Below are 57671 nucleotides of genomic sequence, written 5' to 3' on the forward strand. Positions count from 1 at the left end.
CAGTGAACAATTACCAGAAGTGACATTACTTATTCCGCCATTAAAACTTTGTGGGGATAACGCGGCGATGATTGGCGCTGCCGCCTTTATCGAAGCTGAAAAGAATCACTTTGCTTCGTATAACTTAAATGCAGAACCTGGCGTTAGTTTTATGACAATTAGTGAAGAAGGCTAGCCAGCTAGACAAAAATTTGCTATAATGAAGCCAGTTTAACAATGACATTCGATGATAAAGAGAGTACTTATTTCAACGTCAGCTTAGCGATCTTGGGAAGGTGGGAGCCAAGAGTGATCGGAATGAGGAAGCGCACTTTTAGAATTCTGCTGAAAGCAGACGGCAATCACCGTTATCGATGAAGCAGGTCTATCCAAGTAGTATAGACAATTAGAGTGGTACCGCGGGTAAATTCTCGTCTCTGACAAAACAAATCATTTTGTTTTGTCAGAGACGTTTTTGTTTTTTTATACTTACAAATTAATCAGGAGGGTTCTTATGAACAACAAAGAAATCGTAGCAAAAGCGTTACATGATGTTTTAAATGAAGAATTAACGATGGATCAAATCGAACAATTATTGGAAAATCCTAAATCTGTTGATCATGGAGATGTTGCTTTTCCAGCCTTTTCATTAGCTAAAATTTATCGTAAAGCACCACAACAAATTGCAGCAGAATTAGCAGAAAAAATTGATGGCACAAATTTTGAAAAAATTGAAGTGGTGGGACCTTATTTAAACTTTTTCATGAATAAAGAAGCAGTCAGTCAAGCTGTCATTGGCGCAGTAGTCAAAGAAAAAAACAACTACGGAAACAGTACCTTTGGCAATAATGGCAATGTTCCTATTGATATGTCTTCACCAAACATTGCTAAACCAATTTCTATGGGGCACTTACGTTCTACGGTAATCGGGAATTCAATTGCCTTTATTTTAGAAAAAATTGGGTATCAGCCAATTCGGATTAACCACTTAGGTGACTGGGGTACACAGTTTGGTAAGTTAATTGTAGCTTATAAAAAATGGGGTTCTGAAGAAGCAGTCCGCCAACAACCAATTAATGAATTATTGCGCTTATATGTGCAATTTCATGAAGAAGCAGAAGAAAAACCAGAATTAGAAGACGAAGCACGTGCTTGGTTTAAAAAATTAGAAGAAGGAGACCAAGAAGCCAATGAATTATGGAAATGGTTCCGTAGCGAGTCTCTAAAAGAATTTGATAAAATCTATTCCATGTTAGAAGTTGAATTTGATTCTTATAATGGCGAAGCCTTTTATAATGATAAAATGGATGAAATTGTTACTTTATTAGAAGAAAAACATTTATTAACAGAAAATCAAGGTGCAGAAATTGTTGATTTGACAGAATATAATTTAAATCCAGCACTTATTCGTAAATCAGATGGTGCGACCTTATATATCACACGGGATTTAGCTGCTGCGCTTTACCGTAAACGGACGTATGATTTTGCCAAATCACTTTATGTAGTCGGCAACGAACAAAGCAATCACTTCAAACAATTAAAAGCAGTCTTGAAAGAACTAGGATTTGACTGGTCAGATGATATGGAACACATTCCGTTTGGTTTAATTACTCAAGGCGGTAAAAAATTATCCACACGTAAAGGGAAAATTGTTTTATTAGAAGAAGTATTGAATGAAGCTGTTACTTTAGCAGGAAATCAAATTAACGAGAAAAATCCAGACTTAGCAAATCGTGAAGAAGTGGCGAAACAAGTTGGTGTAGGTGCAGTTATTTTCCATGACCTTAAAAATGATCGTCTAAATAATTTCGATTTTGTATTAGATGAAGTTGTTCGTTTTGAAGGCGAAACTGGCCCATATGTTCAATATACACATGCTCGTGCGATGAGTATTTTACGTAAAGCAAACTTTACACCAGACGCTACACAACGTTATGCACTAAATGACAAGGATAGCTGGGAAGTCGTGAAGTTGTTACAAAAATTCCCTGAAACTGTGATGCAAGCTGCTGAAAAATATGAACCATCTGTTATTGCGAAACATAGCATTCATTTAGCACAAGCGTTCAATAAATATTATGCCCATGTTCGGATTTTGGATGAAGATGCTCAAAAAGAGGCACGCTTAGCGTTAGTTTATGCAGTAGCTACTGTTTTAAAAGAAGATTTACGTTTACTAGGATTACATGCACCAGAAGAAATGTAGAAGTTTTTGTGAAAATTTTACTGCGTTGAACGCTAAACTTATTAAGCAAATATTAAAGTTAAGTTACAGATTGAGAAATTCATAGTAATTAAATAGCTGGGGTGCTATACTCGAGTCAAGTTATAAAAGGATTAGAAAAGGTGGCACCCAATTATATGACAGAAAAATGGCGTGAAGACGAAGAATATCTTTCTTATGTAGAAGATTTATTAGCAACCGAAGAAGTCCAAAAATTAGCAGAATACACACAACATATGCATTCAACTCGTTTAGAACATTCAATTAGTGTTTCCTATCATAGCTATAAATTAGCAAAGCGTTGGAACGGCAATGCTCGTGCAACAGCTCGTGCTGGTTTATTGCATGATTTGTTTTACTATGATTGGCGCACAACAAAGTTTGACGAAGGCTCTCATGCCTATGTTCATCCACGAATTGCAGCCAAAAATGCTGAAAAAATTACAGAGTTGTCTGATTTAGAACGAGACATTATTATTAAACATATGTGGGGCGCAACTATTGCACCACCAAAATACAAAGAAAGTTACATTGTAACCTTTGTTGACAAATATTGTGCTGTCAAAGAAGCAGCGTTGCCGATGACGACAGCCATGAAAACCAAATGGCGTCAGTATTTTGGCCAACAGTCAATCTAAAAAAAGCTTATCCGGAAGGATAAGCTTTTTTTGTTTGACGTTGACTAAAAAGTCTAACATTCATCTATTTAAAATAAATATTAAAAGTAATTTTGTTCTGTTAATTTCTTTTGAGCATATCGATAGACTGCTTCTTGATTTTCAGTTGTCAATTGTTTGTAAACATTCATAATATTGGTCGGGACAACAAGTGGCGTTTCTTCCGTTTCAGGAATACCTAAGATTTCAAGAGGTGATACATCTAAAACTTTAGATAAGGCGACAATTTTATCCCTCCCCATATTTTCAATCATTCCAGTTTCCCATTTCCTGACGGTACTTTTTCCAACACCAACAAAATTTCCAACTTGTTCTAATGTAAGATTTTTCTCCATCCGTTTTTGCTTCAAAAAATTTTCTTTCAAAAAAACCACCTCCGTAAAAACATTCTAGCACAAAAAGTGTCGCAAAAGAAACATGTTTTTTTGAAAGTAGATATAACAAATATAACAAAAAAGTTATTTGATTTTAATGATATTGACGTTTTTTTCACAAAATGATATAATTTCTGTGTCTTATTAGACACGAAGAGTGGAAAAGGGGGAGAGTAAAATGGAATCAAATTTAATTCACTCAAAATTGAGAATGAAAGGAAAAAATGTTGAATGGTTGGCAAATGAAATGACTGCATACGGGCAGCCCGTATCCGCTTCAACGATTTACAAAAAATTAAAAGGAGAAGTTGTTTTCAAAGCAGCGGATATTAAATTGATTTCACAGTTGTTGGATTTGAAGAATGAAGAAATTATGACTATTTTTTTTAGTGAATTAGTGTCTAAAAAGACACATATTGATGTTGAAAGGATTGTGATGAATGAAAAAAATTATTAATAAGTTATTTTCGCTTTGTTTAATTATTTTTATTATTTTAGGATCTAATACAAGTATTATTTCTTATGCGATAGATAATGAAAGTGGACCGCAAATTCGGTCTGTATCTGTGGAGTATCCAGAAAATAAGACGGAAATTGTTGCGACAAAAGATTGGGCAACTGTTTCCTTGGCGTTATCAATTTCCGAATTAGCAATTGGAGAGACGATTACATTAAGAATGGATAGCGAAAAATATTCCTATTCAATGACACCTTTTGAAATCAGTGATGGGCTTCGAGTGACTCCAAATGATGATGGAACTTGGACGATTAAAGCGTTGCAAAATATTGTAGACTATTCAGCTGATTTAGAATTAAAATTACGATATAACCAAAATTTGTCAGAAAATTTTGAAGATAAAGTGACTTTTACTTTTGGAGATTCACAAAAAGTTGCAATGATTAACATTGGGCAATATGTTGAGAAAGTTCCAGAAACTGAGCTCGTTCGGAAAGTTCCTTTAGGTTTTACGCCAGAAGGAAGAGTTGCTTGGGTCATCTATTTTAACTATAACCAAGCAGGACTTTCAGGTTCAGAAAAAACAACCTTTAAATTTTTAGATAATGTAGGTCCAAACCAAACATTAGCTGTTGACAGTATTGCCGCGTATCTCACCAAGCAGCCTATTTTAGAAGTAAATGGTGAAATGATTCGGAATTTAGAGCATGATGAATACAGTTACGATGCTAGTCAATTTTTCCAAAAACATGCTTCTAAAAGCGGACTTAATTATGAAGCGGAGAAATTTGAAGGAATACCAACGGCTACGGGCAGTTATCTTTCTAACAAAAACGCCTATTATATTTATTTAGAAACAATTCCAAATGAAAATATTCCAAGTGATGCCTTACTATCAAATTACACCTATATGCGTATTTCTAATGAGGGATTCGATGCTTGGGAAGATGAAGACATCGCTTATATCACTGCGGATGAAAATAGTGGAGGAACAGGTCAAGGTGGTGTTATTTTAGAAAAAATAGACGCAGAGACAGCTGAAGTTCTGCAAGGCGCTATTTTCAAACTTGTGAATAAAAAAACACAACAAGTTATTCAAGAGAATTTAAGGACCAATCAATCTGGACAAATCCGTTTAGCTGGTTTAGAACCTGATCAATATGAATTAATTGAGGTTAAAGCACCACCCGGCTATAAATTAGATGCAACGCCAGTATCATTTGAAATTAAATCAGGCCAAACTCAGACGATTCGTCTGAAAAAAGAAAATACACGTTTAGAAAATCAATTAAAAGTAGAAAAAGTAGATGAAAATAATGAGGCGAAGCGTTTAGCGGGTGCTGAATTTTCGTTGTATGACCAAAAAAATAATCTAATAGAAAAAGGTGTCACGAATGAAAATGGCGAGCTGTTATTTTCAAATTTATCACCTGATGGAGAATATTATTTAGTTGAAACGAAGGCGCCTAATGGCTATGAATTAGACGATACTAAACATCCTATTTCATTTGCTGGAAAAGCCGACTACACTTTAACATATCGGGTGAAGAATAAGCAGCAAGTACAAATTGGTTCCATCAAAATTGTTAAACAAGATAAAGACAGTAAAAAACGTTTAACAGGCGCAGAATTTCAGTGGAAAGATACGGTGACAGGAAAAACAGGAACAGTGACAGTTGGAATCGATGGAACCATCACAATTCCCAATTTAGCAGTCAATCGTAAGTATGAAATCACAGAAACGAAAGCACCCACAGGTTATGTACTAGACAAAACCGTGCATAAAGTCACTTTAACAACTGCACAAGCCAATAAAGTAGTGACTGTAACTGTTGACAATATAGCGCAAAAAGGGTCTATCAAAATTGTTAAACAAGACAAAGACAGTAAAAAACGTTTAACAGGCGCAGAATTTCAGTGGAAAGATACGGTGACAGGAAAAACAGGAACAGTGACAGTTGGAACCGATGGAACGGTCACAATTCCCAACTTATCCGTCAATCGTACGTATGAAATCACAGAAACGAAAGCACCCACAGGTTATGTACTAGACAAAACCGTGCATAAAGTCACTTTAACAACTGCACAGGCAAATAAAGTAGTGACAGTAATCATTGAAAATACAGCGCAAAAAGGTAGTCTAGCAATAATCAAAGTAGACAAAGATTCAAGAAAACGTCTAGCAGGTGCAGAGTTCAAATGGCGTGATACGGTGACGGGAAAAGAAGGAACAGTTGTAGCCGACAAAAATGGACAAGCACTGATAACAGATTTGCCAGTCAATCGTGTATACGAAATTACGGAAATTAAAGCACCAAACGGCTATATCTTAAATAACAAGACTTACCGAGTTACCCTAACGACTAATTTTGCTGACAAGATTGGTTATTATACCATTGAAAATGTTGCGCTACGTGGCAATTTAAAATTAATTAAACAAGATAGTTATTCAAAACAACGTTTAGCAGGTGCACAATTTAGATGGCGTGACACAGTGAACGGGAATACAGGCGTAGTAACTGCTAATGCTAATGGTGAAGCAACTTTATATAATTTTTCCGTCAACCGGATTTATGAAATTACAGAAATAAAAGCACCAAATGGTTATATACTTGACAAAACGGTGCATAGAGTTCTTTTACCTTCGAATTATGCTGGCAAAACCTACACGTTTACCAAAAATAATCAAGCACAAAAAGGCGCCATCAAAATTGTTAAGCAAGATGGATATACGAAACAACGTTTAGCAGGTGCACAATTTAAATTCCGAGACACAACCAATAATTATACTGCAACGTTTACAGCGAATAGGAACGGTGAAGTACTGATTACTGGATTAGCCGGTGATCGTATCTATGAGATCACAGAAATCAAAGCGCCGAATGGCTATATCATAGATAGACGTGTTCATAAAGTTGATTTACGTGGACAAGGTGGTAAAACCTATACATTAGTCTTAAATAATCAAGCACAAAAAAGTGCCATCAAAATTATTAAGCAAGATGGATATACGAAACAACGTTTAGCAGGCGCACAATTTAAATTCCGAGACACGACCAACAATTACACAGCAACGTTTACAGCGGATAGAAACGGTGAAGTACTGATTCCTGGATTAGCCAGTGATCGTATCTATGAGATCACAGAAATTAAAGCACCAAACGGCTATACTATAGATAGACGTGTTCATAAAGTTGATTTACGTGGACAAGGTGGTAAAACCTATACACTAGTCTTGAATAATACATCACAACAGGGCGCTATCAAAATTATTAAGCAAGATACGGATACAAAACAACGTTTAGCAGGAGCGAAATTTAGATTTCGCGATACCACCAATAACTATACGGCAACATTTACAGCAAATGGAAATGGTGAAGTACTGATTCCAGGATTATCGTCAGATCGTATTTATGAAATCACCGAGATTCAAGCGCCAACTGGGTATGCGTTGGATAGTAGGGTCCATCGGATTGACTTACGAGGCCAAGGCGCAAAAACGTATACGTTAGTGTTAAACAATAAAGCAAACTATGGTGCTATTAAAATTATTAAACAAGATGTTGAAACAAAAGTACGTTTAGCAGGCGCTGTTTTTGAATGGAAAGATACAACTAACGGCTATACACAAAGAGTGACAACTGGGGGAGATGGTACAGTTACTATCAGTGGACTATCCGTAAACCGAGTGTATGAAATTAGAGAAGTTCAAGCGCCAGCTGGTTATTCACGAAATACTACGCCAACACGTGTCAGTCTGATGCAAAATCATGCGGGGCAAACAATTGCAATTGTTCGAGAAAATCGCAGAATACCAGTTTATAATCCACCGCCACCAACAGTTTGGCCCTATGTGCCACCCATCACTAACTATAATCCACCTGTGTACTATAATCCGCCAAGATATTATTATGGGGGATGTGTCATGGTTATCGTGGTGGTGTGTTGGTAAAAAACAAATAGAGAGAAAGGAGTATCTAATGAGTCAATCCGCTTTACCGAAACTTGGGGTAATTTCAACGGGCGCCCTTTTCGTGACTGATTTAATTGGTGTTATTCTAGTTTCAATTGTCACTGCCTACATTCTATATCGTTATTTTTTGAAAAGAGGACAAATTACATGATTTATTTGTATCAGTTATACAAAGTAATTATGTTCATTTTCTTAACCTATTTATTTACAAGTTTATTTCTCAGTTTTCGAACAAGAAAAAAAACAAGAAGAGAAGTCGAAGTAGCAGAAGAATTTTTCTGCTACTTTCTTGTACCGTGTGTAAACGAGGAGAAAGTCATCGGAGAAACATTAAAAAAACTGGTTGCTTTACCAATTAAGAAAAAAATAATCGCGATTGATGATGGATCAACGGACCAAACCAAAGCAATGATGGACAGTATTGCTGGTCCAATCCAAGTTCTGTCTCGTCAATTTCCTAATGCGCAACAAGGCAAAGGCGCCGCTTTGAACCATGCTTTCCAAATTGTATTAGCAGATGCAGAAAAAAAAGACTACTCACGAAATCAAATATTGGTGGGAGTAGTGGATGCAGATGGTTTTTTTAGTGAGAATATTATCAATGAACTAACTGCTGTTTTCGCAGATACAACAGTCTGTGCTGCGCAAACAAGAATCAAAATGAAAGATGTTACAAGTTTTATGTTTATTGCACAAGATGTTGAGTTTTTTACGATTAATAATTTTATTCAAAAGGCGCGTCGAGCAACAAAAACCATTGGACTTGGTGGCAATGGTCAGTTTTTTCGGTTATCAATGATTACCGAACACTTAGGCTATCAGCCTTGGGGAAATGCTTTATTGGATGACTATGAGTTAACCATTAAATTAATGCTGAAAGAGTTATCGATTGCTTATATTGACGAGGCCTTTATGGCTCAAGAAGCACTGAGAGGTGTGAAACGTTTTATTCGGCAACGAAGCCGTTGGGTTCAAGGGAATTTAGATTGTCTAGCGTATTTACCCAGGGTGATTAAATCAAAGTCATTAACGCTAAGGCAGAAGTGCGGCATCTATTATTTTTTAGCGCAACCCTTTATTAATCTCGTCGCAGGAATCCTCGTTTTTGTTTTAACTGGGCTTCAACTGCAACACTTGTATAGGTTAGGTTTTTCGTTATCTCTAGGTATTAGTTTTGCTTTGGCTGTCAGTATTTCACTCGTTTTCGGCATTTTTTTTACAATCAACTATTATCGCGAGTTGAAAAATTTTCAATTAGAAGTACCGGCAAAAGTGGGGTTAATTAGTTTACCTTTTACTATTTCCTACATGTACTTAATTTTATTCGTTAGTGTGGTAATGGCTTATTATCGGTTTATTAAAGGGAATAGAACGTGGATAAAAACGGAACGCAATTGATTTTTTATTGCACTTTCCAGAGTTGCGTGGTATTATTTTTAATAGTTTAATAGCAACATGGTGATGGTGTTCACCACGAACTATTTATCGGACGAATAAATTAATGACGCCTACCAAACGGGAGAAGTGTACCCTTTGGTAGGCTTTTTCTGTACGCTAGGATTGGCGATAAGAAAATTGTAAAGGAGCATGTAAAGTGAAAAAAGAAACAAAGCAACTACTATCAATCGGCGGTTATATGGCAAAATGGTTGCTCATTACCGCAATTATTGGTTTATTTATGGGGGCGTTATCCGCCTTTTTCTTAAAGAGTCTCACCTATGTAACAGATGTTCGTTTAGCAAATCCTTGGTTACTCTTTATTCTCCCCATTAGCGGTGTTGTTTTTACGTATTTCTATACGCGTTTTGGGAAAAATGCTAGCCGAGGAAATAACTTAGTGATTGAACAAGGCAATGGCGGGGAAGAAGATATTCCCTTGCGCTTAATTCCTTTAACATTGTTTGGCACGATTACTACGCACTTATTTGGTGGTTCTGTTGGTCGTGAAGGGACGGCGGTGCAAATGGGGGGCGCAATCGCAAATGCTGTAGGAAAAGTCTTTAAACTGTCCGCTTTGGAACGACAAGTAATTATTATTAGCGGAATTAGTGCAGGTTTTAGTTCTGTTTTTGGCACACCATTAGCGGGAACGGTTTTCGGATTAGAAGTTTTGGCGATTGGAAAAGTTCGTGCAGAGGCACTTTTCCCAAGTTTTTTTGCAGGCTTATTTGCTAATTTTGTGACTGAAAGTTTTGGTGTAACGCATACGCATTATCCGATGGGCAAAATTCCGACTTGGTCGGTTGATCTATTCGTAAAATTATTTTTGGCATCGATTTGTTTTGGCTTAGCAGGTTGGGTTTTTAGTCGTTCCATTGTCTTTTTAAAAAAGACCTACGCAAATTGGTTTGCTAATGTCTACCTTCGTGCGTTTCTTGGGGCGTCCATTGTCGTTCTGTTTGTGCTCGTCTTAAACAACCAACGTTATTTAGGCTTGAGTTTACCTTTACTAGAAGATGCTTTTGCAGGCAATGCGCAGCCTTTTGATTTTGTTGGGAAATTATTCTTTACGGTGTTATCCTTGGGTGCCGGATTCCAAGGAGGAGAAGTGACGCCATTGTTTGAAATTGGGGCTACGTTAGGGAGTTCTTTGGCCCCTTTGTTACATCTGTCAATTCCTTTTTTAGCAGGTTTAGGATTTATTGGTGTTTTTTCTGGCGCCACGAACACGCCAATTGCTTGTTTCATTATGGGCATTGAACTATTTGGTAGTGAAGCGGCAGTCTATTTTTTCATGGTCTGCTTAATCAGTTTTATGTGCTCAGGAAATAGCGGTATTTATGCTTCGCAACAAAGTTTGTATCGCAAAGGAACAGCAGAATATCCTCTCTTTAATGCATTAAAAAATCGACGTAAATAAGATGTTTTTTTATGAAAATATGCTAAACTAGAGAAGATGAGGTGAAGACATGAAAGACTATCAATATCCATTAGATTTAGATTGGACGACAGAAGAAATGGTGATTGTCACTAATATGTGGACAGCAGTTGAGCAAGCCAACGAAACAGGCTTGCCTGTTGACAAATTTTTAACAACCTATCAACAATTTAAAACGGTCGTTAAAAGTATCGGCGAAGAAAAACGCTTAGGTCGTGAATTTGAAAATGCTTCAGGATATTCGTTATATCGTACGCTTCAACAAGCTAAAAAACAGGGAAGCGGTAAATTAAAGCTGGGGGATGATTAGATGACTGAAACGCAAAAATTTGTTCAAACAATTCAAAGTTGGCTTTTTGAAGCAGCCGATGTGATTCGAATGAACTTGGAATCAGAGTTAACCGTTCAACAGAAAAATGGCCGCACCGATTTAGTGACAAATATGGATGAACAAACCCAAGAATTTTTAATGAATAAAATTCAAACAAATTTTCCCGAAGATCAAATTTTAGGGGAAGAAAAAGGCTACAATACTTTAAAAAGTTTTGCTGGTCGCGTGTGGATCATCGATCCGATTGATGGCACAATGAATTTCGTGATGGAAAGAGAAAATTTTTGTATTATGTTAGCTGTTTATGAAGACGGCATTGGTAAATTAGGTTTTATCTATGATGTGATGCGAGAAGAACTTTATTGGGGCGGCAAAGGGCTTGGCGTTTATCGGAATAATCAATTATTAAAAGCGCCTACTATGAAAGCCTTGGCAGATGGATTATGGGGCATGAATGCTTACATGCATGGAAAAAATATTCATCACGCAACGGAAATCGGACAAGCAAGCATGGGCGTGCGTATTAGCGGTTGTGCAGGTTTGGAAATTATTGCCATGTTAAAAGGCAACCATCATGGCTATTTATCTAATCTAAGTCCTTGGGATTATGCAGCAGGCTTAGTACTTTTGGAAGAATTTGGGTTTAAATACTCTGGTGTTACAGGAAAACCATTAACTTTTGCGGGTCGTGAATACTTTATTGCAGCAACTCCTGAAACCTATGATGAAGTATTTACCCGATATTTAAATGAATCGGAATAATCCAAGAAGAGCGTTGCTGGAAGGTAAGGCTCTTCCTCTTTTAAAAGAGAAAAATTTGTAAAAAAATGTCCTTGTTTTCAGAAAAAGCCGAATAATTTCTAAAACTTTCATTATTTTTGCAGGCGAAAGCCTTTTTTTAATGAAAAAAGTTTGCTATAATAAGCAGTCGGCTTTTATGGACTTAAGTAACATAAGCGTATATAGATAAGGAGCAATTAAATTGAAATACAGAGATGATATTCGTAACGTGGCAATTATCGCCCACGTTGACCATGGTAAAACAACCTTAGTAGATGAACTTTTAAAACAATCTGACACTTTAGATGGGCACACACAATTACAAGAACGTGCAATGGATTCCAATGCACTTGAAAGTGAACGTGGAATTACTATCTTAGCAAAAAATACAGCAGTAGATTATAACGGTACACGTATCAACATTCTAGATACACCAGGACACGCGGACTTCGGTGGTGAAGTAGAACGTATCATGAAAATGGTAGACGGTGTTGTTTTAGTTGTCGATGCGTATGAAGGAACAATGCCTCAAACACGTTTCGTATTGAAAAAAGCATTAGAACAAAAAGTAACACCAATCGTGGTTGTTAACAAAATTGACAAACCTTCTGCTCGTCCTGAACACGTAGTAGATGAAGTTTTAGAGTTATTCATCGAATTAGGCGCAGACGACGATCAATTAGATTTCCCAGTTGTTTATGCTTCTGCTTTAAACGGAACTTCAAGTGAATCAGATGATCCAGCAGATCAAGAGCCAACAATGGCCCCAATTTTTGATAAAATTATTGAACATGTGCCAGCTCCAGTTGATAATTCAGACGAACCACTTCAATTCCAAGTCTCATTACTAGACTACAACGATTACGTTGGACGTATTGGGATTGGCCGTGTGTTCCGTGGCACAATGAAAGTCGGCGACCAAGTTGCGTTGATGAAATTAGATGGCAGCGTGAAAAATTTCCGTGTAACGAAAATTTTAGGTTTCTTTGGCCTACAACGTGTGGAAATTGATGAAGCAAAAGCGGGCGATTTAATTGCCGTTTCCGGAATGGAAGACATTTTCGTTGGGGAAACAGTTGTAGATGTTCACAATCAAGAAGCATTACCAATTCTACACATTGATGAGCCAACCTTACAAATGACTTTCTTAGTTAACAATTCTCCATTTGCGGGACGTGAAGGAAAATACATCACCGCTCGTAAAATCGAAGAACGTTTAATGGCTGAGTTACAAACAGACGTATCTTTACGTGTTGATCCAATTGGCCCAGATTCTTGGACTGTATCAGGTCGTGGCGAATTGCATTTATCAATTTTAATTGAAAACATGCGTCGTGAAGGCTATGAATTACAAGTTTCTCGTCCAGAAGTTATTGAACGTGAAATTGATGGAGTTAAATGTGAACCATTTGAACGTGTTCAAATTGACACACCTGAAGAATACATGGGTAGCGTGATTGAATCACTAAGTTTACGTAAAGGCGAAATGCAAGATATGATTAATGCCGGTAACGGACAAATGCGTTTAATCTTCTTAGCACCAGCTCGTGGCTTAATTGGTTATTCAACAGAATTCTTATCAATGACTCGTGGTTATGGTATTATGAACCACACCTTCGATCAATACTTACCAATGATTCAAGGAACGATTGGTGGCCGTCATCAAGGTGCACTAGTTTCAATCGATACTGGTAAAGCAACGACTTACTCAATCATGAGTATTGAAGAACGTGGTACAGTTTTCGTTGAACCAACGACAGAAGTTTACGAAGGAATGATTGTTGGGGAAAACAACCGCGACAACGATTTAACTGTGAACATCACAAAAGCTAAACAAATGACTAACGTTCGTTCGGCAACGAAAGACCAAACATCAGTCATCAAAAAACCGAAAAAATTAACGTTAGAAGAATCATTAGAATTCTTGAATGAAGATGAATACTGTGAAGTAACACCAGAAAGCATCCGTTTAAGAAAACAAATTCTTAACAAAAACGAACGCGAAAAAGCAAGCAAGAAAAAGAAAAAAGCTGAATAATTTTTCGACAAATAAACATTTAAACCAACTATGCTCGTTTTACTACGAAAATAGTTGGTTTTTTTGATGGCAAAAACGAATTAATGCGTATTTTAAGATAAGGTTATTTTTTTATGTGTGGATAACTACTCGTTATCCACAACAAGCAAATGTCGTTATTTTTGAAAGCTTTTGATAGCAAGCTTTCACAATTTTTCATTCTTTTTGATGTTTCACGTTAACTGGTGTTTCACGATTGTGTCTTGTTTTAACACACCTTGTTCCTGTTAGATTAGCGTGTTAAAATGACTTGTAGAACAAAGATTGGAGCGCAATAAATGAGTGCATTACAAGAATTATTAAAAGATACATTTGGCTATGATGATTTTCGGCCAGGACAAGAAACGATTATTCGTCATGTATTGCGACAAGAAAATGTCTTAGGCATTATGCCAACAGGTGGAGGCAAATCAATTTGTTATCAGTTGCCAGCCTTACTTCTGGATAATTTAACATTGGTGATTTCACCATTAATTTCTTTAATGAAAGATCAAGTAGACGCCCTGAATTTAATGGGAATTCCAGCTACATATATCAATAGTACCATTTCCTATCAAGAAATGAATCATCGTATTCAATTAGCGGTTAACAAAGAAGTCAAGCTGTTGTATGTTGCGCCAGAGCGATTAGAATCTTATGATTTTCAACAGATGCTGACACATGTACCGATTGATTTATTGGCAGTAGATGAGGCACACTGTATTTCACAATGGGGGCATGATTTTCGTCCAAGCTATTTGCGTTTAGCAGAGATTATCGATCAATTTCAACAACAACCAACTGTGATTGCACTAACAGCTACAGCAACGCCACAAGTAGCGGAGGATGTTGTCAAGCAATTAAGAATTCCATCAGAAAATGAAATCAAAACAGGATTCGCTCGAGAAAATTTATCTTTTCAAGTCGTGAAAGATCAAAATAGAGACGTTTTTCTTTTGGAATATTTAAAGATGAATACTGGGCAATCAGGTATTATTTATGCAAGCACGCGGAAGGAAGTTGAACGAATTTATCATTTATTAGAGAATAAAAAAATTGCTGCTGGGATGTATCATGGGGGTATGAGTGAACAGCTACGTAGTGAAAATCAAGAAGCGTTCTTGTATGATCAAGTGCAAGTGATGGTAGCAACAAATGCCTTTGGTATGGGGATTAATAAGAGTAATGTTCATTTTGTCATTCACGCACAAGTACCAGGGAATATTGAATCTTATTATCAAGAAGCCGGCCGAGCTGGTCGTGACGGTCTGCCTAGTGATGCTGTGTTAATGTTTGCTCCACAAGACTTGCAAATTCAACAATACTTTATTGAACAATCTGAAATGACCATTGATTATAAGCAGAAAGAGTACTTGAAATTACGGGAAATGTCACAATATGCGAATGCACAAATGTGTTTACAAAAATATATTTTACGCTATTTTGGTGAAGAAGGGACGGACTGCGGTCGCTGCTCGAATTGTCTGGATAATCGAGAATTAGTCGATATTACGGTCGATGCCCAAAAAGTCTTGTCTTGTGTAAAACGTATGGGAGAACGTTTCGGTAAGGGCTTAGTTGGTAAAGTCTTGACTGGCTCAAAAGATCAAAAAATTGATCAATGGCATTTTGATCGTTTGCCAACATACGGACTAATGAAAGGTCGCACGCAAAAAGAAGTCACACAGCTGATTGATTATTTGACAGCAGAACGTTATTTAATTCCTTCTGATGGGCAATTTCCGTTGTTATCAGTCTCGACAGAAGGTGTTCAGGTGCTTTTAGGGGAACGGAAAGTCTTCCGAAAAGAAGACCAAAAAGTTCGAAAAGTAGCAGTGGATGATGCCTTGTTTGAACGATTACGCGAATTACGTATGGACATGGCTCAAGAGGCAGGCGTGCCGCCATATGTAATCTTTTCCGACAGTACACTTAAAGAAATGTGTGAAAAATTACCGCAAACAACGATTCAATTATTGCAAATAAAAGGGGTCGGCCAAAATAAATTAGATAAATATGGTACCGCCTTTTTAGAAGTAATTAAAGAATATCAAGAGATAAAAAAATGATATAATTTGTTATTTTATTTAAAATTAAAAGCAGAAAATAAGAAAAAAGTCTTTTAATGTATTTGTTGTTGTATTGATAAAATAAGCTTGTTATATAAAGAGATTTCTTACTTAATATATCGCTTGGTTTTAGAAAATTTCTTAAAGGAAATTTTCTGAAATCATCATGTATCTAACTGAGAATTATGTTATAATTATTTAATTAAGATAGGGAGGTTCTGTACAAATGGACGAAGGAATTTCAAAGAAATTTGCCATTCAATTATTAGAAGACGATGCAGAACGCATTAAAATGCTTATTCGTAATCAAAAAAACAGTTTGTGCATTTCTCAATGTAAAGCATTTGAAGAAGTGGTGGATACACAAATGTATGGTTTTTCAAGACAAGTGACCTATGCGACCCGTTTGGGGATTTTAACTAATGATGAAGGACATCGCTTACTAAGTGATTTAGAACGCGAATTGAATCAATTATATACAGATGTTTATGAAGAAACACAAGAAAAAAACGAGATTGGCAAGGAGGGTTAAGCTTTGCCAAACAAAGTAAAGAAACGGCATTTGCTAGACTATAGTATTTTTATTCCATATTTAATTTTAAGTATCGTGGGATTGATTATGGTATATAGTTCCACATCCGCATTACAAGTAATGAAAGGTTTTTCACCTACGTCATTCGTTATTAACCAGGTTGCCTTTTGGGTAGTAGGGTTAGTTGCAATGTTTTTTATTTATAAGATGAAAACATCCGTTTTCCAGAATCGAAGTTTTATCATGTTTGCCATTGCAGTAATTACGGTTATGGTTTTAGCCGTTCGGATTCCTGGTATCGGGAAAGAAATTAACGGCGCACGTGGTTGGATTGAGATTGGTGGATTTTCGATGCAACCAGCTGAGTATTTAAAAATCATGGTTGTCTGGTATTTGTCTTATATTTTAGCACGGCGACAAAAGACAATTAATGGAGGCATGGATCAATTTAAACAAGCTGCCGGGCGACCGTTGATGCTCGTTTTTGTATTAATTGCTCTAGTTGCAATCCAGCCTGACTTCGGGAATGCGGCCATTCTAACATTAATTACCATCGTGATGGTTTTAGCAAGTGGGATTAATTATATGTATACCTATTTGGTCGGTGGCTTGGGCATTTTAGGTAGTATCACGGCTATTCAGTTATTAATTATGTCTAAAGGAAAAATTTTCCCAGCGCGTTACCAATATATTTATAATCGTTTTGCTGTTTTTAAAAATCCATTTTTAGATGAACGGAACTTAGGCCATCAGTTAGCTAATTCTTATTATGCAATCAGTAATGGCGGCTGGTTTGGCAAAGGTCTAGGGAATAGTGTTCAGAAAAAAGGCTTTTTACCAGAAGCACATACGGACTTTATCTTTGCGATTACTTTAGAAGAGTTAGGCATTATCGGCGGTCTAGCGATTTTAGGATTGTTGATGTTTATGATTGCGCGAATTATTTTAGTCGGTGTACGCTCGAAGAAACCTTTTAATTCACTAATGTGTATTGGAATTGGTACAATGTTATTAATTCAAGTCTTTATTAATGTTGGTGGGATTACTGGGATTATTCCATTAACAGGAATTACTTTCCCGTTCTTGAGTCAAGGTGGGAATAGTTTGCTGATTATTTCGATTGCTGTGGCCTTTGTCCTGAATATCAGTGCAGATGAAACACGTCAGAAATTAGAAAATGAGTACTATTTATCTTTAGAACAGAACCAATAAATTTGAAGGAAATTGATGGTAGGAGTGACGTTATGAAAAAGGTATTAGTTGCCAATCGTGGCGAAATTGCGATTCGAATTTTTAGAGCTTGTACAGAATTAGATATCCGTACAGTAGCGATTTATGCTGCAGAAGATGAGTATTCTGTTCATCGTTTCAAAGCAGATGAAGCGTATTTAGTTGGTAAGGGGAAAAAACCAATTGAAGCCTATTTAGACATTGAAAATATTATCCAAATTGCCCAAAAATCGGGAGCAGATGCCATTCATCCTGGTTATGGCTTTTTATCAGAGAATTTACGCTTCGCCGAACGTTGTGAAGAAGAAGGAATCATTTTTGTTGGACCTAAAACACACCATTTAGATATTTTTGGCGATAAAATTAAAGCGAAAGAAGCAGCTGTAGCTGCGGGGATTGCTTCGATTCCAGGCTCAGATGGGCCAGTAGCAACGGTGGAAGAGGTCGTAGCTTTTGGTGAAACGCATGGCTTTCCTATCATGATTAAAGCTGCTTTAGGTGGCGGCGGTCGCGGGATGCGCGTTGCCCACGATGCCAAGGAAGCACGAGAAGGTTACGAAAGAGCAAAAAGCGAAGCGAAAGCAGCCTTTGGTTCTGACGAGGTTTATGTTGAAAAGTATATTTCTAATCCTAAACATATCGAAGTACAAATTTTAGGCGATCATCATGGGAACGTCTTGCATTTATTTGAACGTGATTGTTCCGTTCAACGGCGCCACCAAAAAGTGGTAGAAGTCGCACCATGTGTATCAATGAATGAAGAACAACGAGCAGCCATTTGTTCGGCTGCTGTGCAGTTAATGGCGCATGTCGGCTACGTGAATGCGGGAACGGTTGAGTTTTTAGTAGAAGGGGATCAGTTTTATTTTATTGAAGTGAATCCTCGTGTTCAGGTAGAACATACTATCACAGAAATGATTACAGATATTGATATTGTAATCTCTCAATTACAAATTGCGCAAGGGCTTGATTTGCATAAAGATATGCATTTGCCAAAACAAAACGAATTGACATTAAAAGGCGCGGCTATTCAATGTCGGATTACGACTGAAGATCCCTTGAACCAATTTATGCCAGATACAGGGAAAATTGATACGTATCGTTCACCAGGTGGGTTTGGTGTGCGTTTAGATGTAGGGAATGCTTATTCTGGCTACGCTGTGACGCCCTACTTTGATTCTTTATTGGTTAAAGTCTGTACGCATGGTTTCTCTTTTGAACAGGCAATCAGTAAAATGCAACGCTGCTTAAAAGAATTTCGGATTCGTGGCGTGAAAACAAATATTCCGTTTTTACAAAATGTTGTGAGCTATCCAGCGTTTCAATCTGGGGAAGCCAAAACAACCTTTATTGATAATACACCTGAATTATTTGAATTTCCTCGTATGCGCGATCGTGGCAATAAAACGATGAAATACATTGGAGAAGTAACGGTCAATGGGTTCCCTGGCATTGAACGAACGGAGAAAAAATATTTTGAAGCTCCGCGCGTGCCGACAGATGTTGAAGTTCCAGAAAAAGTGATCACAGCTAAAAATATTCTAGACGCTCAAGGAGCAACCGCCGTCATCGATTGGGTTAAGAATCAAGAAAGTGTGTTAATGACAGATACCACGTTCCGTGATGCGCACCAAAGTTTATTAGCTACTCGTGTGAGAACACAAGATTTTAAAGCAATTGCTGGTCTAACTGATGCAGCCCTGCCTGAGCTGTTTTCTAGTGAAATGTGGGGTGGCGCTACGTTCGATGTTGCCTATCGCTTCTTAACCGAAGACCCATGGCAACGTTTAAGAAAAATTCGTCAGTTGATGCCAAACACACTTTTACAAATGCTGTTCAGAGGATCTAATGCGGTAGGCTATCAAAATTATCCTGATAATGTTATTGAAGAATTTATTAAAGAATCCGCTCGCCAAGGAGTCGATGTTTTCCGAATTTTTGATAGCTTAAACTGGATTCCTCAAATGGAAAAAAGTATTCAAGTCGTTCGGGATACCGGAAAAATTGCGGAAGCAGCAATTTGTTATACTGGGGACATCAATGATCCAGCCCGAGCAAAATATAATGTTCAATATTACCTTGATATGGCTAAAGAATTGGAAAATTTAGGGGCACAAATCATTGCGATTAAAGATATGGCTGGCTTATTGAAACCACAAGCTGCTTATCGTTTAATTAGTGAATTAAAGGCAGCCACGGATTTACCAATCCATCTCCATACCCACGATACTAGTGGCAATGGGATCATCACTTATTCAGCAGCCACTAAAGCAGGCGTTGATATTGTTGACGTCGCAATGAGTGCGATGAGTGGCGCAACTAGCCAGCCAAGTATGAACAGTCTATATTATGCTTTAGTCAATGGTGAACGGACGCCAACTATTAACATTGATAATGCACAGAAAATCAATCATTATTGGGAAGATGTGCGCATGTATTATCAACCATTTGAAAATGGGTTAAATGCCCCGCAAACAGAAGTCTATATGCATGAAATGCCTGGTGGTCAATACTCTAATCTGCAGCAGCAAGCAAAAGCGGTAGGCTTAGGGCACCGTTGGGATGAAATCAAAAAAATGTATCACACAGTGAATTTGATGTTTGGTGATATTGTAAAAGTGACGCCATCTTCAAAAGTCGTGGGAGACATGGCACTCTTCATGGTTCAAAATCATCTGACAGAACAAGATGTTTATGCGCGTGGTGAAGAACTAAGTTTTCCTGAATCCGTTGTGACTTTTTTCCAAGGTGATTTAGGTCAACCAGTTGGTGGGTTCCCGAAAGAGCTCCAACGAATTATTCTAAAAGGTCGTCCAGCCTTCACAGAGCGGCCAGGTGACTTAGCAGCACCTGTTGATTTTGCGAAAGTACAAGAAGAATTAGCCGAAAAAATTGGGTATCAACCTAAATTGGAAGAAGTTTTAAGTTATTTAATGTATCCACAAGTATTTTTAGAGTATCGTCAAAAATACGAAACCTTTGGAGATATAACCTTATTAGATACGCCAACATTCTTTAATGGTATTCGTCAAGGAGAGACATTGGAAGTTCAAATTGAACGAGGAAAAACGTTAATTATTCGTTTAGATGAAATTGGCGAACCTGATATTGACGGAAACCGCGTCTTGTTCTTCAATTTGAATGGGCAACGTCGTGAGGTTTTAGTTAAAGATGCCTCTATTAAGTCTGCTGTTCAAGTTAAACAAAAGGCGGAACCAACTAATAAAGAACAAATCGGCGCAACGATGTCTGGTTCTGTTCTACAAGTATTGGTCAAACGTGGCGATAAAGTAGAAAAAGGTCAGCCGTTGCTGATTACAGAAGCCATGAAAATGGAAACGACTATCGAAGCACGTTTTGCGGGCACGGTAGATCACATTTATGTTGAAGAAGGCGAAGCAATCAGCTCAGGTGATTTGTTATTAGAAGTGAAAGAAAAATAAGATGAGAGGGGAAAAAATGAAGCGATTTTGGGCCTTTACTGCTGTTTTTTTAACAGTTCTACTCATCGGATATTTAGAGCCAGTTTTTTTCCCTGCTGAAAAACCAACCGAAACAGCTCAAAGTGGGCGCTTATCCAGCGCTCACACCGCTGTTCCTCATGAAGAATTGCCAGCTTCTGGCTACGCAGCATACATAGGGAAAGATGTGGAAACCTTTATGCGCCAGTTTGGCAATCCTAAAGAAAAAATTAAAACAGGTCGTACGTATGAATTATGGACGTTCGGTTTGACGATGAATGATTACTTAGAAGTCAACGTTCGAGAAAATAAAGTCATCGCAATTAAGGCCTTTAACAATGACAAAATGATAGAACCGTTTAAGATAGATATGAAGCTTGCTGACTTGTCTGATTTAATGACGATTTATTCTAATTTTGCATTTAATTTTCATCATGAAGCTTACGATGTCGAGCTGATGGAAGAAGATATGAACTATCGACCACTGGTTGCTTTTGATAATGGCAGTTTTGCGGTGTTATTTTTTAATCAGCGGACGGGCGGTTTAATGGCAGTTAATTATGTCAATAAAGAAACGTTGCTCACGGAAATGCCGTATCAATTAAATGAAGGTTCTCCTTTGCCAGTTGATATAACGCAGTCAATGACCTTCGATCCTGTTCAAAGTAACCAAGCGATTTATGTCATGAATCTGGTTAAACAGCAAGAAAATCAAGCTGCTTTTTCAGTTTCCACACAAAGTCAAAAAGATGCCCAAACATTGTATCAAACGCTGGCTAACCATACATCAACAATTTTGTCGGCAAATCGACAAGCAGAATTGTTACAAACGAGAGAGGAACATACAGCCATTCATCCATTTCAGTTGACTAAGGACGAATTTTCTTTATTAGTTAAAACGAGCAAACTTTCGTTGAGAGAACCAGCAGGTATTTTCCAAGAACCTGTTTATGATAGTACCTTTACTATTTTGTCATGGTTTTCGGACCCGCAATATGATAGCTATTTTGCTGAGTCAGAAACGACAGAATTGGGCGTTGCCTTTTCCAATGAAGGTGTGTTAGTCTTATTAGAGAAACGACCAGAAAATAGGCAAATCACGGAGAGTAGTGAAAAGTTATGATTGTGACAGAACATTTATTTGCAATTGAAGATCAAACAGAATGCTTAATTTCAGCACTTTTAGAAAGTGATGCTGTTCAAAACTATAAAGAAACAAAAAAAGCCATGTATGCTTCAACGGAAGTTGCTCAGTTACAAAAAGCATTTTTAGAAGCTAAGTCAGCTTTTGAACGAGTTGAGGCTTATGGAATTCATGCACCCGATTTTCGGGAGAAACAGCGAGCCCTACGTAAAGCAAAGCGGGCGCTTGATTTAAATGAAATCGTTGCAAATTATCGTTTTGCTGAGACAAACGTTCAAACGTTGCTAGATACAATTGGTTTAAAGATTGCGCAACTAATTTCTGAAGATATTAAAGTAGATGCTGGAAATCCTTTCTTTGAACGAGGAAAGAAACATTCAGGTTGTGGAGGAAGCTGCCATGCAAGCTAAAGAAGAAAAAGAATTTACGCTTCAAGAGCGTCGTTGCCTAATTGTTTGGGTATACACATTAAAACCGTTAAAACAGTTACGCCGATATGGACTGATTCACTATGTTTCACGAAAAATGAAATATGTGGTGATTTACATGAATGAAGAAAATATTGAAAGTAACATGGAAAAAATTAATCAGTTACATTTTGTTCGTAGTGTCGATAAATCGTATCGACCAGATGTCGAAATGAATTTTGCTGAAAAAATTGGTACCAAAGCGGCTTATCAAGAACAAGAAGACGATGGCTATGTAGTAGAGGAATTATCTACAGAGATTCGCTTAGCGGAGAATGTCTAATGCAAAAGAGTGAGAAATGTTATGAGAAATTTCAAACATTTTTCACTCTTTTTGTTATAATGAATTATAAAAGAATGATTGATAAAGGAGTCGAAACAATGCGTGTTATTTCTGGAGAATATGGTGGCCGGCGCTTGAAAGCGTTAGATGGCGACAATACTAGGCCCACAACAGATAAAGTAAAAGAATCTATTTTTAATATGATTGGTCCATATTTCGATGGTGGAATGGCGCTGGATTTATATTCAGGAAGTGGCGGGTTAGCGATTGAAGCCGTTTCTCGTGGAATGGATAAAAGTGTTTGTATTGAAAAGAATTTTGCTGCACTAAAAGTAATTAAAGAAAATATTGCGATTACAAAAGAACCAGAAAAATTTGAAGTTAGAAAAATGGATGCTAATCGTGCCTTAGAACAGTTTTATGAAGAGAAGCTACAATTTGATTTGGTCTTATTGGATCCGCCCTATGCCAAACAAGAAATTGTTTCACAATTAGAAAAGATGTTAGAACGGCAGTTATTAACAAACGAAGCCGTTATCGTTTGTGAAACAGATAAAACTGTCAAATTACCGGAAACGATTGGTACACTAGAAAAAACAAGAGAAACCGTTTACGGAATCACTCAAGTAACGATTTATCGTCAGGAGGCGTAAGATGCGTAAAATTGCTCTATTTCCCGGAAGTTTTGATCCGATGACAAATGGTCATTTAAATTTGATTGAACGCAGTGCGAAGTTATTTGACGAAGTCATCATTGGCGTTTTTATAAATACAAGTAAGCAAACATTATTTACGCCAGAAGAGAAAAAATATTTAATTGAAGAAGCAACTAAAGAAATGCCAAATGTGCGTGTTATTATGCAAGAAACCCAGTTAACTGTGGAAAGTGCAAAATCATTAGGGGCTAATTTTTTGATTCGTGGCATTAGAAACGTCAAAGACTACGAGTACGAGAAAGACATTGCTAAAATGAATCAACATCTGGCGCCAGAAATTGAAACGGTTTTTCTATTAGCAGAAGAACCATATGCACATGTAAGCTCCAGTTTACTAAAAGAAGTTTTACGTTTTGGAGGCGATGTGTCTGACTATCTTCCTCCCAATATTTATCATGCGTTAAAACAAAAGAAGAATGACTGGAGCTAAAATAATGAATAAAAAAACAGAAAAATTTTCGTTTAAATCACTCATTCCAATGGTATTGGCATTGCTGCTAATTGGTTTGTTTATCGTCCCAATTCCTTATTATATTGAAGGACCAGGAACGACAGAAAATTTAAAAGAGTTTGTAACTGTTGATGGAAAAAAAGATACGCAGTCAGGTGCTTTTTATTTAACAACGGTGGGCATTCGTTCGGCCACTATTTTTTCTGCCATAAAAGCAAACTTTTCGGATTTTCAAGAAGTCATGTCCAAAAAAGAATTAATGGGAGATAGTAGTAATAGCGAATATAATCGAATTCAACAATACTATATGGATTCCTCAAAAAACGCCGCAATTGAGCAAGCCTTAAAATTAGCGAAGGTTCCATATGAGATGAAATTTAAAGGCGTCTATGTGTTAGCGATGGAAGACAACTCAAGTTTTAAAGGAAAAATTGAAGTTGGCGATACCGTGACAGGCGTGGATGGCAAATCTTTTAAAAGCAGTGAAGAATTAATGAACTACATTAAAGCACAAAAAGTGAATCAAAAAGTCACTGTTCAATTTACTCAAGATGGCAAAGCAAAAGAAGCGACCGGCAAATTAATTGAATTGCCAACAGATAAAAAAGCGGGGATTGGTATTGGTTTGACCGATCATACAGAAATTGATTCTTCTATCCCAGTATCTATTGAAGCGGGTGATATTGGTGGGCCATCGGCTGGTTTAATGTTTACTTTGCAGACCTATGAACAATTAAGTCATAAAGATTTACGTAAAGGTCATGAAATTGCTGGAACAGGTACGATGAACAGTCAAGGAATCGTTGGTAGAATCGGTGGTATTGACAAAAAAGTTGTAACAGCCAGTGAGAACGGTGCAGAAATTTTCTTTGCACCCGATGATGAAATAACTTCAGAAATGAAAAAAGTTGAGCCAAAAATCAAATCGAATTATCAAGAAGCACAAGAAGCTGCGAAAAAAATTGGGACAAAAATGAAAATTGTCCCAGTAAAAACGGTTCAAGATGCCTTGAACTATCTAGAGAAATTAAAATAAAAGTACGCCTGGACCAAAAATTACTAGTGATTTTTGGTCCAGGCGCATTTTTTTTGTTAAAAAATGCGTAATTATATTTTGAAGGGAGGACAAACGATGGATTGGTTGAAACAGTTACCCAAAAAGTGGCTATTGCTAGGTAGTGGCGCGTCTATAGTTATTTTGATAACTCTATTAGTGGGCATTTATTTGATGGTTAATAAGGAGCCACGAGTAGACACCACAATGTGGGAGGAGACAAGTCTGACCACTACGGCAGAGGCCTCCACAGATGCCACAAAAGAAAGGGCAGAAACAATGATCTATGTTGATATTAAAGGCGCAGTGAAAGTACCAGGAATCTACCAACTAAAAAATCAGCAGCGGATTTGGGATGCTTTAGCTTTAGCTGGAGGCGTGAGCGAGGAAGCTGATACTGCCCAGGTCAATTACGCTCAAAAAGTAAAAGATCAAATGATTATTTACGTGCCCAAAAAAGGAGAACCAGTGGCACAGTCATTAGAAACGCTGCAGGAATCAGCATCTGCTCAGCAAAATCAGGAGGAAAAGATCAACCTTAATACGGCAACAGAAGCAGAGCTACAAACGATTTCAGGAATCGGTGCGAAAAAAGCACAAGAGATTATTCGTTTTCGTGACGAACAAGGACCGTTTAAAACCGTCGAGGAACTGAAAAATGTTCCCGGTATTGGAGAGAAAACAGTAGAACGTTTAAAAGACATGTTGACAGTGACTGGCTAACTTTTAACAGAAAATTCCTGAGAATTCTTGACTATGGGATGCGGATAACATACTATTTGTAATAAGATTAAATGATTTGGCAAATCGAACACAGGAGTCATTAAAAATAAAGGAGGTTTATTATGGAACGAATTCCATGGGACCAATATTTTATGGGACAAAGCGTCTTATTATCATTAAGAAGTACTTGCACACGGTTAACTGTCGGAGCAACCATTGTTCGCGACAAACGAATTATTGCAGGAGGTTATAATGGTTCAGTCAGTGGCGGAACGCATTGTATTGATGAAGGATGCTATGTTGTTGATAATCATTGCGTTCGAACAATCCACGCAGAAATGAATGCAATTTTACAATGTGCGAAGTTTGGCGTCCCTACAGAAGGGGCAGAAATTTATGTGACACATTTCCCTTGCCTGCAATGTACAAAGATGATTTTACAAGCAGGGATTAAAAAGATTTATTATTTAAAGGATTACCGTAATGATGCGTACGCCCTAAATTTAATTGAACAAGTAGGTGCCACGGTTGAAAAAGTGACTTTAGTACCAAAATATTTTGCCGAATTACAATGGGGAGAAGAATTTGCCACACTTGAGGACAATCCTTCCTCAGCTGAGGAATAATTGGTTCTTCATAGCTCTGCTGACTAGTTGTGGGCTGTGGTGTTTTTTCGCACCTAGCCTATTAGGAGCTCTTCTTTTTTCTATCACTGTTATCCGTATTGTCTGTACAAAAAGTTTTCCTGTTATATTGGGAGGTTTTTTGTGCAGTTTTTTAATAGTAGGGGGCATATTGATTTTCCAGTGGTTAAAGCCAGTCTCTTTGTTGCCTAAAGATGTCCGCTTGTCAGGACAGCTAACGATATTGCCAGATGAAATACAAGTAGATGGTGATCAAGTAAAATTTCCTGCCAATTGGATCGTAAAAGGCAAAAGGCAGAAAGTGATGGCATTTTATCAATTAAAAAGTGTGAAAGAAAAACAGCAATGGCAACAACTAACCACAACCATTCAGGCAACCGCTGTAGGTATTTTAGACTCGCCCCAAGGTCAAACCAACAAAAATGGCTTCAATTATCAACTATTTTTAAAGAATCAAGGAATCGAAGCTATTTTATTCATTGAGGAGATAGGACAACCGCGTTCCTTTTTTTCTTGGCGGTTTAAAGAAATCATTAGCGGCTGGCGGAAATGGGCGATGGTACATATTCAGAAAAATTTTGGTGATACTAGTGCAATGTACATGAATGCGTTGCTCTTAGGTTTTCGTAATGAAGAATTTGCTGAAATAAGCGATAAATTTTCAGCATTAGGCATTTTGCATCTTTTTAGTTTGTCAGGGATGCATGTTTCTTTTTTCCTTCGTTTATTTCGCTTGCTGATGCTAAGAATCGCTCGCCGAACACAAGAAAGTTATTTTTTGTGGCAATGCGCTTTTTCACTGATATATGCTGGTTTAACAGGATTCTCAGTCAGTGTCATGCGGGCGCTTTTACAAACAAACCTCAATACGTTCAATCGACGGTTTAATTGGCAGGTTCCGGCCCTCGATTGTTGGAGTTTAACTCTCTTAGTGCACTTGATTGTTCAGCCAACCCTCTTTTTTTCAGTCGGCGGTCAATTTAGTTATTTACTTTCCTTTGTTCTGCTGTTTTTAGAGCAAACATTGGTTGGTTATTCTTCGGCTTTCATTAAAAATTGTTTAGGCTCTTTCCTATTGGCTGTGGCTTCCTTACCTATTTTAGTCCAATCATTTTATGAATGGCCCTTGTTAGGAAGTTTCTTAACATTTCTCTTGTTACCAATTTTTGAACGGTTCTTGTTACCGCTTTTGACGTTGAGCTTTTTTCTAGTGATTATTATGCCAGCACGTTATTTAGCAGCCTTGCTCGAACCACTATTTTTAACAATGAATGGCTTATTTGAGTGGGTGCTAGTTCACTTAAATCCGAAGCTGACCATCGGCTATTTAAATTCTTGGATACAAATTAGTTTGTTATTACTAATCGGACTTTCAATGATTTATTTAGCAGACAAGTCTAAAAAAATTTTTTTCTCAATCGGACTACTAATTGTTTTGATAAATAGTAAATACCTTTCGCCAATTGGCATTGTTGCAATGATCGATGTAGGCCAAGGGGATAGTTTGTTTATCCAAGCGCCTTTTCACAGAAAAAATACACTGATCGATACAGGTGGTCGGTTGTCTTTTGACAAAGAAGCTTGGCGGCAACGGAAAAATAGTCGATCAGGAGCGGAATATTCAGTGATTCCTTTTCTCAAAAGTCAAGGAGTCAAACGTTTAGATGAAGTGATCATCACACACGCACATGAAGACCATTTTGGCGATTTATTAGCCATTGCGCAGAAGGTTCCAATTTCTGTTCTTTATTTCCCTAAAGGAGCAGCTGAAGCCAATTTTTCGTTTCGCCAAGTCTTGAAACAACTCCAAAAAAGCGGAACAGACTGTCGGCCAATTTTAGCGCCCAAGAGAATTAATGGGCCCATTTCTCTTCAAATTTTATCGCCCAATAAGAGCAGTATTGGGGGCAATAATGACTCGATAGTGTTTTCCACACAATTAGGCGGACGGCATTTTTTATTTACTGGTGACTTGGAAGCCGAAGGAGAAGAACAAGTGTTGGCTCGCTATCCCCAGTTGAAAATCGACATCTTGAAAGTCGGTCATCATGGTAGTAAAACGTCGTCTACTAAAAGATTTATCAAACAGCTTAATCCGCGAGAAGCATTGATTTCAGCTGGACTGAATAATCGTTTTAAACATCCTCATCAGGAGACATTAGCGACGCTGGAGGAGCAAAAAATAAATTATTATCGGACCGATCTTCAAGGAATGATTTATTATCAATGGTTACCTTGGCAAGGGCTTTCTAAAGCCAAATTTGTTAAAGAACAAGACTAGTATTTCCAGAAGTAACATGATAGGATAAACAAGAGAAACGAGAAAAGGAGCGAGCCAATGGAGTTACAAAAAGCTTTGAAAGAAGTGCGAGAGCAAAAAATCGCTCCAGTGTATTTATTAATAGGAACAGAACTTTATTTAACTGAATTATTTAAAACAACATTGATGAAAGAATTGTTGACGGAAGAGGATGATCAATTTAACTTTTTCTCATTTGATATGGAGGAAACACCTTTAAGTGCAGCGATTGCTGAAGCGGAAACAATTCCGTTTTTTGGTGATTATCGCCTTGTCTTTGTGGAAAATCCTTACTTTTTAACTGCCGAAAGAAAAACAAACGGTGTGGAACATGATGTCAATCTTTTATTGAATTATTTGGAAAGTCCATCACCAACAACTGTTCTTGTTTTTATGGCCTCATATGAAAAATTAGATGAACGCAAAAAAATTACCAAAGCATTGAAAAAAAATGCCACAGTAGTTGACGTCAATCCAATGGATGAAAAGGCTATTCGTCAGTACATTTCTCAAACGATTGAGAGCGAAGGGTACACTATTCGCTCCGATGCTTTTGATTTATTACTTCAATTGACAGACTTGAACTTATCAAAAATTATGGGAGAATTACAGAAGCTGTATTTATATGCCCTTGAAACGAAGACAATTACACGAGGTGCGGTTCAAGAATTAGTCCCTAAGTCTTTGGAACATAATGTTTTTGATTTAACCAACGAAGTACTTTCTGGAAACAGTGAAAAAGCTGTTCAATTGTATGAAGATTTACTTTTACAAGGAGAAGAAACCATTAAGTTAAATGCAATCTTACTGAATCAGATTCGCCTTTTTCTACAAACAAAAATTTTGGCTAAGATGGGCTATCAACAAGCGAATATTGCTGATACATTAAAGGTTCATCCTTATCGAGTCAAGTTAGCGTTACAACAAGTCCGACGATTTGAATTGTCTCGATTAGAAAGACTTTATGATGAATTAGTTGAAAATGATTACCGCATGAAAACGGGCCAAATGGATAAAGAATTACTATTCCAATTATTTATTTTAAAATTGACTGCAGAAGCAAAATAAGAAAATGCCAGAGGCAATCGTTGTATGACGATTGCCTCTGGCATTTTCTTATTATTTAGCTCCTAATAGTTCTTCTTTTCCGTGAACAAGCTGTGTCAACATGGCACAGAAAGGTGTTGCTACGTTGTATTTTTGTCCTTTGCGCCAAACAGCACCATTAATGTAATCAATTTCTGTGAGACGATGATTTTTAATTAAATCTTGATACATAGACGGATAGTGCAAGCCAATACCGTTTGGATCATAAGTTTGAGCAATATGTGTATAGACTTCTGCTTGATCTAAATGAATGGCTTCTTTTTCTGCGACTGCTGCAAATTCACTGATTAATGTTTTAACAAGGGATTCACTAACAGGTAGTGCGCCAAATTCGGCAATATTACAATCAAGGATTGTACACAAACCGTTTAGCGTGCCATTGACACAGGCTTTCCGCCAAATAGAGTAGCGAACATTGCTACTATAGCTTGGATTTAAACCAGCTTTTTGGAAGACATCAACGACTTCTAAAGCAAATTCTTTACCAGAAGGATCAATATTTTCTAATTCAATTTCGCCATCACCTAAAAGTTTAACACGTCCCGGTCCTTCTAAACCAGCTGTCCACATGGTAATGCCAACCAAGATGTTTTCTTTTGGTACATATTTTTCTAGTACATCTTCATGACCTAAGCCATTTAATAAACATAGTACATATGTTTTTTCGGTAATCATTGGTTGAATCGCTTTAAACATTGCATCTAATTGTTGTGCTTTAGTTAAAGCGATAATTAAATCCACTTGTTCATTTTGATGGTCAATTTCTTCTGGTGAGAAGATTGGTAGGTTCGCGACAACTTCTTCTCCGTTAAAATCAGCGATTAAACCATTTTTACGAATAGCTTCAATGTGCGCGGGCCATTGATCGATTAAAGTTACATCATTTCCGCCTTGATGCAACATAATTCCTAAACGGCTGCCCATAGCGCCAGCACCAGCAATTGCAATTTTCATGTGTATCCATCTCCTTAAAAGTTCTTTAACCGTTATTATTATACAGCAACTTTCCTAAAAATGAATAAATGGGACTTGCAAATTTGTTATTTTTTAAATGTTTCCTAAAAAGTAAGGATTGCATCAAATGGTAAAGTAAGCTAAAGTAAAGCGTGGAAAAGTTTATAAATGAAAGTAGAGGAATCGTTAATGACGAAAGAAAAATTTTGTCGAGAATCACGAGTAATTCAAACACATCGTGTATTTCCCTTTGATTTAAATCCCTTTGGTGCACTATTTGGTGGGAAATTAATGTCTTTAATTGATGACGCCGCATCCATTTCCGTTTCACGACATTGTCGGAGAGGGGCAGTTACAGCATCTTTAGATAACTTGAATTTTTTAAAACCTTTAAAAGAAAATCACTCAGTGTGTGTTGAAACGTTTGTTTCTGGCGTGCATCATAAATCGATGGAAGTATTTGTTAAAGTTGTAGGAGAAGATTTAACAACTGGAGAGCGTTATTTAGCGGCGACTTGTTTTACAACTTTTGTAGCCATTCCGTCTCATATGAATCCTGAAAGTGACTTCCAATTAGCGGCAGTCGTCCCAGAAACTGCAGAAGAAAAGTTGATTTGTTCCAATTATGAAACGAGACGACAACAACGTTTAGCTTTGCGAGAAGAGACTAAATTATTTAGTCAACATCTCACAACAGATTTACCGTGGATTGATTCACCTTTATAAAAAAATGTCCGAGTCTTTGTGAAAACAGACTTGGACATTTTTTGATGAAAAAAGAAGCTAACATGAATGCTAACTTCTATCTCACATTATTTAGCTAATTTGCTTAAACGAATTTTATCGCGGTTAGCTTTGTTTTTATGGATTAAACCTTTAGTTGCAGCCATATCAACAGCTTTAACAGCTTCGTTGTATAAAGCATCGACGTTATCAGCTCCAGCAGCTACAGCTTCTTCAAATTTCTTGATTGCTGTACGCATTGCGTTTGTTTGAGATGAATTTTTCGCATTCGCGTTAGCACTTGTACGTACGCGTTTGATTGCAGATTCGATATTTGGCATTTGTTTCACCTCCGATGATTTAGGTTTTACACTGGTCAGCCAATGTAATTCAACAGTAATCATTATACCTAATCCATTGTTCCATTGCAATAAAAGACGACAAGTTTTTTTCCTTAACAGACAATTTCAAGAAAAAAATAAGAAAATTTGCCAGAGCCTTAAGAAAAAAGCATACATTTTTTTTAAAACATGCTATGATAAAATAGATAAATGAAAAATGGTGGTGTCTTTGTGAGTATTGCATTATTGGTAACGATTACTTTGGTAATGGGTGTAATTTTTGTTAACGGTTGGACGGATGCGCCGAACGCAATTGCAACCGCTGTCTCGACTCGGGTGTTAAAACCGAATGTCGCAATTTGGATGGCTGTTGTGATGAACTTTTTAGGTGCATTAGTCATGACCTTTTTTAATGCCCAAGTAGCTGAAACGATTAGCAACATTGTTAGTTTTGACGCAAATGGAAACGCTTCACAGGTGGCTTTGGCTGCTTCGCTTTTTTCAATTGTGGTTTGGGCAGTTGCTGCGTGGTATTTTGGTATTCCCACAAGTGAAAGCCATGCGTTAATTGCCGGCTTGACTGGTTCGGCAATGGCATTAGGTGGTTTGGGTGCAGTCAATGGCTCGGAATGGATCAAAGTGCTTGTTGGTCTAGTTGTTTCTACCGTTATGGGCTTTGGCGGCGGTTATTTAATTGCCAAACTTGTTGTGAAAGCTTTCTCGGCTGTGCCTAGAAGAAAAGCCAACAAATTTTTTACAGTTGGACAAGCCTTTGGTGCAGGAGCTAATGCTTTTTTACATGGTGCGCAAGATGGGCAAAAATTTATGGGCGTGTTCATGTTAGTGCTTTTTTATAATAATTTAGTCGAAAAAACAGGTGGCGGTTTTGTGATTCCGTTATGGGTTATGGTTCTGTGTTCCATTACAATGGGCATTGGAACTTCTGTGGGCGGCATGAGAATCATTAAATCAGTCGGGATGGATATGGTAAAACTCGAACGCTATCAAGGCTTCACTGCAGATTTAAGCACGGCTATTTGTTTATTTTTAGCATCGGCTTTTGGGATTCCAGTTTCAACTACTCATACAAAAACGACAGCGATTATGGGAGTAGGTGCTTCTAAGCGAATCTCAAGTGTTGACTGGCGTATCGTGAAAGAAATGCTGATAGCATGGATTTTAACTTTCCCAGGATGTGGGCTGATCGCTTATGTGATGTCAAAATTATTTATTGCAATTTTTTAAGGAGAGAAAAACATGGCACGTAAAAAACAATTTGATTATTTTGGAGAATTAAACCAGTTAGCAACAAATGCTTATGAAGCGGCAAAGGTTTTGCAAGAAATTGTAGACAATTATTCATTAGAAAACTTAGTAAAAAAATCAGAAGCGATTCATCAATTGGAAAAAGAGAATGATGAAATTGTTCGCAAAATTTTAAATGAACTCTATATTTCCTTTATTACGCCGATTGATCGAGAAGATATTGTCGATATTACGGATCACTTAGATAACATTATCGATAGCATTAATAGTTTGTCTTATTTACTTGATCATTTAGTTGTCGAAGAAATGATTGCGCCCGCGCTAGAATTAACTGCTTATATTGTTAAAGCGACAGAAGGCGTTAAATCAGCAACGAAGGAATTTGCAAAATTTAAGAATTCTAAAACGTTAGTTTCATTGATTGATGAAGTGAATACGATTGAATCTCAAGGCGATAAATTATACAGTAGCGCCATGAAAGATTTGATGACCAACGAAAAAGATTTATTAAAAGTTATCAAGTGGAAAGATGTTTACGATCAGCTTGAGCGCACGATTAATGATTGTGAATCAGCTGTTAATATTATTGTCGGAATTGTCATCAAAAATACGTAAAGAAAAGAGGGGGAGCTGTTGGTTAAAGTAATTGTTGATGCTGATGATTTTGGGATGTCAGAAGCGATTAATCATGGCATTATCAAAAGTTATGTCGATGGTTTAACAACGTCGACACTTTTGATGCCCAATTTACCAACAGCAGAACACGCCGTTGCGTTAGCAAAAAATTATCCAGGCTTATTTGTAGGTCAGCATACGAATTTTTTATTAGGGAAACCTTGTGCGGACCCATGTATGATTCCTTCACTGGTAGATGAACAAGGCAATTTTCATCGCTCTTCTTATTATCGTCAACAAAAGCAAGTAACCTTCGTATATGAAGAAGTACGACTTGAAACGATTGCGCAATTGACGCGCTTTAAGGAACTAACTGGACATTATCCTGAACATTTTGATTGCCACTCGATTGGGGATGAAGTGGTTGATCAAGTATTTTTAGAATTAGCAGAAGAGTACGGACTTCATACAACCCTGAAATATAGTGGGGAAAAAGAATATCCACCGCAACAAGGTTATTTCCAGGTAACACATTTGTTAGAGTCTGGCGCGTTATCTTATATTCACGAAGGCGTATCAGTGGAGAATTTTTTAGAAGATGACTTTGGTTTATTATGGATGCCGGAATCGGCAATTGCTGAGATGCATTTTGATGTTGGGTATTTGGATCAATTTGTGTTAGATAATTCTTCATATACCACTTTACGCTGCAAAGAATTAGCAACAATTTGTGATCCTCGTGTTCGTCAGTGGTTTGAAGAACAGGGGATTGAGCGAATAACGTTTGGCGATTTAAAAAAATAAAACCGTTGCTTTCAACAGTGAAAGCAACGGTTTTATTTTTATGAGAATAACCAGTAGCCAATTAAAATCGCACCTAAAATTACACGATACCAACCGAAAACTGTAAAATCGTTTTTCTTCAAGTAATTCAATAAGAATTTAATCGCAATGATGGAAACAACGAAGGCAACAATAGAGCCAGTTAATAAAATAATGATTTCTTCTGACCCAAACGTATTTCCTTTGGCCAAGAATTTAAAGATTTTTAAAAAACTTGCTCCAAACATTACTGGAATTCCTAAGAAAAATGAAAACTCTGTTGCAACAAAACGTGAGGCCCCAATTAAGATTGCCCCTAAAATGGTCGCTCCTGAACGTGAAGTTCCTGGAATTAATGCCAGTACTTGGAAAGCACCAACGATTAAAGCGGCTTTATAAGTGAAGTCTTTTAGATTAGTACACTTCGGTGCAACATTTTTATTTCGTTTTTCAATGATAATAAAAGCAATCCCATAAACAATTAACATAATCGATACTGTTAAAAAGTTATAAAAATGTGCATCTAAATAATCATCAAATTTTAGACCAATAACTGCCGCTGGTAAACAAGCGACTAAGACTTTAGACCAAAGAATCCAAGTATCTTTTTTCTCTTCGCCATTTTTCTTTGGTGAGAAAGGATTCAATTTGTGGAAGTATAAAATAACAACCGCCATAATCGCTCCCAATTGGATAACGACGTTGAACATTTCCATAAAATCTTTACTTAGATCGAGTTTAATAAACTCATCCACTAAAATTAAATGTCCGGTACTACTAATTGGAAGCCACTCGGTAATTCCTTCGATAATACCAAGAATAATTGCTTTCCATAGGTTAGCAAAAAGCATGTCACCATTCCTTTCTGAAATAAATGCAAAATACATCAAGTATAAGTATACCCGCTGACAAAGTAAATGCCAATGCAAATTCTTATTTTAAAATAAATTTTAGAATTATACAAAGGTGCCACTTGTAATTCATGAAACTTTTTTCTATACTAGTGATACTTTAAAAAATGGGGGAAGAGAAATGTTTGGATTTTTGAAGAAAAAGAATGAAGTTGTCGAAAATAATACAATGTATGCCGTTGCCAATGGAACCATTATCCCAATCAGTGAAGTGAATGATCCTGTTTTTTCACAAAAAATGATGGGAGATGGCTATGCAGTAGTTCCAGAAAATGGTGAAATTTATGCACCTATTGAAGGAGAAGTTTTAAGCGTTTTCCAAACAAAACATGCCATTGGTTTAAAAATGACAAACGGTCTTGAAATTTTATTACACATGGGTATCGATACGGTAGAGTTAAACGGGGCACCGTTCACTATTAAAGTGAAAGAAGGCGACCAAGTGACTGCAGATACGGTGGTCGCAATTGCTGATTTAGAAGCAATTAAAGCAGCTGGTAAAGGAACTGAAATGGTTGTCATTATTACCAACATGGATAAAGTAGCACAATTTTCGTTAGAGAAAACTGGCGTGGTTACAGCTGGTACACCAGTTGGCTCTGCCACAGCCAATTAATGCATTAGACGAGGTCGGGACAGAACCGTTTAGCTCCGAGAAATAAGAAGAAATTTCCGAAAATTGATCTTTGATTTTTGGAGACCAAGTAGGTATTGTTCATCATCGAATCACTACGTTCTTCGTGATTCTCAACAATTTCGGCTTATTTCCGAAGGACCTTCAACTCTTAGAGCTTTAGCACTTAGAAGTTGTTGAGATCGGAGCAACGCGGAGTGTTGCTTCTGTTCCCGCCGTTTATCAGTTTTTGAGCGTGGAGCAAAAATCCAAAGTGATTTTTGTTCCACGCTCGTTTTTTTTGAACAGAAATAAAATTTTATTTTGGGATTAAAAAATATTTAGAAAAATAGTTGAAATTTTATTTCAAACAAGTTATAATGAAAGCGTATTAGAGAGGAGCTAAAAAGATGTATGGTATTTCAGTTTTTCTTGGTGAAGAGATTACAAACGATACAATTATTTATATCAAAAAGATGAAAGCGCTTGGATTTGATGGTATTTTCACTTCTTTACACATTCCAGAAGATGATACTTCCCTTTACCGCCAACGCTTGACTGATTTAGGGGCAATTGCTAAGGCAGAAAAAATGAAAATTATGGTAGATATTTCAGGTGAAGCGTTAAAAAGAGCGGGTTTTTCTTTCGATGAATTAGAGCCTTTAATCGAGTTGGGCGTAACTGGCCTTCGGATGGACTACGGCATTACGATAGAACAAATGGCTCATGCTTCACATAAGATTGATATAGGATTGAATGCTAGTACCATTACACTGGAAGAAGTGGCTGAGTTAAAGGCTCATCAAGCGGACTTTTCTCGCTTAGAAGCTTGGCATAATTATTATCCAAGACCTGAAACCGGCATTGGAACAACATTTTTTAATGAAAAGAACCGCTGGCTTAAAGAATTAGGCTTACAAGTTTTTACTTTTGTGCCAGGAGATGGGCAAACAAGAGGCCCAATTTTTGCTGGTTTACCAACATTAGAAAAACATCGTGGGCAAAATCCTTTCGCCGCTGCCGTTGGTTTGATGGCTGATCCTTATGTCGATGCTGTTTATATTGGTGATCCTACAATTAGTGAGCGAACCATGGCTCAATTTGGTTATTATCACCAAACCAATCAATTTCTGTTAGAAGTAGCACCTAGCAAGAGCCGCTATTTGAAGCGAATACTTGGGACTCATACCAATCGTTTAGATGCTGCAAGAGATGTTTTGCGAAGTGAATTATCAAGAACGAGTGAAATGTTCAGAAAAGATGAAATTGCAACGATTGAGTCAGAGCAGACTGAAGCACGTCCAGTGGGAACCGTAACGATTGATAATGAAAAATATGGTCGCTATATGGGAGAAATTCAAGTCACACTGGTGGACTTGCCGAAAGATGAAAAAGTCAATACGATTACACAAATTATTGAAAAAGATCAAACGATATTGCCGTTAATCAAGGCAGGCAATCAATTTACGCTAGTCACGGAAGGAACGATAGAGAATGAATTTAGAAAACTTAACAACTGAACGTAGAAATGAAAATACAATGGGCTTAGATGAGATGAGTGTCAAAGAAGCTTTACAAAAAATGAATCAAGAAGACCAAAAAGTTGCAATGGCAGTGGGTCAAGAATTAGCAGCCATTGAACCAGTGGTAGAAGCCATCATCAAAAGCTTCAATCAAGGCGGCCGCTTGATTTACATGGGCGCTGGTACGAGTGGTCGGTTAGGTGTCTTAGATGCAGCCGAATGCGTACCAACTTTTGGCGTCGAGCCAGAGATGGTTCAAGGCCTCATCGCTGGTGGTCAAAAAGCAATGACTGTCGCAGTAGAGGGTGCCGAAGATTCAAAAGAACTAGGTCGTCAAGATTTAGTTGATCTAAAATTATCAGCAAATGACATTGTTGTTGGGATTGCAGCCAGTGGTCGGACGCCTTACGTAATTGGCGGTTTAGAATATGCTACAACGGTGGGAGCAGCTACCGCAACTGTGGCATGTAATAAAAATGCCGAAATTAGTAAATATGCGCAAATGCCGATTGAAGTAGATGCAGGACCTGAATTTTTAACAGGTTCGACTCGCTTGAAATCTGGGACAGCTCAAAAATTAATTTTAAATATGTTATCAACTATTTCCATGATTGGTATTGGGAAAGTCTACAATAACTTAATGGTTGATGTAAAACCAACCAATGAAAAATTAGTGGAGCGTTCCAAACGGATTATTATGGAAGCAACGGGTTGTAGTTATGAAGTTGCCGAACTAAAATTTGTAGAAGCAGAAGAAAATGTGAAGTTAGCAATTGTAATGATTTTAACTGATAGTACTAAAGAAGAAGCAACACAAAAATTAATTGACGGGAATCAATTTATCAAGAATACATTAAATTAAGGAATTAGGAGGGTGTTTTAACATGGCAGAAGAAAGAATTAAACGCATTGCTGATGGGATTTATAAAGAAGTTGGTGGTCAAGAAAACGTGGACAAAGTCATTCATTGTATGACTCGTGTTCGTATGGATATCCGCGATTATGACAAAGTGGATATTGAAGGATTGAAAAAAATTGATGGCGTTATGGGCGTCGTAGAAGATGATACGTTGCAAGTAGTTGTTGGTCCAGGGACTGTTAACAAGGTTGCACAAGAAATGGTAGATCAAGCAGGTGTCAAATTGGGAGAACCATTTAATCATGACACCTCAACTGATGCTTCAGCAGGCAAATCTGGAAAAGATTTAGTAGAAGAAAAAGCCGCTCAAATGAAAGCACAACAAAAAGCGAAACAAAATAACACTTCACCATTTAAAAAAGTATTAAAAGCTATTTCTAGTATCTTTGTTCCGATGATTCCTGCCTTTGTTGGGGCTGGTATTATTGGCGGGATTGCAGCTGTTATGTCTAACTTAGTTGTTGCTGGTGATATTTCAGCTTCATGGCAACAATATATCGATGTCTTAAATATCATTAAAAATGGGATTTTTGCTTATTTAGCTCTTTACACTGGGATTAACAGCGCCAGCGTTTTTGGTGCAACGCCAGCGTTGGGTGGTGTTATTGGGGCAGTCACAATGTTGACAGGAATGAATCCGGATGCTCCAATCAGTAATATTTTCACTGGGGGAACATTATCTGCAGGACAAGGCGGAATTATCGGTGTTATTTTTGCCGTATGGTTATTATCATTGTTAGAAAAACAATTGCATAAAATTGTCCCAGAATCAATTGATATTATCGTAACGCCAACCATTTCACTTTTAGTGATTGGCTTAGCAACTATTTTCTTAATCATGCCTGTAGCCGGAGCTATTTCTAATGGCTTAGTTGGTATTATCAATGTTGTCTTAGAAAAAGGTGGCATGGTTGCTGGCTTTACTCTTGGTTTAACCTTCTTGCCAATGGTAATGTTTGGTTTACATCAAATTTTGACGCCAATCCACATTGAAATGATTAATCAAACAGGGATGACTTTGTTATTACCAATTCTGGCCATGGCTGGTGCGGGACAAGTCGGTGCAGCTTTAGCATTATGGATTCGTTGTAAATCAGATAAAAAATTAGTTGAAATGATTAAAGGTGCCTTGCCAGTTGGGATTTTAGGTATTGGTGAACCATTAATCTACGGAGTTACTTTACCATTAGGACGTCCATTCATTACTGCTTGTATCGGCGGTGGTATTGGTGGTGCAGTAATTGGTGCCTTCGGTAATGTTGGTGCGATTGCTATTGGACCAAGTGGGGTGGCTTTAATTCCATTAATTGCCAACAACCAATGGCTTGCATATGTATTAGGTTTATTGGCTGCTTACGCAGGTGGTTTTGTAGCAACGTTATTCTTTGGGATTCCTAAAGATATGCAAACAACTAAATAATAAATAGAAAAAAGGAGAACTTGGCTTCTCCCTTTTTCTTTGTTAAAATTTAATTGCGTAGGAAATGGTGTATCAGGAGGGGTGTTTATGCAACAAAATATTGTCTTATCTATCCAAGATCGTCTACAACAATTACCAAAATCAGAACGAAAAATCGCAGAATATATTTTAAAAAATACAGAAACAGTTATTTCAATGAATGCGCAAGAGCTAGCGAAACAAGCAGGATCAAGTCCAGCGGCAATTATTCGCTTTTGTCATTCTATGGATGTGAATGGCTTCACAGAGTTGAAACTTTTATTATCTGCAAATCTTGGCCAAATGAAGCAGCAAATGTATACTGAAGTTACTAAAGGGGAATCAACAGCTGATATTAAACAAAAGTTACAGGCGCGCTTTGTTCATGTGGTTGAGCGAAGCGGTCAGACATTAGAGGATGTCGCAGTGAATGAAGCCGTTGATTTGTTGGAAAAAACAGAAGTAATTTTTGTCTATGGGTTGGGCGCCTCTTCGTTGGTTGCTCAAGATATTTATCAAAAGTTTACGCGCTTAGGCCGAACGGTATTTACAACATTGGACCATCATTTATTTGCTTCTATGTTAGGCTCAACAGAAAAGCCTAGTGTTTTTATTGTTATTTCTAATTCTGGAACGAATAAAGAAGCAAGTACTTTAGCTGATTTAGCGAAGCAGCAAGGGATTCCTATTATTAGTATCACACAAGATGAAAAATCAGTGATTGGTGAAAAAAGTGATATCGTCCTCCAAACCTCTAGTGGGGAAGACGTGCCATTGAGAAGTGCGGCTACTGTTTCCTTGGTGGCACAATTGTATGTAGTCGATGTTTTATTTTTTGCTTATGCAGCAAAAAACTATAAGGAAACCTTAGAAAAAATTCAAATTTCAAGAAAAAACGTAGAACGTTTAAAAGAATAAATAAAAAGAGAAGGTTATCTGTCATTTTGACAGATAACCTTCTCTTTTTTTACAACAAACGGCGCTTTTCAGCGATCTTTTTTCCCTTTTCAATATAAGAAATATCATTAATTCCTTGAATGGTAAATGTTCCTTTTTCGTAAGTTAAGGTCGTCACGCTACCATTCTCCAGCGCCATCTGCATAGGCAAACTTGCATCAATTAAGGAAAGTAAAAAGGAAATTGTTAGTCCATGGGAAACCACCATGACTTTGCCGCCACCATTTTTTTCTCGATGATGAGCGATATCTTCGAAACCAGACCAAACACGATCACGGATAACTTCATAAGGCTCCGCCCAGTCAGCCGTATCGGCTTCAATAATAGCATTTGCTAGCTCACGATAGGTAATCTTCGTGGTCATCATGTCCTCATAACTTTTAAAAGCTAAAATGCGTGGCACCACACCCCAAAGTTCACCATCATAGCCACCATCTAAAGAACCAAAACACCACTCACGAATCCGTTTATCGGTTAGGTAAGGAATCTTTTGGTGGTTTTGATGTTCTTGTAAAATAATCTGAGCGGTTTGCATGGCACGACCACTATCACTACTATAGGCTTCCTTAAAGTCTATATCCCTAAGACCTAAGCCTAAATGATAAATGCCTTCTTCTCCTTGTTTGGTTAAGGGGGTATCTGACCAGCCTTGGGTTCGGCCAATCGTATTAAACATCGTTTTTCCGTGACGAATAATATAAAGTGTCGTTGCTTCAGTCATTGCTACTCCTCCTAAGTTTCTTTAAATAGTGAATAAATCTCTAATTAAAAAATGGGTTTGTGGCTTTTTCATGTTGAATGGTTGTGGCATCACCATGGCCTGGATAAACAGGAAATTCTTCTGGTAAAGTGAATAGATAGGTCGTAATGCTGTGTAATAATTGTTGCATATCACCAGTGTGTAAATCGGTACGACCAATACTACCTTTAAACAATGCATCCCCAACAACAACAAAATCATCAAAGACAAAGCTGACGCTACCAATTGAATGACCAGGTGTTGGGACTACGGAAAATTTCATGCCGCCAATTTCATAATCGGTTAGTTTAAATTCATGTTCGGCGGGTTGAACAATAATATTTGCTATATCATCATGTCTGCCTAATCCTGAAAGATTCAAAATAGGATTGGAAAGCCACGCTTGTTCTAATGGACTAACATAAACAGGGATTTGATAATGATGGCGCAATTCTTCTACCGCACCAATATGATCATAGTGAGTATGTGTTAATAAAATAGCGGCTGGTTTCTTCCCTAAACGGGTAATTTCTTGAATTAGTTTTGCTCCTTCTGCACCTGGATCAATAATTAATAATGCTTCTTCATTATAAACAAGATAACAGTTTTCTTGAATAACACCTGTTCTAATTTGTTCGATCTGTATCATCTCAGGACCTCCTAAAGTTCTAACGATTCTCTTCAAGTATACCGAAGAATCTTAAGAATAGAAAGTTTTCTTGTTTATCCAAAGAAAAAATAAATCATTCTTAGAATGTTCGGTTTTTACTTGTTCGAACACGTATTTTTTTAAAAAAAATCACATTTTTATAGTTATTAAGCGAAAGTTTATGTATAATCTTCATGTGATAGTAAGGAGGAGTATTAAATGTTTCATTTTGTAATAAAAGGAACAGGTTTTTCTAGTAAAAATTTGCAAGAGATTAAAGTTTATGAAGAGACACTTTTTTGTATAGATGAGGCCGGAGTAATTCAGGAAATAATTGAACCAGATGCTGAAGCGTATGAAACTGTGCTAGCAGAACAAAAAGAGGCACAACGTTTTCAAGAATTGCCCCAAGATTCTTATCTTTTACCCGGCTTTGTTGATTTACATGTCCATGCACCTCAGTGGGCACAATCAGGGACCGCCTTGGATATTCCATTGTATGAATGGCTGAATACGTACACGTTTCCATTGGAGTCCAAGTTTGCAGATTTAGCATTTGCCCAACAAGTCTATGATGAATTGGTAACCCAATTGTTAGCTAATGGGACAACAACAGCCCTTTATTTTGCAACCATTCATTATGAAGCTAGCCGTCGTTTGGCAGAGATTTGTGCGGAAAAAGGGCAGCGTGGCTTAATTGGTAAAGTTGTAATGGATGATCTTAATGAGAATCCTGAATACTATCGTGATCAAACAACGCAACAAGCATTAGAAGAAACGGAACGGTTTATTCAAGAAATTCAAACATTAGCGCAGCAAACAAAACAAGGCGTATATCCCGTTGTAACTCCGCGTTTCATTCCTAGTTGTACAGAGGAAGCACTTAAAGGATTAGGAGAATTAGCAGCGAAATATCAAGTCCATGTTCAAAGTCATTGTAGTGAGAGTGATTGGGAACATCAATTTGTTCAAGAACGTTTTGGAAAAAATGATGCCCAAGCATTGAATGATTTTGGTTTATTGACAGAAAAAGCAGTGATGGCACATGCAGGCTTTTTAGAAGAAGCAGATATGAATTTATTCCATGAAACAGGGACGGCTGTGGCGCACTGCCCAATCTCTAATGCTTATTTTGGTAATGCAGTAACACCGATTGCAAAATTAGTACATCAACATCAAGTAGAAGTTGGTTTAGGCAGTGATCTTTCAGGTGGTTTTTCACCAAGTCTTTTTGACAATTTAAAGCAAGCGGTTATTTCTTCTAGAATGTTAGAAGATGGCGTCGATGCTACAAAAAAACCAGAAGTACGAGGTGTTAAAACAGCACGGATTACCGTAAATGAAGCGTTTTATTTAGCTACTGCTGGTGGTGGTCAAGCGCTAAGTTTGCCAATTGGGAAATTAGAAAAAGGGTATGCTTGGGATGTTCAAATTATTAATACAAGCTTGTCACAAGCACGAATCCCTAAAAATCCAGGGGAATCATTGCTTGATATTTTCCAAAAAATCTTATATTTAGCACGACCAGAAAATATTCGAGAAGTCTGGGTACAGGGTGAAAAAGTACATGATAAAAATTTAATGTCAGCAACTAAAGGAGTATAAAAAATGAGTGAAAAGAAACAAAATAATCTTCATTTAACAGTGGGGCCAGAAGATTCAGTATCTTTTGGGCAGGCCACTATGTTAGGGATTCAGCATGTCTTAGCAATGGACGTGTACGTCGTACCTGTGATCATTGCTTCAATTATTGGGATTAGCACAGCACAAACGTCTTCTTTAATCCAAGCAACATTCATAGCAGCAGGACTTGCCACGATTATTCAATCTCATTTTTGTATGAGATTACCAGTTGCGCAAGGCCCTTCATTTATTCCAATCGGGGCAATTGCAGGAATTTATTTTGCCAATAACCAACAAGGAAATGGCTGGGGCGCAGTTTTAGGTGCTAGTTTAGTGGGGGCAATTGTTGTTATTATATTAGGATTTACTGGTATCTTTAATCGTTTAATCACTAAATTTGTTCCACCAATTGTGGGAGGAACAATTATTTTTGTGGTGGGTCTTTCGTTAATGCCAGTCGCTTTATCGGATAATATTTACCACGCAAAAGGGGAATTAGGACAAAATATTTTATTAGCATTTATAGCAGCGGGGACGTTGATCTTCTTTGCGCTCTTAGGTTCTGCTTTGAAAAAAGGGCGGATTTTCCGCGTTTCTTCTGTCATTTTGGCATTATTATTTGGGAGCATCGCGGCACAATTATTAGGGGTACTTGATTTATCAGCCGTTAGTGAAGCGGCTTGGTTTAGTTTGCCTCAGTTACCATTAGTTAACTTTTCTTTCCAATTTGATTGGTCAGCCATTGCCACGATGTTAGTTATTTATCTGGTTTTAATGGCGGAAACAACAGGCACTTGGTTTGCTGTGAGTCATGTTGTCGCTGAACCTTTGACCGAAGAAAAAATTAATCGCGGCGTAATTGGTGAAGGCTTAGGTTGCTTAGTTTCTTCATTCATTGGCGGCACGCCAGTAACTAGTTACTCTACAAATGCTGGGATTATTTCAATCACTGGAGTTGCTAGTCGCAAGGTTTTTGTGGCTGCAGGTGCGTGGTTTGTCTTATTTGGCTTATCTGGAAAACTTTCCACCTTGATTTCGGCCATTCCGGCACCAGTTATCGGCGGTGTTTTTGTGGTTGTTTGTGGCATCATTTCTGTAAGTGGAATGAAAGTCATGAGCGATGTAACAATTCATGAAAAAGAGATGTATGTAATTGCCGTTCCGATTATTATGACATTAGCGTTGACATTGTTACCAAAAGAGTTTTTGGAAACTCTACCACAATTTTTACAATATTTATTTAGTTCACCCGTGGCAACTGCCTCAATTGTTGCTATTTTATTGCAGGCCATTTTACCAAACGTTCAAGAAGGGTAAAAAGATTAATTTTCGTTAAAACGCCTTTGACAAGTGGCGGTAAATAGTGTAAATTAACAATGGTGTTTGTAAACACGAACGTTAAATGACCGAATGTTCGGTTTTTACGTTATTTTTGTAAATAACTAGGAGGCAGTAAGTATGAAAGTTTTTGATTATGAAGATGTCCAATTAATTCCCAATAAATGTATCGTGAATAGTCGTTCTGAATGTGATACTACAGTAACTTTAGGAAAACATTCGTTTAAAATGCCTGTCGTTCCAGCGAACATGCAAACAATTATTGATGAAACGATTGCGGAAACCCTTGCTGAAAACGGTTATTTTTATATCATGCATCGGTTTGATGAAGAGGCGCGAGTGCCATTTATTAAAAAAATGCAACAAAAGGGCTTAATCACGTCAATTAGTGTGGGTGTGAAAGAAGGGGAATACGCTTTTGTTGAAACGTTAGCCCGAGAAGGTTTAGTTCCTGACTACGTGACAATTGATATCGCCCATGGTCATTCAAATGCGGTGATTAATATGATTCAACACTTGAAAAAATTTTTACCAGAAACGTTCGTTATTGCGGGCAATGTTGGAACGCCAGAAGCCGTTCGCGAATTAGAAAACGCTGGAGCCGATGCCACCAAAGTGGGGATTGGACCAGGAAAAGTATGTATTACTAAAATTAAGACTGGCTTTGGGACAGGTGGCTGGCAGTTAGCGGCTTTACGTTGGTGTGCCAAAGCTGCTCGGAAACCAATTATTGCAGATGGTGGAATTCGGACCCATGGAGACATTGCAAAATCTGTGCGTTTTGGGGCAACTATGGTCATGATTGGTTCATTATTTGCTGGACATGAAGAATCACCAGGTGAAACAAAAGTGGAAGATGGCGTTGTTTACAAAGAATACTTTGGTAGCGCCTCTGAATTCCAAAAAGGCGAAAAGAAAAACGTTGAAGGCAAAAAAATCTGGTTACGCCATAAAGGGAAGTTGGCAGATACTTTAGTCGAAATGCAACAAGATTTACAATCTTCCATTTCATACGCGGGAGGTCGTGATTTAGAAGCGATTCGTAAAGTTGATTATGTGATTGTAAAAAATTCTATTTTTAATGGTGATACCATTTAACATTCAACTATAGACTGAAAAGAAGACAGCACGTAGTGCAGAAATTAAAACGATTTCTGCATTCCGTGCTTTTTTTACTTTACCTATCGTAGTAATCGTGTTAAGATAATTACAACGACAGACGTAGTACGATAGTTGAAGTACTTGAGGGAGGAATTTATGTGATTGGTAGTGATGCAATTCGAGGATACAACGATACCTTTATTCTCTCAATCTTACAATCCGGCGCTTCATATGGTTATGCGATTTCTAAACGCATTCGTGAAATTTCTAAAGAACAATATTCGATTAAAGAAACGACACTTTATTCTGCTTTTACACGTTTAGAGAAAAATGGCTACATTGAATCATTTCCAGGAGAAGTAACGCATGGCAAAAAGCGGACCTATTATCAAATAACCCATGCAGGAGAGCGTTATTTAGAGGAAAAGTTACTAGAATGGGAAGTAACAAAAGACGTCGTCGAAGCATTTGTAAAGGAGATGGGAAAATGAAAATTATAGAAGAATTTATTGATAGCTTATTTTCAGGCGTTGTTGAAATATCTGAAACAAAACAATTAAAGGCGGACTTATTAGCAAATGCTGAGGATCGTTATGAAGATTTGCTCAGCCAAGGAAAATCGGAAAATGAAGCAATTGGTACAATTATTTCTGAATTTGGTACTATTGATGAATTAATGGAAGAATTGAATTTAGAAAATAAACAAGTGGATGAAACAAACGATTCAATGAACGGTTTGCCAGAAATTTCAGTGGAGGAAGGACTTGACTATTTAGCTGTCCAACGTAAAGGTGCTATTCAAATTGGTCTTGGTGTTGTTGCAATCATGGTGGGTGTTGGCTTGCTGGTTGGTATGCGTGGTGTTCTTTCTAACGGTCTTGGTTTAGTTTGTCTTTTCATAGGTGTGGCAATCGGCGTTCCATTATTTATTGTTGCTGGTAATCGGTTTGTTGCAATGGACAAACAGCTGGGGCAACGATTGATTCCGATTAAGTTAAAAAAAGAAGTTGCACAAAGAGAACAAAGTTTTCAACGATCATTTATTTTTTGTATGGCAGCGGGCGTCGTTTTTTGTATTTTGGGTTTAATCCCAGTTGTTGTCTTTAGTAGTGGCCTTCATCTGATGATGCGCCGTTCCATGCATCAAATGATGGGCGGACAATATTATAATGGAACGATGGGGATTAGTTGGCTCTTCTTTTTAGTATCGGTTGGCGTCTTCTTGTTTATATTTGGTGGAGTAATTAAAGGAAGTTTTAATAAATTGTTGAATGAAACTTATTTTTATTCAGAACATGTTGGTCATCCTGATTTTGCCCCTCAACAAACAAAAACAGAGGAAGGACCTGTGGGAAATCCTGTCGGTACAATTATTGCATCCGTTTATTGGCCCTTAGTTGTGGCACTCTATCTATTTATTAGTTTTGTTTTAGGGGATTGGCGGTTTAGTTGGTTAATCTTTATGTTCGCAGGAATCTTTTATAACACCATCCAAGCATTTTTACACAAACATTGAGACAAACCTGTTAATAGTAAAACAGAAAAGTGGGACATTCGTCAAAACGGCTGTCCCACTTTTCTTGTATTTTTGATTGACAAAAGCATTGAACTGGATTACTTTTAACTCATCCAATTGTTGAGGTGATGGCTATGTGGCAACTTAAAAAAGAACAAAATGTTCCCATTTATCGCAGTATTATGGAAATGATTGTTCAAAAGATTCAAACAGGCGAATTATTACCAGGCGAAAAAATCCCTTCGGAACGTAAACTGGCAGAGTACTTGTCTGTCAATCGTTCAACCGTTGTTCATGCATTAGACGAACTGGTGGACTTAGGCTGGATTGTGCGAAAAAGAGGGAGTGGAACGATTGTCAACGAAGGAAAATGGGGGGTAATGATGACGCCACGAACGGATTGGCATCGTTATTTAGAACAAAATGTGTTCAAACAAGTTCATCCCTTGGTGGCAGAGATTGAGTTACGAGCTAAACAAAATTTGCCGACTGACTTAGATATGTATACAGGCGAGTTGCCGTTAGATTTAATTCCCAGTTTCGATTTTCCAGCATTAAATTGGAAACAATTTTTAAAAGAGGAAGCACAAGATGAATTAGGTTATTTGCCGTTAAGAAAAGAAATCCAAGCCATTACAACAACGGAATATCAGCTTCATTTACCAAGTGAAAGTTTATTGCTTACTTCAGGTGCGCAACAAGCACTTTTTTTAGTTTTACAAGTTTTATTGAGACAAGGAGATAGTGTTGCCGTAGAAGATCCATCTTTCTTCTATGCCTTACCAATTTTCCAAGCTGCTGGTGTGCGCTTATTTGGTGTGCCCATGACAGAGGAAGGGATTGATCTTGAAGCGCTAGAACAAACAATCCGACAACATCGCATCAAAATGGTTATGGTTAATCCTTCCTTTCAAAATCCGACTGGGACAGTGATGCCTTTAAGAAAAAGAGAACAGCTCGTGAAAGTTTGTCAAACGTATCAAGTTCCTATTTTAGAAGATGATGTTTTTGGGCAGCTAAGTTTTATCCCGAAAACAGAAATTCCTCCTTTAAAAAAATTAGATCCAGATAATGTCTTGTATATCGGTTCGTTGTCAAAAATTTTAGGTTCGACCACGAAAATTGGTTGGTTAAGTGCGCCCGCCTCCGTGACGAACCAAATTGCAGAAGCCAGAAAAATGATGGATGTTTCGTTGAGTATTTTTCCGCAGATGCTCGCTAAAATGGCGATTGAAGATCCTTCTTTTTCTGAAAAAATTACGTTATTAAATAAACAAGTGGAACAACGAGCAACAGCTGTATATCAAGTATTTAAATCGTTGCCAGAATGGGAAGTTTCGCCAGTAAAAGGCGGCTTTTATTTATGGGCACATTGGCGTCAAGGGGCACTTAAGCCAGAAGATTGGCAAGTGTTTTTACGAGAAGGTGTTTTGGTAGCACCAAGTGTCGCTTTTAGTGAAAAACGTGGAAGTATTCGCTTGAACTGTTCCCGAATTTCACCAGAAGAAATGCCTCTTTTTTGTGAGCGAATGGTACGGATTACACGACAGCTTTCTGAAAATAGACAAACAAAAATAGAACAGTAAGTAAGATTTTTCTTATAAAAATCATTTGCTGAGAGAAAACGCTACAACTTCCCTTTTCTAAACGAATATCCAATGCTATACTTAAAAAGTAAAAACAAAAAAACAAATGAGGTGTTTTCCATGTCTTGGGAACAAGTTTACCAACAATGGTTAAATGAAGAAAATATTCCAGAAAATTTAAAAAATGAATTAAAGGACTTAAATACAGACCCTGAAAAATGTGAAGATGCATTTTACGCACCATTAGAATTTGGGACTGCCGGGATGCGCGGGATTTTAGGCGCCGGTATTAATCGGATGAATATCTTTACGGTTCGTCAAGCAACAGAAGGACTTGCACGTTTTATGGATACGCAAGATCCTGAAACAAAACGTCGCGGTGTAGCTATTGCCTACGATTCACGTCATATGTCTCCAGAATTTGCAATGGAAGCAGCTAAAACATTAGCTAAACATGATATTCCTTCTTTTGTGTTTGAAAGCTTACGACCAACACCAGAATTATCTTTTGCGGTCCGCTACTTTAAAGCTTTTGCGGGAATCATGATTACGGCTTCTCACAATCCAGCTGCCTATAATGGCTACAAAGTCTATGGTGAAGACGGTGGTCAAATGCCGCCAGCTGATGCAGATGCATTAACTAAATATGTTCGTAGTATCGAAAATCCTTTGAAAATTGATGTCTTATCAGATGAAGAAGTTGCCCACAGCGGTTTAATTAACATTGTTGGTGAAGAAGTCGATAACGCGTATTTGAAAGAAATTAAAACAGTTACGATTAATCAAGAATTAATTAACGAAATGGGTAAAGAATTAAAATTAGTTTACACTCCCTTACATGGAACTGGGAAAATGTTAGGAGAAAAGGCATTAAAACAAGCCGGTTTTGAAAAATTTGTTTTAGTACCTGAGCAAGCCGTTGCTGATCCTGACTTTACTACAGTTAAGTCACCAAACCCTGAAGAACATTCAGCTTTTGAATACGCGATTCGTTTAGGGGAAAAAGAAGGCGCTGATTTATTGATTGCAACAGATCCAGATGCTGATCGTTTAGGTGCCGCTGTGCGGATGCCAAACGGAGACTACCAAGTATTAACAGGAAATCAATTAGGTTCAATTATGATTCATTATATTTTAGAAGCCCATCAACAAGCAGGCACGTTGCCTCAAAATGCTGCGGTTCTAAAATCAATCGTTTCTAGTGAACTTGCTACAGCGATTGCTGAGAAATATAATACGAAGATGTTTAATGTTTTAACAGGTTTCAAATTTATTGCTGAAAAAATTCAACAATACGAAGAAGACCACAGTCAAACGTTTATGTTTGGTTTTGAAGAAAGTTATGGTTACTTAGTGAAACCTTTTGTTCGTGATAAAGATGCGATTCAAGCGTTAGTTTTATTAGCAGAAGTAGCGGCTTTTTATAAAAAACAAGGAAAAACATTATACGATGGCTTACAAGATATCTTTGAAGAATTTGGTTACTTTGAAGAAAAAACTATTTCCGTAACAATGAGCGGAATTGAAGGAAGCGGTAAAATCAAAGCTTTAATGGCAAAATGTCGTGAACAAGCGCCAACTGAGTTTGCCGGGATTCAAGTTGCTCAAACGGAAGATTTTAAAGAATTAACACGCACTTTTGCAGATGGTCAAACAGAACAATTACAAACGCCTCCTTCTGATGTGCTGAAATATCATTTAGAAGATGGCAGTTGGATTGCTATCCGACCATCAGGAACAGAACCAAAAATTAAATTCTATCTAGCGACAAAAGCAAAAAGTAGTTCAGAAGCTTCTGAAAAAATTGCTGCGTTTGAAGCAGTCGTTAATGAATTAACAAAATAAAATAAACGAAACAGGCTGTACGGAAAAAAGTACGAATGTTAGTGTTTGTGTCAAAAGCTAATTGACTTTTGACACAAACACTTTATTTAACTAAGGAGGGAATGCTATGAAAATTGGCTTTATCGGTGCTGGCAGTATGGGCGGTGCCATGATTAAAGGGTTACTGAAAGCTGAGGCAGTCAAGAAGGAACATTTATATGTGAAAGGCGGCTCAAGTGGAACAGCAGAAGCACTTCAAAAAGAGTGGGGCTTTCAACTTGTCACAGATTATGCACTTTTCCAAGAATGTAAGGTTATTTTTATTGCGACAGGAGCAAAGGTCGTGTTACCTGTTCTTCAGGAATTAGCTCCTCATTTTTCCAACGAAAGTCTATTGATTTCTGTTGCAACAGGTCATACCATACAAGAAGCACAAATGGCTCTTGGCAATAAAGAAGCCAAAGTTGTTCATGCCATTCCTAATACACCAGTTAGCGTGAATCAGGGTGTGATTGGCGTAGCCTTGGCACCAACAATTGAAGGCCAAACGAAGGACCTGGTAATGGAACTTCTTGCTACTTTAGGGTTAGTCAAAGAAATTCGTGAAGCGCAACTGGAAACTTTTGGTACTGTGGCTGGTTGCAGTCCAGCTTTTGTTGATATCTTTATGGAAGCATTGGGAGATGCAGCAGTCTTAGAAGGGTTACCAAGAGACTTATCTTATGAAATTGTCGCTCAAATGATAAAAGGAACGGCGACCTTAGCCTTAGACACGAAAAAACACCCAGGAGCATTGAAAGATGAAGTGACTTCTCCAGGAGGAAGTACGATTCGCGGTGTCGTAGCTCTAGAAAAAAATGGCTTCCGTTATGCCGTGATGGATGCAGTTCAGCAAGCCAACCACGAATAGATGAAGAAAGTTGGAAAATCGACAAGTTTGTCATTTTTCCAACTTTCTTTGTGCCATATTTTTCGTAGGAAAGAACAATCGCAGTTCTTATTTTAAAAAACTCTGTGTTATAATGAGTGCAAAGTGAGGCGACTATAATGAAACAAATGGAAGAAATCAAACAAGTAAGTCAATTATATAAAGTATTAAGTGATCCAACACGTTTAAGAATTTTGCTACTTTTAAAAGAAGGCGAGCATAACGTAACGGCGATTAGTGAACAATTGGGAATGGAACAGTCCGCCGTTTCTCATCAACTAAAATTATTAAGAGATAGCCGGGTTGTCAAGGCACGTCGCGAAGGAAAAACGATTTTTTATACATTGGATGATCATCATGTAATAGATATTTTAAATCAGACCTTTGAGCATATTGAACATCGATAAAAAGTAGGGAAAAAATAGCGTAACTAGAATAGCGCTGTTGATGGAGGTAAAAATGAAGGATACCTTAAAGATCGGGTTACTAGGATTAGGGACTGTAGGCACTGGCGTTTTAACTCTCTTGAAAGAACATCAAGAGAAAATTTCACAAGTGACAGGAATGAATGTAGTCATTGAAAAAGCATTTGTCCGAAATCTTGAAACGAAACAAGCGCAAGCGGAAGAATACGGTCTTTCTTTAACAACTTCAATTGATGATATTTTAGAAGATAAAGAGATTCAAATCGTTGTGGAATTAATGGGAACCATTGAACCAGCCAAAACGTATATCATGAAAGCTTTAGAAAAGGGCAAACATATTGTGACTGCTAATAAAGATTTACTGGCGCAACATGGGAGTGAATTAGTAGCGTTAGCCCAAAAACATCATTGTGATTTATATTACGAAGCAAGTGTTGCTGGCGGGATTCCTATTTTAAGAACAATTGCTAATAGCTTAGCGGCAGACAATATTCAACAAGTTTTAGGGATTGTGAACGGTACGACGAATTATATGCTTACGCAAATGGTTTCTGCTGATAAAAGTTATGAAGAAGCTTTAGCAGAAGCGCAAGCGTTGGGATTTGCTGAAGCGGATCCGACAAATGATGTCGATGGAATTGACGCAGCCTATAAAATGGTTATTTTAAGTCAATTTGCTTTTGGGATGAATGTTTCATTACCACAAGTTGATATTCGTGGAATTCGCGGATTGTCTTTAGATGATGTCGCTATGGCTAAACAACTGGGGTATGAAATCAAATTGATTGGCTCTGCTGAACAAAATGAGAATAGTATCTCGGTAGAAGTGGCGCCTATGCTAGTCAATCAAAAGCATCCTATTGCATCTGTTCGAAATGAGTACAATGCAGTATTTATTAAAAGTGCAGGTGTGGGCGAATCAATGTATTACGGTCCAGGAGCTGGCGCTAAACCGACAGCAACCAGTGTGGTCAGTGATTTAATTACGATTGCTAAAAACATTCGCTTGGCAACGACTGGCCATATGTTCAATTCGTATCAACATAAAACCCAATTGACGAGTTCCGAAAATGTATTTGGGCAGTACTATTTTTCATTAGATGTTCCAGATACACCAGGACAATTTTTGCAGTTGACGCAATTAATGACTAAAGCAGAAGTCAGTTTTGATCAATTAGTTCAACAGAAATCAGATGGACAGCGAGCAAGAATTGTTGCCATTACACACCAGATATCAAAAGCACAAATGCAACAAGTTGTGACAGCTATTCAAAATACGGAAGCCTTTCAGTTATTGAATGTAATGAAGGTTATAGGAGATGAGTAAACATGTATGAAGGTTTGTTAAAACAGTATCAAGCGTATTTGCCCGTAACAGAAAAAACACCAATGATTTCTTTAGCCGAAGGAAATACGCCACTGATTCCTTTACCTAATTTATCCAAAGAATTAGGTATTCAATTATATGGAAAATACGAAGGCTTAAATCCCACTGGCTCATTCAAAGATCGCGGGATGGTGATGGCTGTAGCAAAAGCGGTAGAAGAAGGTGCCAAAGCGATTGTTTGTGCTTCTACAGGAAATACTAGTGCCGCCGCTGCTGCGTATGCCACAAGAGCAGGCATTAAAGCGTATGTAGTGATTCCAGAAGGAAAAATCGCACTGGGAAAATTGGCGCAAGCTATTATGTATGGGGCGGACATTATTTCGATTCCAGGTAACTTTGATGAAGCATTAAAAGCGGTGCGAGAGATTGCGAAAACTGAGGCAGTTGCGCTAGTTAATTCAGTGAATCCTTATCGCTTAGAAGGGCAAAAGACAGCAGCTTTTGAAGTTTGTGAACAATTAGGTCAAGCGCCCGATGTCTTAGCGATTCCAGTTGGAAATGCCGGCAATATTTCCGCTTACTGGAAAGGCTTTAAAGAATGGCATGAAAAACAAGGAACAACTTTACCAAGAATGCATGGTTTTGAAGCAGAAGGTGCCGCAGCGATCGTGAAAGGCCAAGTGATTGAGCAACCTGAAACCGTGGCAACAGCGATCCGGATTGGAAATCCTGCTAGTTGGCAATTAGCAGAACAGGCACGCGATGAATCGGGTGGTTTCATTGATGCCGTGACAGATCAAGAAATTTTAACGGCTTACCGAAAAATTGCTGCTCAAGATGGGGTTTTCATTGAACCTGGTTCGGCTGCCTCATTAGCTGGAGTTATTCAACATGTTAAAAACGGTAAAATCAAAGCAGGTGAAACCGTCGTGGCAGTCTTTACTGGTAACGGACTGAAAGATCCTGATACAGCAATGGAGACAGAAGTAACTATTTCAAAAATGAGTGACGTGGAAGAAATGCGTCTGCACTTACGAAAAGGAGTCGCAACACTATGAAAATAAGAGTACCTGCCACTAGTGCCAACTTAGGACCTGGCTTTGATTCATGTGGCATTGCATTATCCGCTTATTTAACAATCAACGTTTTAGGTGAAAGTGAATTTTGGGAAATTCAACATACTTTGGGAGAAGAAATCCCTACTAATGAAGAGAATTTATTAATTCAAACGGCATTGAAAATTGCACCAGAATTAACACCAAAAGTTATTCGGATGGTTTCTGATATTCCCCTTGCAAGAGGACTAGGCAGTAGCTCAAGTGTGATTGTAGCAGGCATTGAATTAGCTAACCGACTAGCACATTTAAATTTGTCCCCTAAAGAAAAAGTCCGTTTGGCCACAGAGATGGAAGGACATCCGGATAATGTTGCCCCAGCTATTTTAGGAGATTTCGTGGTGGCTAGCCATGTAGAAAACCAAGTCTACCATGTCAAACATCATTTTCCAATGTGTGATGTCATTGCATTTATTCCAGAGGAACCATTATTTACCGAAAAAAGTCGCGCTGTTTTGCCCGAAAAATTGGCTTATAAAGAAGCAGTCGCGGCCAGCTCAATTGCCAATGTTATGATTGCCGCAATTTTAAACGGGGATTTACCTTTAGCAGGCAAAATGATGGAACAAGATAAATGGCATGAAACGTATCGTCGTTCATTGGTTCCTCACTTAAAAGAAATTCGTCGTTTAACTCAGCAAAGAGGTGCTTATGGTTCTTTCTTAAGCGGTGCTGGTCCAACTGTGCTAATCTTGTCGCCAGAAGAACGAACCAACGAAATTGTTCAAAGCTTGGAGAAATTATCTACCAAAGCGAGCATCCAAATTTTCAATATTGATCAAGAAGGCGTTCAAGTCTTTTAAAAAAACGAGAAAAAATCACTAGTGATTTTTTCTCGTTTTTTTTTTAATCCTCGGAGGTTTCCGTGGAATAATAACTATGATCTTCTAAGTTCAAAGCATTAAGAATCATTGAGGCAGTTTCTTCAATTGAAAGAGAAGCGACATCAATAACGATACAACCTAATTTTTGATAAAGATCATTAGCAAAAGCCAGTTCTCGCCGAATTTTTTCAATATCTGAATAAGAAGTATTTTCAGGTAATCCATATGCGCGCATTCGTTCTTTACGAATCCCGTTTAAAACATTGGGATCATTGGTTAAGCCAACAATTTTTTTAGGGTCCATTTCGAATAATTGTTTCGGTAAATGTGCTTCAGGAATTAGTGGCAAATTAGCAACTTTTAAGTTCTTGTTGGCTAAAAAGAGACTTAGCGGTGTTTTAGAAGTTCGGGAAACGCCAAGAAGTAACACATCCGCTTCTAAAAAGCCTCGTGGGTCCTTGCCATCGTCATATTTGACAGCAAATTCCATTGCTTCAATTCGTTTAAAATAATTTTCATTCAGATGATGTAAGGCACCTGGTTCCCGCATGGGCGCGACACCTGTTAATCGTTCGATTTCCGCAACTGGTGGTGTCAAAATGTCAAAATGGAACAATTGATGCTCATTGAAAAATTGATTTGCAATCGCCACGAGATGATCATTAATAATAGTATGCAGCACCATGGCTTCTGCTTTTTTGGCATCTTCTAACGCTTGCACCAGTTTATCTTCGTCTTTAACGAATGTTCGTCTAATCAAAGTAAAATCAACAGTGGGGTACTGGGCCATTGAAGCAGCCGCCAATTTTGAAGCGGTCTCGCCAGCAGAATCTGAGATGACAAAAATCGTCACACATTTTTTTTCTTCAGAAATAGTCATAGAGGGTAAGTCCTTTCTTGCATTTTTAATAATTTTATTATACCATAAGTCCAGAATCTATTTCGTAATGATTCTGATTTAGGTTGGTGAGGGAGGAAATGGCGATGGCACCAGTAAAAACCAATATTGAACAAGCCTTAGAAACCATGAAAGCCAGTGGATTAAAATATACTAAAAAACGAGAATTACTGATGAGCTATTTGATTAAGCGAAATCGGTATGTTTCTGCACGTGAAGTGTATGAATTTATGAATGAAACCTTTAAAGGAGTCAGTTATGATACGGTTTATCGTAACTTGCATGACTTTGAGCGCTTAGAATTGCTGGAAAAAACAGAATTAAATGGCGAACAAAAGTTTCGCTTCCGTTGTTGCCAAGAGGTGGAACATCATCATCACTTTATTTGTACGGTTTGTGGCAAAACGGAAGAAATTCACATGTGTCCGATGAATTTTTTCGAAGAACAGTTAAAAGGTTGTTCAATTGAAGGACATCGCTTTGAAATACTTGGTCGTTGTGCCGATTGTTGCGAAAAATAGCGAATAAGACGAAAAATCAAACAAAAATTTCGTATTTTATCAGTAGAGTGGTTGACGGTTATTTATGCTTTAGCTATAATATAACAAGGACAGTATTTTAATTTGTGGGTTTTTCCCACAAATAAGAAAAACGGTTACTTTTTAAGCTCGGAGGGAGGGAATAACATGTCAAAAACAGTCGTTCGTAAAAACGAATCTCTTGATGATGCTCTTCGTCGCTTCAAACGTTCCGTTTCAAAAGCGGGTACTTTACAAGAATCACGTAA

Annotated in this window: 55 protein-coding genes, 1 riboswitch and 1 other annotated feature (2 of these 57 cut by a window edge); of the genes, 48 read left to right on the forward strand and 7 right to left on the reverse strand. The window is 37.6% G+C overall.

Features of this window, described 5'->3' with window-relative positions:
* The 3 genes from tsaD to IGK86_RS04520 all read left to right on the forward strand — a co-directional run.
* On the forward strand, nucleotides 1-175 hold the 3' end of the coding sequence (gene tsaD, locus IGK86_RS04510) for a tRNA (adenosine(37)-N6)-threonylcarbamoyltransferase complex transferase subunit TsaD (RefSeq protein ID WP_002374298.1). It extends 872 nt beyond the left edge of the window; only the last 175 of its 1047 coding nucleotides appear in the window; its start codon lies beyond the left edge, outside the window; its stop codon occupies nucleotides 173-175.
* A 42-nt stretch (nucleotides 176-217) separates the two neighbouring features.
* Nucleotides 218-421 (forward strand) — a binding site (T-box leader).
* Nucleotides 422-493: 72 nt separating this feature from the next.
* Complete coding sequence (gene argS, locus IGK86_RS04515) at nucleotides 494-2185, forward strand: arginine--tRNA ligase (protein WP_002367081.1); 1692 nt, start codon at nucleotides 494-496, stop codon at nucleotides 2183-2185.
* Nucleotides 2186-2340: 155 nt separating this feature from the next.
* Nucleotides 2341-2841: an HD domain-containing protein gene (locus IGK86_RS04520; RefSeq protein ID WP_002356666.1), complete on the forward strand. Its 501-nt coding sequence runs from the start codon at nucleotides 2341-2343 to the stop codon at nucleotides 2839-2841.
* Nucleotides 2842-2921: 80 nt separating this feature from the next.
* On the opposite strand, the gene IGK86_RS04525 is transcribed toward IGK86_RS04520, so the two are convergent.
* On the reverse strand, nucleotides 2922-3254 hold the full coding sequence (locus IGK86_RS04525) for a helix-turn-helix domain-containing protein (protein ID WP_016618386.1): 333 nt from the start codon (nucleotides 3252-3254) through the stop codon (nucleotides 2922-2924).
* A 178-nt stretch (nucleotides 3255-3432) separates the two neighbouring features.
* On the opposite strand from IGK86_RS04525, the gene IGK86_RS04530 reads away from it, so the two are divergent.
* The 22 genes from IGK86_RS04530 to holA all read left to right on the forward strand — a co-directional run bounded on the left by IGK86_RS04530 (nucleotide 3433) and on the right by holA (nucleotide 29870).
* A complete protein-coding gene (locus tag IGK86_RS04530) occupies nucleotides 3433-3711 on the forward strand; it encodes a hypothetical protein (protein ID WP_010707303.1) in 279 nt (92 codons plus the stop codon).
* The gene (locus IGK86_RS04535; RefSeq protein WP_104877087.1) at nucleotides 3695-7663 is read left to right on the forward strand and encodes an MSCRAMM family protein; all 3969 of its coding nucleotides are present in this window, start codon (nucleotides 3695-3697) and stop codon (nucleotides 7661-7663) included. The genes IGK86_RS04530 and IGK86_RS04535 overlap by 17 nt, the downstream gene beginning before the upstream one ends.
* A 28-nt stretch (nucleotides 7664-7691) precedes the next feature.
* Entirely contained in the window at nucleotides 7692-7835 is a 144-nt protein-coding gene (locus IGK86_RS04540; RefSeq protein ID WP_002400869.1) for a hypothetical protein, read from the forward strand.
* Nucleotides 7832-9082 (forward strand): glycosyltransferase family 2 protein, encoded by a 1251-nt coding sequence (locus IGK86_RS04545; RefSeq protein ID WP_010713202.1) that lies wholly within the window; start codon nucleotides 7832-7834, stop codon nucleotides 9080-9082. Before IGK86_RS04540 ends, IGK86_RS04545 begins: the two co-directional genes overlap by 4 nt.
* Nucleotides 9083-9132: 50 nt before the next feature.
* Nucleotides 9133-9202, forward strand: a riboswitch (Fluoride riboswitch).
* A gap of 76 nt (nucleotides 9203-9278) precedes the next feature.
* Complete coding sequence (locus tag IGK86_RS04550; protein WP_002384204.1) at nucleotides 9279-10544, forward strand: voltage-gated chloride channel family protein; 1266 nt, start codon at nucleotides 9279-9281, stop codon at nucleotides 10542-10544.
* 49 nt (nucleotides 10545-10593) lie between these two features.
* Nucleotides 10594-10872, forward strand: coding sequence for a UPF0223 family protein (locus tag IGK86_RS04555; RefSeq protein WP_002356679.1), 279 nt, complete (start codon nucleotides 10594-10596; stop codon nucleotides 10870-10872).
* Nucleotides 10873-11655 (forward strand): inositol monophosphatase family protein, encoded by a 783-nt coding sequence (locus tag IGK86_RS04560; RefSeq protein ID WP_016616755.1) that lies wholly within the window; start codon nucleotides 10873-10875, stop codon nucleotides 11653-11655.
* A 220-nt stretch (nucleotides 11656-11875) separates the two neighbouring features.
* Nucleotides 11876-13711, forward strand: coding sequence for a translational GTPase TypA (gene typA / locus IGK86_RS04565; RefSeq protein WP_002356682.1), 1836 nt, complete (start codon nucleotides 11876-11878; stop codon nucleotides 13709-13711).
* 317 nt (nucleotides 13712-14028) lie between these two features.
* The gene (gene recQ / locus IGK86_RS04570) at nucleotides 14029-15798 is read left to right on the forward strand and encodes a DNA helicase RecQ (protein ID WP_016616753.1); all 1770 of its coding nucleotides are present in this window, start codon (nucleotides 14029-14031) and stop codon (nucleotides 15796-15798) included.
* Nucleotides 15799-16024: 226 nt separating this feature from the next.
* Nucleotides 16025-16330 (forward strand): YlaN family protein, encoded by a 306-nt coding sequence (locus IGK86_RS04575; protein WP_002356684.1) that lies wholly within the window; start codon nucleotides 16025-16027, stop codon nucleotides 16328-16330.
* A gap of 3 nt (nucleotides 16331-16333) precedes the next feature.
* Complete coding sequence (locus IGK86_RS04580; protein ID WP_002356686.1) at nucleotides 16334-17542, forward strand: FtsW/RodA/SpoVE family cell cycle protein; 1209 nt, start codon at nucleotides 16334-16336, stop codon at nucleotides 17540-17542.
* 32 nt (nucleotides 17543-17574) lie between these two features.
* Entirely contained in the window at nucleotides 17575-21003 is a 3429-nt protein-coding gene (locus IGK86_RS04585) for a pyruvate carboxylase (RefSeq protein WP_438742095.1), read from the forward strand.
* 16 nt (nucleotides 21004-21019) lie between these two features.
* Nucleotides 21020-22144, forward strand: a complete 1125-nt coding sequence (locus IGK86_RS04590; RefSeq protein ID WP_438742097.1) for a CAP-associated domain-containing protein — start codon at nucleotides 21020-21022, stop codon at nucleotides 22142-22144.
* Nucleotides 22141-22575: a YlbF family regulator gene (locus IGK86_RS04595; RefSeq protein ID WP_002400862.1), complete on the forward strand. Its 435-nt coding sequence runs from the start codon at nucleotides 22141-22143 to the stop codon at nucleotides 22573-22575. The genes IGK86_RS04590 and IGK86_RS04595 overlap by 4 nt, the downstream gene beginning before the upstream one ends.
* Nucleotides 22565-22915, forward strand: coding sequence for a YlbG family protein (locus IGK86_RS04600; protein ID WP_002359714.1), 351 nt, complete (start codon nucleotides 22565-22567; stop codon nucleotides 22913-22915). Before IGK86_RS04595 ends, IGK86_RS04600 begins: the two co-directional genes overlap by 11 nt.
* Before the next feature lie 59 nt (nucleotides 22916-22974).
* Nucleotides 22975-23568, forward strand: coding sequence for a 16S rRNA (guanine(966)-N(2))-methyltransferase RsmD (rsmD, locus tag IGK86_RS04605; protein ID WP_071646757.1), 594 nt, complete (start codon nucleotides 22975-22977; stop codon nucleotides 23566-23568).
* Nucleotide 23569: 1 nt separating this feature from the next.
* Nucleotides 23570-24061, forward strand: a complete 492-nt coding sequence (coaD, locus tag IGK86_RS04610; protein ID WP_002356693.1) for a pantetheine-phosphate adenylyltransferase — start codon at nucleotides 23570-23572, stop codon at nucleotides 24059-24061.
* Nucleotides 24048-25118 (forward strand): SepM family pheromone-processing serine protease, encoded by a 1071-nt coding sequence (locus IGK86_RS04615; RefSeq protein WP_002399203.1) that lies wholly within the window; start codon nucleotides 24048-24050, stop codon nucleotides 25116-25118. The genes coaD and IGK86_RS04615 overlap by 14 nt, the downstream gene beginning before the upstream one ends.
* A 63-nt stretch (nucleotides 25119-25181) precedes the next feature.
* Nucleotides 25182-25859: a helix-hairpin-helix domain-containing protein gene (locus IGK86_RS04620; protein ID WP_016616750.1), complete on the forward strand. Its 678-nt coding sequence runs from the start codon at nucleotides 25182-25184 to the stop codon at nucleotides 25857-25859.
* Between the two features lie 122 nt (nucleotides 25860-25981).
* Complete coding sequence (locus IGK86_RS04625; protein ID WP_002356697.1) at nucleotides 25982-26485, forward strand: ComE operon protein 2; 504 nt, start codon at nucleotides 25982-25984, stop codon at nucleotides 26483-26485.
* A 34-nt stretch (nucleotides 26486-26519) separates the two neighbouring features.
* Nucleotides 26520-28784: a DNA internalization-related competence protein ComEC/Rec2 gene (locus tag IGK86_RS04630; protein ID WP_438742611.1), complete on the forward strand. Its 2265-nt coding sequence runs from the start codon at nucleotides 26520-26522 to the stop codon at nucleotides 28782-28784.
* 57 nt (nucleotides 28785-28841) lie between these two features.
* A complete protein-coding gene (gene holA / locus IGK86_RS04635; protein WP_002381565.1) occupies nucleotides 28842-29870 on the forward strand; it encodes a DNA polymerase III subunit delta in 1029 nt (342 codons plus the stop codon).
* A 51-nt stretch (nucleotides 29871-29921) separates the two neighbouring features.
* Here the strand turns inward: holA and IGK86_RS04640 are convergent, their stop codons facing one another.
* The gene (locus IGK86_RS04640; RefSeq protein ID WP_002397139.1) at nucleotides 29922-30863 is read right to left on the reverse strand and encodes a ketopantoate reductase family protein; all 942 of its coding nucleotides are present in this window, start codon (nucleotides 30861-30863) and stop codon (nucleotides 29922-29924) included.
* Nucleotides 30864-31031: 168 nt separating this feature from the next.
* Between IGK86_RS04640 and IGK86_RS04645 the strand changes: the two genes are divergently transcribed.
* Entirely contained in the window at nucleotides 31032-31589 is a 558-nt protein-coding gene (locus IGK86_RS04645; protein ID WP_002382741.1) for an acyl-CoA thioesterase, read from the forward strand.
* Nucleotides 31590-31675: 86 nt separating this feature from the next.
* On the opposite strand, the gene rpsT is transcribed toward IGK86_RS04645, so the two are convergent.
* Nucleotides 31676-31927, reverse strand: coding sequence for a 30S ribosomal protein S20 (rpsT, locus tag IGK86_RS04650; protein WP_002356703.1), 252 nt, complete (start codon nucleotides 31925-31927; stop codon nucleotides 31676-31678).
* 210 nt (nucleotides 31928-32137) lie between these two features.
* Here rpsT and IGK86_RS04655 point away from each other — a divergent pair, with 210 nt between their 5' ends.
* Genes IGK86_RS04655 through IGK86_RS04665 form a run of 3 tightly spaced genes read left to right on the forward strand, consistent with a single transcriptional unit; the run spans nucleotide 32138 to nucleotide 34612 of the window.
* Nucleotides 32138-33172 (forward strand): inorganic phosphate transporter, encoded by a 1035-nt coding sequence (locus IGK86_RS04655; RefSeq protein ID WP_002356704.1) that lies wholly within the window; start codon nucleotides 32138-32140, stop codon nucleotides 33170-33172.
* 12 nt (nucleotides 33173-33184) lie between these two features.
* On the forward strand, nucleotides 33185-33808 hold the full coding sequence (locus IGK86_RS04660; RefSeq protein ID WP_002356705.1) for a DUF47 domain-containing protein: 624 nt from the start codon (nucleotides 33185-33187) through the stop codon (nucleotides 33806-33808).
* A gap of 18 nt (nucleotides 33809-33826) precedes the next feature.
* Nucleotides 33827-34612, forward strand: a complete 786-nt coding sequence (locus tag IGK86_RS04665) for a ChbG/HpnK family deacetylase (protein ID WP_002362199.1) — start codon at nucleotides 33827-33829, stop codon at nucleotides 34610-34612.
* A 38-nt stretch (nucleotides 34613-34650) separates the two neighbouring features.
* Here IGK86_RS04665 and IGK86_RS04670 read toward each other — a convergent pair whose 3' ends face one another.
* On the reverse strand, nucleotides 34651-35481 hold the full coding sequence (locus tag IGK86_RS04670) for an undecaprenyl-diphosphate phosphatase (protein WP_002356708.1): 831 nt from the start codon (nucleotides 35479-35481) through the stop codon (nucleotides 34651-34653).
* Between the two features lie 115 nt (nucleotides 35482-35596).
* On the opposite strand from IGK86_RS04670, the gene IGK86_RS04675 reads away from it, so the two are divergent.
* The 5 genes from IGK86_RS04675 to IGK86_RS04695 all read left to right on the forward strand — a co-directional run bounded on the left by IGK86_RS04675 (nucleotide 35597) and on the right by IGK86_RS04695 (nucleotide 40952).
* Nucleotides 35597-36157, forward strand: a complete 561-nt coding sequence (locus IGK86_RS04675; RefSeq protein WP_002385759.1) for a PTS sugar transporter subunit IIA — start codon at nucleotides 35597-35599, stop codon at nucleotides 36155-36157.
* A 407-nt stretch (nucleotides 36158-36564) separates the two neighbouring features.
* Entirely contained in the window at nucleotides 36565-37674 is a 1110-nt protein-coding gene (locus IGK86_RS04680) for a DUF871 domain-containing protein (RefSeq protein WP_016616525.1), read from the forward strand.
* Nucleotides 37649-38539 carry an N-acetylmuramic acid 6-phosphate etherase gene (gene murQ, locus IGK86_RS04685; RefSeq protein ID WP_002356712.1) on the forward strand — a complete coding sequence of 297 codons (891 nt, stop codon included), beginning with the start codon at nucleotides 37649-37651 and terminating at the stop codon, nucleotides 38537-38539. Before IGK86_RS04680 ends, murQ begins: the two co-directional genes overlap by 26 nt.
* A gap of 22 nt (nucleotides 38540-38561) precedes the next feature.
* Nucleotides 38562-40016: a PTS transporter subunit EIIC gene (locus IGK86_RS04690; protein ID WP_010776007.1), complete on the forward strand. Its 1455-nt coding sequence runs from the start codon at nucleotides 38562-38564 to the stop codon at nucleotides 40014-40016.
* A gap of 87 nt (nucleotides 40017-40103) precedes the next feature.
* Nucleotides 40104-40952 carry a MurR/RpiR family transcriptional regulator gene (locus tag IGK86_RS04695; protein WP_002382748.1) on the forward strand — a complete coding sequence of 283 codons (849 nt, stop codon included), beginning with the start codon at nucleotides 40104-40106 and terminating at the stop codon, nucleotides 40950-40952.
* 49 nt (nucleotides 40953-41001) lie between these two features.
* Here IGK86_RS04695 and IGK86_RS04700 read toward each other — a convergent pair whose 3' ends face one another.
* Nucleotides 41002-41712 carry a histidine phosphatase family protein gene (locus tag IGK86_RS04700; RefSeq protein ID WP_002359733.1) on the reverse strand — a complete coding sequence of 237 codons (711 nt, stop codon included), beginning with the start codon at nucleotides 41710-41712 and terminating at the stop codon, nucleotides 41002-41004.
* 40 nt (nucleotides 41713-41752) lie between these two features.
* Nucleotides 41753-42379, reverse strand: a complete 627-nt coding sequence (locus IGK86_RS04705) for an MBL fold metallo-hydrolase (RefSeq protein WP_002356716.1) — start codon at nucleotides 42377-42379, stop codon at nucleotides 41753-41755.
* Between the two features lie 219 nt (nucleotides 42380-42598).
* Here IGK86_RS04705 and guaD point away from each other — a divergent pair, with 219 nt between their 5' ends.
* The 12 genes from guaD to thrB all read left to right on the forward strand — a co-directional run bounded on the left by guaD (nucleotide 42599) and on the right by thrB (nucleotide 55965).
* Entirely contained in the window at nucleotides 42599-43984 is a 1386-nt protein-coding gene (gene guaD, locus IGK86_RS04710; RefSeq protein WP_002388316.1) for a guanine deaminase, read from the forward strand.
* A gap of 3 nt (nucleotides 43985-43987) precedes the next feature.
* A complete protein-coding gene (locus tag IGK86_RS04715) occupies nucleotides 43988-45319 on the forward strand; it encodes a nucleobase:cation symporter-2 family protein (RefSeq protein WP_002359736.1) in 1332 nt (443 codons plus the stop codon).
* 141 nt (nucleotides 45320-45460) lie between these two features.
* Nucleotides 45461-46438, forward strand: a complete 978-nt coding sequence (gene guaC, locus IGK86_RS04720; RefSeq protein WP_002362677.1) for a GMP reductase — start codon at nucleotides 45461-45463, stop codon at nucleotides 46436-46438.
* Between the two features lie 161 nt (nucleotides 46439-46599).
* A complete protein-coding gene (locus IGK86_RS04725) occupies nucleotides 46600-46932 on the forward strand; it encodes a PadR family transcriptional regulator (RefSeq protein WP_002356722.1) in 333 nt (110 codons plus the stop codon).
* Nucleotides 46929-47957 carry a permease prefix domain 1-containing protein gene (locus tag IGK86_RS04730; protein ID WP_016616526.1) on the forward strand — a complete coding sequence of 343 codons (1029 nt, stop codon included), beginning with the start codon at nucleotides 46929-46931 and terminating at the stop codon, nucleotides 47955-47957. The genes IGK86_RS04725 and IGK86_RS04730 overlap by 4 nt, the downstream gene beginning before the upstream one ends.
* Before the next feature lie 134 nt (nucleotides 47958-48091).
* Nucleotides 48092-49543, forward strand: coding sequence for a PLP-dependent aminotransferase family protein (locus IGK86_RS04735; protein ID WP_025193919.1), 1452 nt, complete (start codon nucleotides 48092-48094; stop codon nucleotides 49541-49543).
* Between the two features lie 120 nt (nucleotides 49544-49663).
* A complete protein-coding gene (locus IGK86_RS04740; protein WP_010707311.1) occupies nucleotides 49664-51388 on the forward strand; it encodes a phospho-sugar mutase in 1725 nt (574 codons plus the stop codon).
* Nucleotides 51389-51494: 106 nt separating this feature from the next.
* Entirely contained in the window at nucleotides 51495-52277 is a 783-nt protein-coding gene (proC, locus tag IGK86_RS04745) for a pyrroline-5-carboxylate reductase (protein ID WP_002362189.1), read from the forward strand.
* A 116-nt stretch (nucleotides 52278-52393) separates the two neighbouring features.
* Nucleotides 52394-52702 carry an ArsR/SmtB family transcription factor gene (locus IGK86_RS04750; protein ID WP_002356730.1) on the forward strand — a complete coding sequence of 103 codons (309 nt, stop codon included), beginning with the start codon at nucleotides 52394-52396 and terminating at the stop codon, nucleotides 52700-52702.
* A 52-nt stretch (nucleotides 52703-52754) separates the two neighbouring features.
* Entirely contained in the window at nucleotides 52755-54047 is a 1293-nt protein-coding gene (locus tag IGK86_RS04755) for a homoserine dehydrogenase (protein WP_002356731.1), read from the forward strand.
* Nucleotides 54048-54049: 2 nt separating this feature from the next.
* Nucleotides 54050-55105 (forward strand): threonine synthase, encoded by a 1056-nt coding sequence (gene thrC / locus IGK86_RS04760; protein ID WP_010823848.1) that lies wholly within the window; start codon nucleotides 54050-54052, stop codon nucleotides 55103-55105.
* A complete protein-coding gene (gene thrB / locus IGK86_RS04765; protein ID WP_010709745.1) occupies nucleotides 55102-55965 on the forward strand; it encodes a homoserine kinase in 864 nt (287 codons plus the stop codon). Before thrC ends, thrB begins: the two co-directional genes overlap by 4 nt.
* Nucleotides 55966-56008: 43 nt before the next feature.
* Here thrB and IGK86_RS04770 read toward each other — a convergent pair whose 3' ends face one another.
* Nucleotides 56009-56866 (reverse strand): pyruvate, water dikinase regulatory protein, encoded by an 858-nt coding sequence (locus tag IGK86_RS04770; RefSeq protein WP_002382760.1) that lies wholly within the window; start codon nucleotides 56864-56866, stop codon nucleotides 56009-56011.
* A 98-nt stretch (nucleotides 56867-56964) separates the two neighbouring features.
* Here IGK86_RS04770 and IGK86_RS04775 point away from each other — a divergent pair, with 98 nt between their 5' ends.
* Both IGK86_RS04775 and rpsU read left to right on the forward strand, forming a co-directional pair.
* On the forward strand, nucleotides 56965-57405 hold the full coding sequence (locus IGK86_RS04775; protein ID WP_002387080.1) for a Fur family transcriptional regulator: 441 nt from the start codon (nucleotides 56965-56967) through the stop codon (nucleotides 57403-57405).
* Nucleotides 57406-57570: 165 nt separating this feature from the next.
* Nucleotides 57571-57671 carry the 5' portion of a 30S ribosomal protein S21 gene (rpsU, locus tag IGK86_RS04780; protein WP_002356740.1) on the forward strand. 76 nt of this gene lie beyond the right edge of the window, so 101 of the gene's 177 nt are visible here — the first part of the coding sequence; its start codon is at nucleotides 57571-57573; the stop codon falls past the right edge of the window.

The sequence above is a fragment of the Enterococcus sp. DIV1206 genome (assembly GCF_051712485.1).
GTDB lineage: Bacteria > Bacillota > Bacilli > Lactobacillales > Enterococcaceae > Enterococcus > Enterococcus faecalis.

Excerpts from the sequence above, each read along its gene's own strand:
- argS (WP_002367081.1), top strand. The coding sequence starts at position 494 with ATGAACAACAAAGAAATCGTAGCAAAAGCGTTACATGATGTTTTAAAT.
- IGK86_RS04520 (WP_002356666.1), top strand. The coding sequence starts at position 2,341 with ATGACAGAAAAATGGCGTGAAGACGAAGAATATCTTTCTTATGTAGAA.
- IGK86_RS04530 (WP_010707303.1), top strand. The coding sequence starts at position 3,433 with ATGGAATCAAATTTAATTCACTCAAAATTGAGAATGAAAGGAAAAAAT.
- IGK86_RS04535 (WP_104877087.1), top strand. The coding sequence starts at position 3,695 with ATGAAAAAAATTATTAATAAGTTATTTTCGCTTTGTTTAATTATTTTT.
- IGK86_RS04540 (WP_002400869.1), top strand. The coding sequence starts at position 7,692 with ATGAGTCAATCCGCTTTACCGAAACTTGGGGTAATTTCAACGGGCGCC.
- IGK86_RS04545 (WP_010713202.1), top strand. The coding sequence starts at position 7,832 with ATGATTTATTTGTATCAGTTATACAAAGTAATTATGTTCATTTTCTTA.
- IGK86_RS04555 (WP_002356679.1), top strand. The coding sequence starts at position 10,594 with ATGAAAGACTATCAATATCCATTAGATTTAGATTGGACGACAGAAGAA.
- IGK86_RS04560 (WP_016616755.1), top strand. The coding sequence starts at position 10,873 with ATGACTGAAACGCAAAAATTTGTTCAAACAATTCAAAGTTGGCTTTTT.
- recQ (WP_016616753.1), top strand. The coding sequence starts at position 14,029 with ATGAGTGCATTACAAGAATTATTAAAAGATACATTTGGCTATGATGAT.
- IGK86_RS04575 (WP_002356684.1), top strand. The coding sequence starts at position 16,025 with ATGGACGAAGGAATTTCAAAGAAATTTGCCATTCAATTATTAGAAGAC.
- IGK86_RS04585 (WP_438742095.1), top strand. The coding sequence starts at position 17,575 with ATGAAAAAGGTATTAGTTGCCAATCGTGGCGAAATTGCGATTCGAATT.
- IGK86_RS04590 (WP_438742097.1), top strand. The coding sequence starts at position 21,020 with ATGAAGCGATTTTGGGCCTTTACTGCTGTTTTTTTAACAGTTCTACTC.
- IGK86_RS04595 (WP_002400862.1), top strand. The coding sequence starts at position 22,141 with ATGATTGTGACAGAACATTTATTTGCAATTGAAGATCAAACAGAATGC.
- IGK86_RS04600 (WP_002359714.1), top strand. The coding sequence starts at position 22,565 with ATGCAAGCTAAAGAAGAAAAAGAATTTACGCTTCAAGAGCGTCGTTGC.
- rsmD (WP_071646757.1), top strand. The coding sequence starts at position 22,975 with ATGAATTATAAAAGAATGATTGATAAAGGAGTCGAAACAATGCGTGTT.
- coaD (WP_002356693.1), top strand. The coding sequence starts at position 23,570 with ATGCGTAAAATTGCTCTATTTCCCGGAAGTTTTGATCCGATGACAAAT.
- IGK86_RS04615 (WP_002399203.1), top strand. The coding sequence starts at position 24,048 with ATGACTGGAGCTAAAATAATGAATAAAAAAACAGAAAAATTTTCGTTT.
- IGK86_RS04620 (WP_016616750.1), top strand. The coding sequence starts at position 25,182 with ATGCGTAATTATATTTTGAAGGGAGGACAAACGATGGATTGGTTGAAA.
- IGK86_RS04625 (WP_002356697.1), top strand. The coding sequence starts at position 25,982 with ATGGAACGAATTCCATGGGACCAATATTTTATGGGACAAAGCGTCTTA.
- holA (WP_002381565.1), top strand. The coding sequence starts at position 28,842 with ATGGAGTTACAAAAAGCTTTGAAAGAAGTGCGAGAGCAAAAAATCGCT.
- IGK86_RS04640 (WP_002397139.1), bottom strand. The coding sequence starts at position 30,863 with ATGAAAATTGCAATTGCTGGTGCTGGCGCTATGGGCAGCCGTTTAGGA.
- IGK86_RS04645 (WP_002382741.1), top strand. The coding sequence starts at position 31,032 with ATGAAAGTAGAGGAATCGTTAATGACGAAAGAAAAATTTTGTCGAGAA.
- rpsT (WP_002356703.1), bottom strand. The coding sequence starts at position 31,927 with ATGCCAAATATCGAATCTGCAATCAAACGCGTACGTACAAGTGCTAAC.
- IGK86_RS04655 (WP_002356704.1), top strand. The coding sequence starts at position 32,138 with ATGAAAAATGGTGGTGTCTTTGTGAGTATTGCATTATTGGTAACGATT.
- IGK86_RS04660 (WP_002356705.1), top strand. The coding sequence starts at position 33,185 with ATGGCACGTAAAAAACAATTTGATTATTTTGGAGAATTAAACCAGTTA.
- IGK86_RS04670 (WP_002356708.1), bottom strand. The coding sequence starts at position 35,481 with ATGCTTTTTGCTAACCTATGGAAAGCAATTATTCTTGGTATTATCGAA.
- IGK86_RS04680 (WP_016616525.1), top strand. The coding sequence starts at position 36,565 with ATGTATGGTATTTCAGTTTTTCTTGGTGAAGAGATTACAAACGATACA.
- murQ (WP_002356712.1), top strand. The coding sequence starts at position 37,649 with ATGAATTTAGAAAACTTAACAACTGAACGTAGAAATGAAAATACAATG.
- IGK86_RS04690 (WP_010776007.1), top strand. The coding sequence starts at position 38,562 with ATGGCAGAAGAAAGAATTAAACGCATTGCTGATGGGATTTATAAAGAA.
- IGK86_RS04695 (WP_002382748.1), top strand. The coding sequence starts at position 40,104 with ATGCAACAAAATATTGTCTTATCTATCCAAGATCGTCTACAACAATTA.
- IGK86_RS04700 (WP_002359733.1), bottom strand. The coding sequence starts at position 41,712 with ATGACTGAAGCAACGACACTTTATATTATTCGTCACGGAAAAACGATG.
- IGK86_RS04705 (WP_002356716.1), bottom strand. The coding sequence starts at position 42,379 with ATGATACAGATCGAACAAATTAGAACAGGTGTTATTCAAGAAAACTGT.
- guaD (WP_002388316.1), top strand. The coding sequence starts at position 42,599 with ATGTTTCATTTTGTAATAAAAGGAACAGGTTTTTCTAGTAAAAATTTG.
- IGK86_RS04715 (WP_002359736.1), top strand. The coding sequence starts at position 43,988 with ATGAGTGAAAAGAAACAAAATAATCTTCATTTAACAGTGGGGCCAGAA.
- guaC (WP_002362677.1), top strand. The coding sequence starts at position 45,461 with ATGAAAGTTTTTGATTATGAAGATGTCCAATTAATTCCCAATAAATGT.
- IGK86_RS04730 (WP_016616526.1), top strand. The coding sequence starts at position 46,929 with ATGAAAATTATAGAAGAATTTATTGATAGCTTATTTTCAGGCGTTGTT.
- IGK86_RS04735 (WP_025193919.1), top strand. The coding sequence starts at position 48,092 with ATGTGGCAACTTAAAAAAGAACAAAATGTTCCCATTTATCGCAGTATT.
- IGK86_RS04740 (WP_010707311.1), top strand. The coding sequence starts at position 49,664 with ATGTCTTGGGAACAAGTTTACCAACAATGGTTAAATGAAGAAAATATT.
- proC (WP_002362189.1), top strand. The coding sequence starts at position 51,495 with ATGAAAATTGGCTTTATCGGTGCTGGCAGTATGGGCGGTGCCATGATT.
- IGK86_RS04755 (WP_002356731.1), top strand. The coding sequence starts at position 52,755 with ATGAAGGATACCTTAAAGATCGGGTTACTAGGATTAGGGACTGTAGGC.
- thrC (WP_010823848.1), top strand. The coding sequence starts at position 54,050 with ATGTATGAAGGTTTGTTAAAACAGTATCAAGCGTATTTGCCCGTAACA.
- thrB (WP_010709745.1), top strand. The coding sequence starts at position 55,102 with ATGAAAATAAGAGTACCTGCCACTAGTGCCAACTTAGGACCTGGCTTT.
- IGK86_RS04770 (WP_002382760.1), bottom strand. The coding sequence starts at position 56,866 with ATGACTATTTCTGAAGAAAAAAAATGTGTGACGATTTTTGTCATCTCA.
- IGK86_RS04775 (WP_002387080.1), top strand. The coding sequence starts at position 56,965 with ATGGCGATGGCACCAGTAAAAACCAATATTGAACAAGCCTTAGAAACC.